Source organism: Kocuria rhizosphaericola (genome assembly GCF_044462205.1).
Taxonomy (GTDB): domain Bacteria; phylum Actinomycetota; class Actinomycetes; order Actinomycetales; family Micrococcaceae; genus Kocuria; species Kocuria rhizosphaericola.
Window position 1 is genome coordinate 1 of record NZ_JBISWK010000084.1, and the last position, 52722, is coordinate 52722.

The window sequence follows — 52722 nt, forward strand, 5'->3', positions numbered from 1 at the left end:
CGGATGTCCCGCTTCGCCTTTTCCGTGCCTCCGACCCGCCGGCCGGGAGGACGCCCGCGGCCGGGTTCAGCCGCCGGCCGGGAGGACGCCCGCCCAGTCGGTCAGGTAGCCGGTCACCGGCGCGTGCGGGATCTCCGACCAGCGCTCCGGGTCCTCCTGCTGGACCTCGCCGGTGGCCAGGCCCAGCAGCAGCTCCTTCATGGCGAGCACGTTCTGCTGCACGCTCCTGCCGCGGGCCTTCTGCCCGAGGCTGCCGTCCGAGGTGTTGCCCGAGGTCTCGAAGAACACGACCGGGTGGGAGTGGCCCTCGGGGTTGAGCCCGTCGTGGTCCAGGCCGAGCATCATCGCCGAGACGACGCCGCCCTTGATGTCGATCTCCTGGCTGCCGCCCACCTGGTAGCGGTCCATGTTGACGTAGCCGTACTTCGCGAGCTCGTCGTAGACGTGCACGTGCATCTGGCGGGTGAGCCTGTCGTAGGCGCCGCCCTCGAGCCCCGGCAGGGTCGGCCCGCCGGGAGCGAGCGAGATGCCGAGCGAGAGGGTGACGTCGTCGCCGGTCCCGTACTCCTTCTTCAGGCCCTGGTGGTGGATGTCCACGCCCCAGGCCGGGTCCACGGTCGTCCAGTACTCGTAGAACGCGCGGGACTCGTCGGCCGCGAAGCCCTCGGACGTCCAGTCGCGGTTGAGGTCGATGCGCTGGGGCGTGCCTCCCTCCGGCCCGCCGGAGACCTGGTCCCACAGGACGGTGTGCCGGATGTTGGCCTCGGCGCCGTCCGGGTTGTACATCGGGATGACGTGGAAGGTGAACTTCTCGCGCAGCAGCTCGTACTCGGCCGAGCCGTTGGTGCCGAGGTCCTTGAGCAGGGTCAGCAGGGCGTCGGTGCCGTAGGGCTCGTTGCCGTGGATGCGCCCCTGGAGCCACACGTGCTCCGGCCCGGAGCCGACGGTCGCGACCCACAGGTCCCGGCCCTGCTCGGAGGTGCTCACCTCCGTGCCGGCCTCCGCCAGGGTGAAGGCGTCCACACCGTGGCGGCTGGTCCGCTCGAGCTTCTGCAGCTCCTGCACCACGTCGTCGTAGGTCAGGATGCTCGAGATGTTCGTCCGCCCCTCGGTCGAGGGGAAGTTGGCGTCCGCGGCCGCGGGGGACGCGGCGCCGAGCGGGAGCACGACGGCGAGCGCGAGCGCCGCCGCGATCCGGCCGCGCGGGCGGTCCGAGGGGCGGGGGGTCGCGGGGCGGGGGGTCGCGGGGCGAGCGGTCGCGGGGTCGCGGTGCTGAGGGATCACGTGCTGGTCCTCCGGGGGGTGAGCGGAGCTGCCGGTGCGGCCCTGCGATGGACCGCGCCGGAGCGGGGGTGATGGTGATGCTAATCACGATCGCACACGTCCGTCACCGGCCAGTGGGCAACACTGGAAGTACTGCTCGGTAGCGGAGCGCGCGGGAGCGGATCGTCCACGGGCTCCGCGCGCCGCGAAGCGCACCGGTGCTCGCCGGGGCGCGGTGATCCGGGCCACATCCGCCGCGGGGTGACGTCCGGCGTCGTCGTCCCCCGCGCCGGAGCCATAGACTGGGCCACTGTGAAAGCACTGCTCCTGGAGAACGTCCACCCCGAGGCCGAACGCATCCTGACCGAGAGGGGCATCGAGGTCGAGACCCGCAAGGGCGCCCTCGACACCGGCGAGCTCGTCGAGGCCCTCGAGGGCGTCGAGCTGCTCGGGATCCGGTCGAAGACCCACGTGACCCGGGAGGTCTTCGAGGCCCACCCGCAGCTGCTGTCCGTGGGCGCCTTCTGCATCGGCACGAACCAGATCGACCTCGCGGCCGCCACCGAGCACGCGGTGACGTGCTTCAACGCCCCCTACTCCAACACCCGGTCCGTGGTGGAGCTCGCGATCGCCGAGATCATCTCGATGGCCCGGCACCTCACCGACAAGAACAAGGCCATGCACGAGGGCGTGTGGGACAAGTCCGCCAAGGGCGCCCACGAGGTCCGCGGCCGCACCCTCGGCATCGTGGGCTACGGCAACATCGGCTCCCAGCTGTCCGTGCTCGCCGAGACCCTCGGCATGCGGGTCTACTACTACGACATCGTGGACCGCCTGCCGCTGGGCAACGCCCAGCGCTGCGACACGCTGGAGGAGCTGCTGGAGCGGGTCGAGACCGTCTCGCTGCACGTGGACGGCCGCGTCGGCAACGACAGCCTGTTCGGGCGCGAGCAGTTCGAGCGGATGCGCCCCCGGTCCCTGTTCCTCAACCTGTGCCGGGGCATGGTGGTCGACTACAACGCGCTGCGGGACGCGCTGGTCAGCGGGCACATCGCCGGCGCCTCCGTGGACGTCTTCCCCAACGAGCCGAAGGTGGCCGGGGACCCGTTCACCTCGGTGCTCCAGGGCCTGCCCAACGTGATCCTCACCCCGCACATCGGCGGCTCCACGCAGGAGGCGCAGGTGGACATCGGACGTTTCGTGGCCGGGAAGCTCTCGGCCTTCGTGAGCTCGGGCTCCACCACGCTGTCGGTGAACATGCCGCAGGTCCAGCTGGACACCGCCGTCAACGGCACCCGCATCCTGCACCTGCACCGCAACGTCCCCGGCGTCCTCGCGACCGTCAACAGCGTCCTGGGCGACCACGGCATCAACATCGACCGCCAGCAGCTGTCCACCCGCGGGGACACCGGATACCTCGTCACGGACGCCGGCAACGGCGTGACCCGGGACGTCATCGAGCAGATCCTGGGACTGCCCGAGACCATCCGCCTCAGCACGATCAACTGAGTCCCGTCCCGTCCGCCTCCCGCGCCTGACGGAGGCAGGTGGCACAATGACCGCATGAGCGGCGTCCTGGAGCAGCCTGCCGTCCACGGCAGGAGCACCTACGGAGCGGTGGTGCTCGCCCTCGCACCGGCGGGGGCGGCACCCGGCCCCGACGACGCCGCCCGCGCGGGCGACGACGCCCCGGTCCCGATACCCCCGGGCGGCGCTCTGCACCCGCGCCACCAGGCGGAGGCCGCCGAGCTCTTCGCCCGTCTGCACGCCGAGGGCGTGCTCACCGCCCTGGTCACCACCCACCCGGAGCTGCCCGAGGGGCCACCGGCCGACATCGTGGTCGCGGCCGACCCGCCGCGGGGCGGGCCCGACCGGCACCCGCCGGCCGCCGCCCTGCTGCTGGCCTCCCGCCGTCTGGCGGTGGAGCCCGAGCACATCGTGGTGGTCAGCGACAGCGACCGCCTGGTCCGGACCGCCGTGGCCCACGGCTTCGGGCTCGTCGTGGGGCTCGACGGCGCGGGCCGGCGCGGCGCACTGTTCGCCGCCGGCGCCCACCTCGTCGTGGACAACCTCACGGACCTCGACATCCCGGTCGCCACGGCCCCCGCGGACTCCGGCTGGGGCGGCGGCTCCGGCGGGGGCAGCCCGTGGAACCTGACCTACACGTGCCTCGACCCGCCGCGCGAGGGGATGCGGGAGTCCCTGTGCACCCTCGGCAACGGGTACATGGCCGTGCGCGGGGCCGCGTGCGAGTCCCGGGCCGACGGCACCCACTACCCCGGCACCTACCTGGCAGGCGTCTACAACCGGCTGCGCTCCAAGGCCGACGGCCTCGCCCTGGAGCACGAGGACCGTGTCAACGCCCCCAACTGGCTGCTGGTGCAGTACCGCGTCCAGGACGGCTACTGGTTCGAGCCCACCCCGGAGAACGTGCTGGAGCACCACCAGGACCTCGACCTGCGCACCGGGGTGCTGACCCGCGCCCTGCGCTTCCGGGACGAGGCCGGGCGCACCACCCGGGTGACCACCCGCCGGTTCGTCTCCCAGGACGAGCGCCACCTGGCCGGCCAGGAGACGGTCTTCGAGGCCGAGGACTGGAGCGGGACCCTGACCGTGCGCAGCCTCGTGGACGCCGACGTCCGCAACCGCAACGTCGCGGACGACGCCGACCTGGCCGGCCGGCACCTCGACGACGCCCTCCTCGAGGACCTGGGCCACGGCACCGCACGGGTCGAGGCCACCACGTCCCAGTCCGGGGTCCGGATCGCCGTGGCCGCGCGCACCCGCGTGCTCCGCAGCGGCGCCGGGGACCGGCTGCTCTCCCGGGTCCCCACCCGGCCGGCCCCCGGCGTGGTGGGCCACGAGCTGCGGCTGCGGATGGACCCGGGCCGGGCCGTGCGGGTCGAGAAGGTCGTCGCCCTCGTGACCTCGCAGGACCGGGCGATCTGCACGCCCGCACTCGCCGCCACCACGCTGCTGGACCGGGCCGGCGGATTCGAGGAGCTGCTCTCCGCGCACGTGGTCGCGTGGCAGGCCCTGTGGTCCGCCTTCGCCGTGGCCACCGACGCCGGCGGCCAGCAGGGCCTGGCCGTGAACCTCAACACCTTCCACGTCCTGCAGTCGGTGGCCGCCGCGCACCCGGACCTGGACGCCGGCGTCCCGCCCCGCGGGCTGCACGGCGAGGGCTACCGCGGACACGTGTTCTGGGACGAGATGTTCGTCTACCCCATGCTCACCCTCCGCCGGCCCGAGTGGACCCGGGCGCTGCTGGCCTACCGGTACCGGCGCCTGCCCGAGGCGCGCGCCGCGGCCCGGGCGGCCGGTCACGAGGGCGCCATGTTCCCGTGGCAGAGCGGCAGCGACGGCCGGGAGGAGACCCCGCTCGCGCTGTTCAACCCCCGCACCGGCCGGTGGATCCCCGACCACTCGAGGCTGCAGCGCCACGTGGGGCTGGCGGTCGCGCACAGCGTGTGGCAGTACTACCAGGCCACGGGCGACACCCGCTTCCTGATCGAGCAGGGCGCCGAGCTCGTGGTGGAGGTCGCCCGATTCTTCTCGAGCCTGGCGGTGCACGACCCCGAGGACGACCGGTACGTGATCACCGGGGTGATGGGCCCGGACGAGTTCCACGACGGCGCCCCCGGCAGGCCGGGCTCGGGGCTGCGCAACAACGCCTACACCAACGTCATGACGGCCTGGCTGCTCGCCCGGGCGGTCGAGATGGTCGAGCGCCTCGGCCAGGACTACGGCGGGCCCCTGTGGCGGCGCCTGGACCTGCGGGAGGACGAGGTGGCCCGCTGGGAGCGGATCCGCACCCGCCTGCGCGTCCCGTTCCTGGCCGGCGGCGTCCTCGCCCAGTTCGAGGGCTACGAGGAGCTGCCGGAGTTCGCGTGGGAGGACTACCGGGCCCGCTACGGATACATCGGCCGCCTCGACCTCATCCTCGACGCGGAGGGGCTGTCCACGAACGACTACCGGCTGGCCAAGCAGGCGGACGTCCTGATGCTCCTGTACCTGTTCTCGGCGGAGGAGCTGCGGGAGCTGCTGGGACAGATGGGCTACGACTTCCCGGCGGAGTCGGTCCGGGCCACCGTGGCCTTCTACTGCGACCGCTCCTCGCACGGGTCCACTCTCTCCAACGTGGTGCACTCCTGGGTCGAGGCCCGCCGGGACCGCCGCAGCTCCTGGTCCTTCCTGACGCGGGCGCTCAACAGCGATCTCGTCGACGCCCAGGGGGACACGGTCCGTGAGGGCGTGCACCTGGGGGCCATGGCCGGCTCCGTGGACATCCTCACCCGCTGCTACACGGGCCTGGAGGTCCGGGACGACATGCTGTGGCTGCACCCGGCGATCCCTCCGGAGCTGCCCAGGGTGTCCTTCTCGATCAGCTACCGGGACCAGCCCATCCAGGTGGAGGTCACCCGCTCCGCGCTGCGGCTCTACCTCGGCCCCGGCCCCGCCGACCCCGTGCGCGTGTGCGTCGACGGCCGGGTCCACGAGCTCACCGCCGGACAGGTCCGGCAGTTCCCCGTGGAGGTGCCCGATGCCTGAGCCGTGCACCGGCGGCCTCGGGGCCGCGGTCCCCCTGGAGGACCCCGCGAATTCACCCGATGGCCACCGGGGGTTCCCCCTCGGTGGCACCGTGGTCGGACCGCCCGGTCCACCATGGGACGACGACGCCCCCGCACTCCCCCACCCTGGAGCAGTGATGTCACCAGACACCGTCCTTCTCGACCGTCGCACGACTCCCGGGGTCGCCGATCCCGCGGTGCCGCTCATCGGGCCCGCCACGGGCCGCGCCCTGCACGTGATGAGCTACAACGTCCGCTTCCACCACAGCGGCACGCACGCCGGGAACCCGGACCACTGGCCCGACCGTGCGCCCCGGCTGGGGCGGCTGCTGCAGCTCGAGCAGCCCACGCTCCTCGGGGTGCAGGAGGCCCTCCACCACCAGCTGCCGGCGGTGGAACAGGCGCTGCCCGCCGGCTACCGGATGGTCGGCTACGGCCGCGCCGGGGGCAGCAAGGGCGAGTACTCCGCGATCTTCTACGACGCCCGGCGCCTGGAGCTGCTGGAGTGGGACCAGTTCTGGCTCTCCGACACCCCGGAGCTCATCGGCTCCACCACGTGGGGCAACGACGTCCCCCGGATCGTCACCTGGGGCCGGTTCCTGGACCGCGGCACCGGCGGCGAGCTCGTGCTCGTCAACACCCACTTCGACCACGACTCCGAGGACGCCCGGGACCGCAGCGCGGAGGCCCTGGTCGAGCTCGTGCACAGTTTCCGCCCGGACACCCCCACCGTGGTCACCGGGGACTTCAACGCGGTGGCGGGCGACTCCGGGGCGTACGCGACGCTCGTGGACTCCGGGGTGCTCGGCGACACCTGGGCCACCGCCGAGGAGCGGCTCACCCCCGAGTGGGGCACGTTCCCGGACTACGGCGAGGCCGTCGAGGGCGAGGAGCGCATCGACTGGGTGCTGGCCAGCCCCGGTGTCCGGGTGAGCCGCAGCGCGATCAACCCGGCCCGCTTCGCCGGGGGCCACCCCAGCGACCACGCACCGGTGCAGGCGCTCGTCACCCTCGTCGAGGACTGAGCGCCGCGGTCCTGCGGGGCCCGGCGCTCCTGCTGCGCCCTACGGTCCTGCCGGGGGCTCCGGTTCCGCCGAGCGCTGCGGTCCTGCCGGGCCGAGGGTGAGCGGGCGCCACGGGCGGGCGCCGTCGGCCTCCGCGCCCATCGACCCCACGGTCCGCGCCGTGCGCGCCAGGGACGCCGCGTCCTCCTCCCGGGAGCGGCACACGTCCGCGGCCGGCAGCGCGCACCACCGGATCGGGTCGAGGGTGAGGATGTGCGGGACCCACACCGGGTCGCCCGCGACCCACTCCCCGTCCTCGCGGGTGAAGGACATGCTGACGGTCAGGCCCTCGTTGTTCACCGGCACCCGGGTGGCGTGCTCCGAGAGGCTGTTGCCCAGCCCGTGCACGATCCAGGTGTCCCCGTGCTTCTCGATCGGCAGCACCGAGTGCGTGTGGTGGCCGTAGACGAAGTCGAACTCCCCGCTGTCGGCGAGCGCGTGCGTGACCTCGAGCTGCTGCAGGTCCGGCGCGGAGGAGTACTCCTCCCCGGCGTGGACCGCGGCCAGCACGATCTCCGCACCCGCCTCGCGGGCCTGGCGCGCCTTGCGGACCATCTCGGGCACGTCCAGCAGGTCCACGCGCCACGCGGCGTCCGGGACGTTGCCGTTGAGCCCGTAGGTGCCGGTCACGAGCCCGACCCGCACGCCGCCCGCGTCCAGCACCAGCGGCTCCTGCGCTTCCTGCGCGGTGCGGTACGTGCCGGTGGTGGCGATCCCGGCGTCCTGCAGGACGTCGAGGGTCCGCTCGAGCCCTTCCGGGCCGGCGTCCACGGCGTGGTTCGTGGCCGTCGTGCACGCGTCGTAGCCGATGTCCGCCAGCGCCGGGACGATCTGCGGCGGCACCTCGAAGGAGGGATACCCGGAGAAGGGGCCCTCGGCCGCGGCGAGCGGGGTCTCCATGTCGCAGATCGCGAGGTCGGCGCTCTCCGTGAACGGGCGCAGCCCCTCCACGAGCGGTCCGAAGTCCAGCTCCCCGTCCCCGTCGGCCTCGGCCTGCGCCCACAGCCCGGGGTGGAGCAGGACGTCGCCGGTGACCACGACCTCCAGCCGGTCCGGAGCCGGGGCCGGCGTCGCGGACGGGGCCGGAGCCGACGACGGGGCCGACGACGACGTCCCGTCGCCGGCCGGGGAGGTCCCCGGCGGCTCCGGGGAGCAGCCGGCGAGGACCGTCGCCCCCGCCAGGAGGGCCGCGGCCAGGCCCGCGGCGGGGCCCCGGCGCGCCGGCGGGAGGGAAGGACGAATGGTCATGGACCGAGGGTAGGCCACCCGGCAGGGGCCGCCCACCCCCGAACCGGTCACGACAGGACCGTCGACCAGAGCCCCTCGTCCTCGGGCCGGTGCGGGACCCCGGTGCTGGGCACCACCTCGGCGGGCGCCGGATGGGCGCTGCCCTTCAGCGCGAGCATCTCCTCCAGGTCGTCCAGCGGGGCGGGCGAGTTGTCGGCGCGCAGGTCGACGTCGAGCAGCACGGGGTACTGGAAACCGGCGAGCGTGTCGGCCACGAGCACCGCGGCGCTCTGCTGCCCCCGGCTGTCCCCGCCCGCGTCCTGGCCCGCGCGCAGGCAGGCCAGCAGCGCACGCGCCATCTCGGTGCTGGTCGGCCCCGGCACCGCGAGCGCCTCGTCCATCGCGGCGCGCATCGCCTCGACGACCTCCGGGCCTGCCAGGTAGTTGCCGATCACCACGAAGTCGGCCCCGGCCACGCCCCCGGCCCAGGGCGTGCACAGGCTGCCGGTGAGGTGCGCGCCCGGCCCCGCCACGGGCAGGACCGCCACCTGGCGCAGCGCGAGGTCGGGGTCGGCGTCGGTGAGTCCTGCGATCGCCTCCTCCGCCGTGCCCCCGTGGTGCAGGGTGCGGAGCATCTCGAAGCGCAGCCGCCGGTTGGTCCACGCCTGGGAGGCCACCACCCCGGCGGTGGGCACGAGGGCCGGCACGGCGTTGCCGACGGCGAGCGAGCAGCTCGCCGTGGCGGCCCCGAGCAGACGGGAGTCCGCGCTCCGGGCGATCACGGTGTAGGTCACAATCACCTCCTGGCCGTCACTTCCGTGACGACCGGTTCGTCGTCGATGTCCGTCCCCGCGCCGACCGGGGAGGACGTCCCGCGTCCCGGCACGCCGGAGCCGTGGGTGTGGTGGTGCGCCGCCCCGGATGCATAGGGTGGGACGACACCCACGACCGGGTGCGCACCGGCAGGGCAGCCGAACGGAGCACCCGCAGGTCCTCCCGGGCGGACGGCTCATTCCTACCACCGGGAGGTGCCGGATGGCACGCGGAGCACGGATCGCCGCGCTCGGGAGCGCCGTGTGCCTCGCCCTGGGCGCCTGCTCGGCGGGCGAGGGCGTGGACCTGGCGGGGGCGGGAGAGGTCGACACCGACGACTACCTCAAGGTGGCCATCGCCGGGGAGCCCGACCAGCTCGATCCCCACAACACGAGCGCCTACTTCTCCTTCCAGATCCTCGAGAACGTCTACGACACCCTGGTGGAGCCCGACGAGAACCTCGAGATGCAGCCCGCCCTCGCCGAGTCCTGGGAGGTCAGCGAGGACGAGCTCTCCTGGACGTTCCGCCTGCGGGAGGGCGTCACGTTCCACGACGGCTCCGCGTTCACCGCCGAGGACGTCGTGTACTCCTACGACCGGATCATCGACGAACAGCTGGCCAACGCCTACCGCCTGTCCGCCGTGGAGGACGTCGTGGCGGTCGACGAGCACACCGTGCGCATCGACGTGTCCCAGCCGACGCCCGCCCTGCTCGCCGCGATCGGCGGGTACAAGGGCATGGCCATCGTCGAGCAGCAGAACGTGGAGAGCGGGGACGTCCAGCTCGACCCGGTGGGCACCGGCCCGTTCGAGGTGGTGGGCAACTCCGCGAGCACGGCCGTGACCCTCCGGGCCAACGAGGACTACTGGGGCGAGGGCCCCCACGTCCCAGGGGTCGTCTACCGGTTCATCTCGGAGGGCACCACGGCGCTCGCGGACCTCACCGCCGGCGAGGTGCACTGGACCGACTCCATCCCGCCGCAGCGGGTGAACTCGCTGCGGCAGAACCCCGACGTCGAGGTCGCCGGCGTCCCGTCCACCGACTACTGGTACGTGACCATGAACCAGGAGCGGCCGCCCTTCGACTCCCGCGACGCACGCCTCGCCGTGGCGCACGCCATCGACCGGGAGGCGATCGCCCAGGTCACGTGGTACGGCAACGCCACCGTGAACCAGACCGCCGTTCCCGAGACGTCCGTCTGGCACCACGAGTACGCGCCCTTCGAGCAGGACCTGGACCGGGCCCGCGAGCTCGCCGAGGACTCGGGACTGGCCGGACGGACCGTCGGGCTCATGGTCACCAACGAGTTCCCGGAGACGGTCACGGCGGCCCAGGTGATCGCCGCCAACCTCTCGGAGATCGGGGTCTCCACGGACATCCGCACCCTCGACTTCGCGACCTGGCTCGACGAGCAGGCCCGGGGGAACTTCGACATGCTGCTCCTGGGCTGGCTCGGCAACGTGGACGTCAACGACTACTACTACAACCAGCACCACTCCGAGGGCTCGAACAACGCCCAGGGCTACAGCAACCCCGAGGTCGACCGGCTCCTGGACGCGGGGCGCACCGAGACCGACCAGGACGCCCGCAAGGAGCTCTACGGCCGGGCGGCGGAGCAGATCGTGGACGACGCCAGCTACGTCTACCTGTACAACCCCGACGTGGTCCAGGCCTGGGTCCCCGAGCTGCAGGGCTACGAGCCCCGGCCGGACCGCGCCGTCCGGTTCAACGACGTCCGGCTCGAGGAGGACACCGAATGAGCAGCCCTCTCCTGAGGTTCCTCGTCAAGCGCCTGCTGCACACCGCGGTGGTGCTGTTCGGCGTGCTGGTGGTGGTCTTCGCCCTCCTCCAGCTCGTCCCCGGGGACCCCGTGCGGGTGGCTCTCGGCACCCGGTTCACCCAGGAGTCCTACGACGCCCTGCGGGAGGCCTCCGGGCTGGACCGGCCCCTGCTCGTGCAGTTCTTCGCCTACATCGGCAACGCCCTCACCGGGAACCTCGGGGTGAGCTTCCGCAGCGGCGAGCCGGTCACCCTCATCCTGCTGGACCGGCTGCCGGCCACGGTGTCCCTCGGCCTCGCCGGGATCACGATCGCGCTGCTCATCGCGTTCCCGCTCGGCACCTGGGCCGCCCTGCGCCGCGGCTCCGCGGCGGACGGCGGGATCCGGGCGGTGAGCCAGTTCGGCGTCTCGGTCCCCGACTTCTGGCTCGGCCTGCTCCTGATCATCGTCTTCTCCACGATGCTGGGGCTGCTGCCGCCGTCCGGGTACGTGCCCTTCACGGAGGACCCGTGGGGCTGGCTCCAGCGGGTGATCCTGCCGGGGCTCGCCGTGGGCGTGGTCTCCGGGTCCATCATGACCCGGTACGTGCGCTCCGCGGTGCTCGACGTCGTCGGTTCCAACTACGTGCGCACCGCCCGGTCCAAGGGCCTGCCCCGCCGCACGGTGGTCGGCCGGCACGTGATGCGCAACGCGCTCGTCCCGATCCTCACGGTGGCCGGGGTCCAGGCCGCCACGATGCTCGGCGGCCTCATCGTCATCGAGGTGGTCTTCGCGTGGCCGGGCCTGGGCCGGCTGGTCTTCGACGCCGTCGCGGCCCGCGACTACCCGGTGGTCCAGGGCACCGTGCTGCTGATCGCCCTCATCTTCCTGCTGATCAACCTGCTGGTGGACATCCTGTACGCCGTCGTCGACCCGAGGATCCGTGTGTCATGAGCAGCTCCGAGACGCCCTCGCCCGACCGCCGCGCCCCGGGCGCCGGGGACGGCCGCACCGGGCCCGCCCCGCGGCCCGCCGAGCCGGCGGAGACCCCGGAGGAGGTCAGCCGCACCGGCACCCTGCGGATGCTGGTCTCGAACAAGGTCACGGCCGCCGGCCTGGTCGTCCTCGTCGTCGTGGTCCTGCTCGCCGTGCTCGGACGCTGGATCGCCCCGTACGGGGCGAACGACATCGACGTGGTCAACGCACTGCAGCCGCCCTCGGGCGCGCACCTGTTCGGCACGGACGAGCTGGGCCGGGACGTGTTCTCCCGCGTGGTGCTCTCCGCCCGGATCTCCCTGACCGTGGGACTCGTGGCCGTGGGCATCGCCCTGGTGGTCGGCGTGGCCCTGGGCCTCGTGGCCGGCTTCTTCGGCGGCTGGCCGGACACGGTCATCATGCGCAGCGCGGACGTGCTCTTCGCGTTCCCCATCCTCCTGCTGGCCATGGCCATCGTGGCCGTCCTGGGCCCCGGTCTGACCACGGCGATGATCGCGATCGGGGTGGTCTACACGCCGATCTTCGCCCGCGTCACGAGGGCCTCCACGCTCGCCGTGCGCGAGGAGCTCTACGTCAAGGCCTCCCAGTCCGTCGGGGCGTCCGACGGGTTCATCCTGCGCCGCCACGTGCTGCCGAACATCATGGGACCCATCACCGTCCAGACCTCCCTCTCGCTGGCCTTCGCGATCCTCTCCGAGGCCGCGCTGTCCTTCCTGGGGCTGGGGGTCCAGCCACCCGAGCCCTCGTGGGGGCGGATGCTCTACGACGCCCAGGCCTTCATCTACGACGCCTGGTGGATGAGCGTGTTCCCGGGCCTGGCCATCTTCTTCACCGTGCTGGCGTTCAACCTGGTGGGCGACGGCATGCGCGACGTCCTCGACCCGCGCCAGCGGACCGCCGACGAGATCCGGAGGAGCGCCTGATGCCCACGACCGAGCGCCGCCGCACCGCCGCACCGGCGTCCCCCGAGCAGGACGTGCTGCTCGACGTGCGGGACCTCGCCGTCCGGATCGGCCCCGCGGAGATCGTCAACGGCGTGTCCTTCTCCGTCCCCCGGGGCGGGACCCTGGGCATCGTGGGCGAGTCCGGCTCCGGCAAGTCCATGACGGTGCTCGCGGCCACCGGCCTGATCGACTCCCCGCCCGCCCGGGTGAGCGGGCAGTCCCTGCTGGACGGACAGGACATCGTGCGGATGGATCCCCGGCAGCTGCGCGGCGTCCACGGCAAACGGGTGGGCTTCATCTTCCAGGACCCCTCCACGTCCCTGAACCCGGTGCTGACCGTCGAGCAGCAGCTCACGGAGGCACCCCGCTTCCACCTCGGCCTCACCCGCCGCGACGCCCGGCGCCGGGCGCTCGAGCTGCTCGAGGCGGTCGGCATCCCCGACCCGCCGTCCCGCCTCTCCTCCTACCCCCACCAGCTCTCGGGCGGGATGAAGCAGCGGGTCATGATCGCCGTGGCCCTGGCCTGCGACCCGGAGCTGCTCGTGGCGGACGAGCCCACCACCGCGCTCGACGTCACGACGCAGGCCCAGATCCTCGAGCGGGTCAAGGAGCTGCAGGAGTCCCGCGGCATGAGCGTGATCTGGATCAGCCACGACCTCGGTGTGGTCTCGGGCATCGCGGACCAGGTGGCCGTGCTCTACGGCGGACAGATCGTGGAGTCCGCGCCCCTCGAGGATCTCTTCACCGACCCCCGGCACCCCTACACCCGGGGCCTCATGGACTCCCGGCCGCAGACGGCCCACGGCAAGGGGGAGCTCGCCGTGATCCCCGGCAGCCCGCCGGACCCGAAGCACCTGCCCCAGGGCTGCCTGTTCTGGGACCGCTGCCCCGTCCGCGGGGACCCCCGCTGCGAGACCGAGCGCCCGCCGGAGACCCCGGTGGGACCGGACCACGTGGTCCGCACCTTCTACGGCGGGAGCGCGGACGGCACCGACCGGCGAGGAGGCCCCCGATGACCGACGACGACCGGCCGCTGCTCAGCGTGCGGGACCTGCAGGTCCGGTTCCCCGTCACCACCGACCGGGGCAAGGGCGTGGTGCAGGCGGTGGCCGGGATCGACTTCGACATCCACCGGGGACAGACGGTGTCCCTGGTCGGCGAGTCCGGCTCCGGCAAGTCCACGGTGGCCAACGCCCTGATGCACCTGGTGGAGCCCAGCGCGGGGACCGTCCTGCTCGACGGCAAGGACATCACCTCGGTGCGGGGCCGGGAGCTCAAGGCCCTGCGCCGGCGGATCGCCATGGTGTTCCAGGACCCGTTCGCGTCCCTGGACCCCCGCCAGCACGTCTCCCGCGCCGTGGCGGAGCCGCTCGAGGTGCACGGCCTCGGCGGGGACAGGGACGGGCGCCGCCGCCGGGTGGCGGAGCTGTTCGAGCTCGTGGGTCTCTCCCGGCGCTTCCTGGACCGGTACCCGCACGAGCTCTCGGGCGGGCAGCGCCAGCGCGTGTCCATCGCCCGGGCGCTCGCGGGCGAACCGGACCTCATCATCCTCGACGAGGCGACCGCCTCCCTGGACGTCTCCGTCCAGGCGCAGATCATGAACCTGCTCAACCGGCTGCAGGGCGAGCTGGGGCTCACGTACCTGTTCATCGCCCACGACCTCGCCGTCGTGGAGCACATGAGCGACCACGTCCTCGTGATGTACCTCGGCCGGCTCATGGAGGACGGGGACGTCCGGGACCTCTTCGACGACCCCGCCCACCCGTACACCAAGGCGCTGATGGCCTCCGCCCCGTCCGCCGACCCCGTGGCGGAGCGCCGCCGCCGGACCGCACCGCTCGAGGGCGAGGTGCCCTCCCCCCTCGACCCGCCGTCCGGGTGCGTCTTCCGCACGAGGTGCCCGTGGGCGGCCGACGAGTGCGCGGAGACCGTCCCGCCGCCCGTACCGCCACCGGGGACCGGCAGCACCTCCCTGGGACGCCGCCGGCCCTCCCGGGAGCACCTCGCCGCCTGCATCCGGCTGCCGGTGGTGCAGGCCTCCACCCGCGGGACCTCTCCCGGGGCCGAGATCCGCACGGGTCCGGCGCGCACCGCGCCGTGGGCCGGCGGCTCGTCCGAAACGTGAGTCACAGCGCATCCACCACGAGCACACCAGGAGCAGACATGGGCAGCACGCAATCGGTCCCCGGATCCCGCCTGGAGGGCGACGACCCGGGACCCGGCCACGCGCAGGAGATCGACCACCTGTCCCCGGGCGAGCAGGCCCCGGCGGAGCACGCCAAGACGCACCGGATCAAGTGGACCGGGCTCGTCCTGGGCCTGGTCCTGGCCCTGCTCATCTACTTCCTCATGCCCCCCGACCTGGCCCAGCACGCCAGGCTCACGGCCGCCACCGCCGGGCTCATGGGCGTGTGGTGGATGACGGAGGCCATCCCGATCCCGGCCACCGCCCTGCTGCCGCTGATCATCTTCCCGGTGCTCGTGCCGGACGTGGCGGTGGACGACGTCGGCGCCTCCTACGGGAGCAACATCATCTTCCTCTTCATGGGCGGGTTCCTCCTGGCCCTGGCCATGCAGCGCTGGAACCTGCACCGCCGGATCGCCCTGCGCACGGTGCGGGTCATGGGCACCAAGCCGGCCCAGATGGTGGCCGGCTTCATGGTCGCGACCGGCTTCCTCAGCATGTGGGTCTCCAACACCGCCACGGCCGTCATGATGATCCCCATCGGCGTGTCCGTCCTGCTGCTGCTGCCCAACCTGATGAACGACGCCGCCGCCGAGGCCGGCGTCGCCGACACCGACCTGGAGGGCGCCGACCCCCAGAGCGCGAAGGTGAAGGAAGCGATCATCGCCTCGAACTTCGGCACCGCTCTGATGCTCGGCATCGCCTACGCCGCGTCGATCGGGTCCCTCGGCACGATCATCGGCACGCCGCCGAACACCCTGATGGTGGGCTACCTCCAGGAGTCGCACGACATCACCGTGGGCTTCGGCCAGTGGATGCTCGTGGGGGTGCCGCTGTCCGTGGTCATGCTCGCGATCGCCTGGTTCCTGCTCACCAAGGTGCTGTTCAAGCCGGAGATCGACGAGATCCCCGGCGGCCGGAAGCTCATCAGCAACGAGCTGCACAAGCTCGGGCCCATGTCGACCGGCGAGAAGCTCGTGCTGGCCATCTTCGCGCTGGCGGCGTTCAGCTGGGTGTTCGTGCCCGTGATCTTCGACTCGCCGCCGATCAGCGACGCCGGCATCGCCATGGTCGTGGGGCTGCTGCTGTTCCTGCTGCCCGCCGGCGCCAAGCGCGGGGTCCGGCTGCTGGACTGGGAGTCCGCGGTCAAGCTGCCCTGGGGCGTGCTGCTCCTGTTCGGCGGCGGCCTGGCCCTGTCCTCCCAGTTCTCGGCCTCCGGGCTCACCGACTGGATCGGCACCCAGGTCGAGGCGCTGGGCACCGTGCCCGTCGTCATCCTGGTCCTCGTCGTGGCCGCCGGAGTCATCTTCCTGACGGAGCTCACCAGCAACACCGCCACGGCGGCCACGTTCCTGCCGGTCGCCGGGGGCGTGGCCCTCGGCCTGGACATGGACCCGATGATGCTGGCCATCCCCGTGGCGCTGGCGGCGACGTGCGCGTTCATGCTGCCGGTCGCGACCCCGCCCAACGCCATCGCGTTCGGCTCCGGCTACGTGACGATCGGCCAGATGATCAAGGGCGGGCTGTGGCTGAACGTCATCGGCGTCGGCCTGATCACCCTGGTGACGATGACCCTCGGGGTGTGGGTGTTCAGCATCGTGTACTGACCGGTCCCACCCCGCCGGCAGCGCCCGGCGGCCCCGTCCTCAGCCGGCGGGGCCGCCGTCGTGCTCGAGCTCGGCCAGCACCGGGAAGTGGTCCGAGGCCCAGATCCCGCGCGGGCGCTCGGCCAGGACGCGGGAGTCGAGGACGCGGACCCGGCCGCCGTACAGGATCCAGTCCAGGCGGGGTGTCCTGGCACGGGGCTCCCGGTAGTTGTGGAAGGTCCCCGCGGCGTCCACGGGCAGGGTGTCGCGCAGACCACCGGCGAGCGCGGCGTCCCAGGTGCGGGACCGGCCGGCGGCCGCGTTCATGTCCCCGAGGAGCAGCTGGGGCCCGTCCCACCCGAGGAGCACACGCTGGAGGGCGGCGAGCTGGCGCAGCCGGCCGTGCTCCGGCCACGGGTCGAGATGGGTGGCGACCGCCTGCCAGGCCACGCCCGTGCGCCGGTCCGTGAGCTCGGCCCGCACCAGGGTGCGGGGGAAGAGGTCCCCCGGCCACTTCGACCCCGGGACCTCCGGCTGCGGGGACAGCCACCGCTGCTGCCACCGCTCGATCCCGAAGCGGGCGGTGTCCACGGCCAGGAGGCACCGCTCACCGCGGCCGTCGGCGTGCCGTCCCCCGCCCAGCAGGACGTGGTCCGGCCCCAGGGCTTCCTGCAGGTGGTGCAGCTGCTCCGGGTGGACCTCCTGGAGGGCGGCGAGCTCCGGCCGGTGGGCCCGGAGCACCGCCTGCACCGCGGGGGCCCGGGTGAACCACGCGTCCGCGGCCCTCCGGCGGTACTTCGCCATGGGACGCCGGATGTTGAAGGTCATGGCCGTGAACGCGCCCCGGCCCCGCGGACCACGGGGGTCGGCGGGGCCGGGGCGGACGTGGTCTGCCACGAGCGCGGGACGGGCTACTGGGCCGCGGACTCCGCCGCGCCCTGCTCCGTGCGGGCGCCGCCGTGCTGGAGGTCGCCGCCGCTGTTCTCCAGGTGGGCGCGCATGAACCACTGGAAGAGCTCGAGCTCCTTGACCTGGCCGATGAGCATGTCCTCGGTGATGGGGTCGAGCTCGCCGACCTTCTGGATCGCGTCGCGGTGGTCCTCGATCACACCGTTGTAGACGAGGTCGAGAGCGGCGAGGTGCTCCACACCGGTGGCGCGGTGGACCGAGTAGTCGTCCCAGGTGCGGGCCTGGACGAGGTCTCCGGGCAGGCCGCTGGGGCCCACGCCCATGGTCGCCATGCGCTCGGCGAGCTCGTCGACGAAGCCGCGCACGAGCTCGATCTGCGGGTCCAGCATCTCGTGGACGGAGATGAAGTTGGGGCCCACCACGTTCCAGTGGGCGTGCTTGAGCGTGAGCTGCACGTCGTTGAGGGCGTGCAGGCGCTGCTGCAGCGTCTGGGCGACCTCGTGGCCGTTCTCGGTTGACAGACCGGGCACGGTGTAGGGGGCGGTGCGCTGGTTCGGCGTGGCCATGGGTTTCGTCTCCCTGTTTCCGGCCGCCGTCGGGCGGCGACCTGGCTCGACAACTGTGGACGGCCCGCGGGAACGGGCCTCTTCCACCCACTATGGCACGACCCCCACCCACTGTCAGCACCCTGTTCATTCGCTGTGCGCGATATCCGCGCCCCGGCCCGGCGCCGTCGGCACCGGGCGCCGCGCCGCTGCCGGCCCAGCCGTGCCGGGCCTTGCCAGAGCCGGGAGCCGCTGGTTGGCTGGGCCCATGGACACGACTCCCGGATCCGGCAACCAGCTTCCCGACGACCCGCACCTGGCCGACGACATCGGCGTGCCGGACACCCCGGCCCGCGACCTCGAGACGGCGCAGGACCCCCTGGGCCAGACCAACGCCGGCCAGCGCGTTCCGAGTGCGGGCGACGCCGACGACCCCGCCGACCCGGACTTCGGGGCCGGGACGGGCGGTCCCGGCCCCACGGCCGGGGACTGATCCGGAACAACTGACCCGGAACAGCGGCGCCCGGCGGGACGCCCCCGCTACCCTGGGTCCCATGAGCACCCGCGGCACCAGCACGGCCGGGATCGCCCGGGCCACCGGCATCCCCTGGGAGACCTGGACGGCACGGCTCGACGAGCTCGGCGCCCGGGCGATGAGCCATGCCGAGGTCGCCCGCCGTGTGGCGGAGCAGCTCGAGGGCGTCGTCGAGAACCACGAGTGGTGGGCGCAGTCCGTCACGGTGGCCTGGGAGCAGCACACGGGAGCCCGCCGGCCTGGGCAGGCCGGGGACGGCAGCTTCGGGGCGAGCGCGAGCCGCACGGTGGCCGGCACCCCGGACGAGGCGCTCACCCGGTGGACCGCGCTCGTGGCGGGGCGCACGGAGGTCGGCGGCGTCCCGTTCGAGCAGCCGCCCACCACCGCCGCCACCGAGAAGTGGCGCTACTGGCGCGTGCGGCTCGCCGACGGGACCCGGGCGTCCGCGACCATCGGCGACAAGGGGAGCGGCCGCGCCACGGTTGCCCTCGCGCACACGGGCCTGGCCTCCGCCGACGACGTCGTGCGGTGGCGCACGACCTGGAAGGAGCTGCTGGCCGCGCTCTGAGCCCGCGCCACGCTTGTGAGACGGCTCACTCCTCGCCTACGGTGACCCAAGTACCTGAGACGAGGAGTATCACATGACCGTGCCCTATCCGCGCCTGCTCGCGCCCCTGGACCTGGGCTTCACCACCCTGCCCAACCGGGTGCTCATGGGGTCGATGCACACCGGTCTCGAGGAGCTGCCCGGGGGGTTCGAGCGCCTCGCGGAGTTCTACGCGGAGCGGGTGCGCGGCGGCGTGGGGCTCATCGTCACGGGCGGCATCGGCCCGAACCCCGAGGGCGCCACGCACGCCGGTGGCGCCGTGCTCAGCACCCCGGAGGAGGTGGCCCGGCACCGCACGGTCACGGACGCCGTGCACGCCGAGGGCGGGAGGATCGCCCTGCAGATCCTGCACGCCGGCCGCTACGCCAGGACGCCCGACGCCGTGGCCCCGAGCCCGCTGCGCGCTCCCATCAGCCCGGTGGTCCCGCACGAGCTCACCGCGGAGGAGGTCGAGCGGACCGTCGAGGACTTCGCCCGCACCGCCGCGCTCGCCCGGGAGGCCGGCTACGACGGCGTGGAGGTGATGGGCTCCGAGGGCTACCTCATCAACGAGTTCGTCGCCGCCGAGACCAACCACCGCACCGACCGGTGGGGCGGGTCCTTCGAGAACCGGATGCGCCTGCCCGTGGAGATCGTCCGCCGCGTCCGCGAGCGCGCCGGCCCGGAGTTCATCCTCGTCTACCGGCTCTCCATGCTGGACCTCGTCCCGGGCGGCTCCACGCTCGAGGAGGTCGTGGCGCTGGCCCGGGCGGTCGAGGCGGCCGGCGCCACCCTGCTCAACACCGGCATCGGCTGGCACGAGGCGCGCATCCCCACGATCGCCACGGTCGTCCCCCGCGGCGGCTTCTCGTGGGTGACGCGCCGGCTCAAGGGCGAGGTCGGGATCCCCCTGATCGCCGTCAACCGCATCAGCACCCCGGAGACGGCGGAGCGGATCCTGGCGGACGGGGACGCCGACATGGTGTCCCTGGCCCGGCCCCTGCTCGCGGACCCGGACTTCGTGGCCAAGGCCGCGTGCGACCGGGCGGACACGATCAACACGTGCATCGCGTGCAACCAGGCGTGCCTGGACCACACCTTCGCGGGCCGGACCGCGTCCTGCCTGGTCAATCCGCGGGCCGGGCACGAGACCCTGCTGCGCCTCGGCCCCACCCGCCGGGCTGAGCGGATCGGCGTGGTCGGCGCGGGCCCCGCCGGGCTGGCCTTCGCCGTCAACGCGGCGGAGGCCGGGCACGCCGTCACCCTCTTCGAGGCCGAGGACCGGATCGGCGGGCAGTTCCTGATGGCCCTGCGCATCCCCGGCAAGGAGGAGTACGCGGAGACACTGCGCTACTACGGCGTGCGGCTCGCCGAGCTGGGCGTGGACGTGCGGCTGGGGACGCCGGCCGGGCCCGAGCACCTGCGTGGCTTCGACCGGCTCGTGCTCGCCACGGGCGTGGCACCGCGCGTGCCCGAGATCGAGGGCGTGGAGCACCCGTCGGTCGTGGGCTACCGGGACGTCCTGCACCACGGGGCGCCCGTGGGCCGCCGGGTCGCGGTCCTCGGCGCCGGGGGCATCGGCTTCGACGTCGCCGAGTTCCTCCTGCACTCCCCGGGCGCGGACTTCTACCGTGCGTGGGGCGTCGACACCACGCTGTCCGCCCGGGGCGGCCTGGCCGCGCCCTGCCCCGAGCGCCCCGCGCGAGAGGTGACGCTGCTGCAGCGCTCCCCCGGCAAGCCCGGGGCCGGGCTGGGCCGCACGACCGGCTGGATCCACCGGGCCTCGCTCCGGGCCGGGGGCGTCCGCGCCCTGAGCGGGGTGACGTACCGGCGGATCGACGACGACGGGTTGCACCTCACCGTGCCGGGTCCCGACGGCGCGGACCCGGTCGAGCAGGTGCTGCCGGTCGAGACCGTGGTGCTGTGCACGGGCCAGGAGCCGCTGCGGGAGCTGCACGACGCGCTGCTCGAGGCCGGGCACGACACCGGTGCCGTCCCGGTGCACCTCGTCGGCGGGGCCGACGTCGCGGCCGAGCTGGACGCCAAGCGGGCGATCCGGCAGGCCACGGAGCTCGTCGCCGTCCTGGGCTGACCCCCGTCCAGGACCGCTCACCGCCGAACTCACCGCTCCTGCCCGAAACGGGAGCACATCTCGCGGCGGCTCGGGCAGAACCGGTGAGTTCGGCGGTGAGCGGGGCGGAGGCGGGGCGGGGCGGGCCACCGTGCGGCGATCGGCGCACGGTGCCACGATGGGGGCAGTCCCCCAGGAAAGGAACTCCATGCAGCTCGACCTCAAGCTCGTCAACGCCACGGTCCTGACCATGGAGCCGGGCCGCCCGACGGCCTCGAGCCTCGGCGTGCACGGCGGGCGGATCGTGGTCCTCGACGACCCGGACGTGCCGGCCGCGAAGACCGTGGACCTCGGCGGGGCCACCGTGCTGCCCGGGTTCGTGGACGCCCACTGCCACACCGCGTGGTTCGGACTCGGCCTGGCGGAGGTGGACCTCGCCGGCTGCACGTCCCTGGACGGGCTCTACGCGGCCCTGGAGCGCGGCATGGCCGCGAAGCCCCGGGACGAGGAGTGGCTCATGGCCACCGGTTTCTACCCGGCCACCGTGGGCGGGTCGCTGCCCGACATCGACGTCCTCGACCGCATCACCGGCGGCACACCGCTGTTCGTCCGGCTCGCGTCCGGCCACGCGGCGGTGGTGAACTCCGAGGCGCTGCGCCGGGCGGAGATCCTCACCCCGGGCACCCCGGACCCGGTGGGCGGGCGGGTGGTGCGGAACGACACCGGACGCGCCACGGGCCTGATCGAGGAGACCGCCCAGGCGGTGGTGCAGGAGCTGTTCCGCCCCTATCCGGTGACCAAGCTCGTGGCGGCGCTGGACCGCGCCACCGCCCGCTACGCAGCCGAGGGGATCACCACGTTCGCGGAGGCCGGGGTCGGCGCCGGGTGGATCGGGCACAACCCCTCCGAGCTGCAGGCCTATCAGCAGGCCAGGGACGCCGGCGCCCTGCACGCCCGGGCCCAGGTGATGCCCGTGCTGGACGTCCTGCACGGGATCGGCGGGCTCGCGGACGGCTCCGAGCGCGGGCTCGACCTCGGGCTGCGCACCGGTTTCGGCGACGACGAGCTGCGGCTCGGACCGGTCAAGGTGTTCGTGGACGGCTCCCTGCTCGGGGAGACCGCCGCGGTGACCGAGGCCTTCTGCGGCGGCCACTCCACCGGCTACTTCCAGGAGAACCCCGAGCAGATGGCCGAGGCGATCCACGCCGCGTACCGTGCGGGCTGGTCGGTGGCCGCCCACGCGATCGGCGACCGCGCCATCGACTTCGCGATCGACGTGATCACCCGGTGCCAGGACGAGCACGGGCGTCACCGGGTGCCCAACCGGATCGAGCACGCGAGCATCACCCGCCCCGACCAGCTGCCCCGGCTCGCGGCCGCGGGGATCGTCGTGACCCCGCAGATCGGCTTCCTGCGCCCCATGGCCGCCCAGTTCCGCCGGCTCCTGGGGCCCGAGCGCACGGACTGGACCTACCGGGGCCGCAGCTTCCTGGAGGCCGGCGTGCGGATCGCGGGCAGCTCCGACCGCCCCGTGGCGGACGGCGCCGTGCTGCGCTCGGTCCAGGCCTGGACCGACCGCCTCGACGGCGAGGGGCGGCGGTTCGGCCCCGCGGACGAGCAGCTCGACGTGCTGGAGGCCCTCGCCGCCTACACGTCCGAGGCCGCGAAGGCCCTGGGGATGTTCGACCGGATCGGCTCGCTCGCCCCCGGCAAGCTCGCGGACCTGGTGGTGCTGGCGGAGAACCCCCTCGAGGTGCACCGGCGGGGCGGGTCGGTGGAGCACATCGGCGTGCTCGCGACCTACCGGGGCGGCCGGCTCACGCACGCCGCCGGCTGAGCGGGCCCGGCCGCGCGGTGCCGGCGGGGTGGACGGCCCTCAGCCCTCGACGAGGATCCCGTCCTCGTCGGCCCACACCGTCCGGCCCGGGCGGAAGGTGACGCCCTCGATGACGACCGGCACGTCCTGCTCCCCGACGCCGTCCTTGGCGGACTTGCGCGGGTTGGAGCCCAGGGCCTTGACCCCGAGGGGCAGCCCGGCCAGGGCGACCCGGTCCCGCACGGGACCGTTGATGACGACCCCGGCCCACCCGTTGCGCACCGCGGACTCCGCGATCATGTCCCCCATGAGCGCGGTGCCCATGGAGCCGTGGCCGTCCACGACGAGGACCGCCCCCTCTCCCGGGGAGTTGAGCACGGCCTTCACGAGGCCGTTGTCCTGGAAGCAGCGGACCGTGCGCACCGGCCCGGTGAAAGCGGTCACCCCGCCCAGGTCGAGGAACTGGCGCGGGCAGGACATCAGCTGCTCCCCGCGCTCGTCGTAGAGGTCGGCGGTGGTGAACGGGCGCGGATCGGTCATGAGCTGCTCCTGAAGCATCCGGTGGTGGTTCCGGGACCAGCCTAGCGACCGGCGCCGCCGCGATCGGCCCCGGCGCGCTCCGTGGACGGCCCCGGCGTCCCTTCCCGCGCGGCGCCGACGGTGGTCCCCAGCGGGATCTCGTCGATGAGCAGGGACAGCACGAGGCACCCCGCCGCGACGGGCACGCCCCACAGGAAGATCGGGGGCAGCGACTGGGCGAAGGCCTGCGCGACGGCCTCCTGCACCGGGGCGGGCAGGCCCGCGAGCACCTGGGGGCTCAGGGTGTTGACGTCGAGGGAGGGCAGGCTGCGGCCCGCGAGCGCGTCGTCGAGCCGGGCGACGAAGACCGAGCCGAACACGGCGATCCCGAAGGACGCGCCGATCTGGCGGAAGAAGTTCGACGACGACGTCGCGGCCCCCACCTCCCCGGGCGGCACCGCGTTCTGCACGATGAGGACGAGGTTCTGCATGAGGCAGCCGATGCCGAAGCCGGTGACGGCCATCCCCGCTGCGGTCAGCGCGTACGGGGTGGTCTCGTCGATCAGGGAGAGCAGGACGAGCCCGGCGGCCATCACCGCGGAGCCCAGCACCGGCCAGTGCTTGTAGCGCCCCGTCCGCGCGATGCGGCGGCCGGTGCCGATCGTGCCGGCGAGCATCCCGACCGTCACGGGGATCATCATCAGGCCGGCCCCGGTGGCCGACGCGCCGTCGACCATCTGCAGATAGGTGGGCAGATAGGTGATCGTCGCGAACATGATCACGCCCATGCCCGCGGCCGCCGCGGTGGGCACCACGAAGTTGCGCACGCGGAACAGGTGCAGGGGGATGATCGGCTCCGGGGCGCGGCGCTCGACCAGCACGAACAGCACGCCGAGCACCAGGGCCACCCCGGCGAGGCCGAGGATCCGCGGGCTCGACCACGCGTACGCCGTGCCGGCCCACGTGGTGAGGAGCACGAAGGCCACGCTGCCCAGCGCCAGCAGGGCCGTGCCGAGCACGTCGAGCCGCACCCGTCCCCGGGGGACGTGCGGCAGGTGCAGGAAACGGGGGATGAACAGCAGCGTCAACAGCCCCAGGGGCAGGTTGATGTAGAACACCCACCGCCAGCTCACGAGGTCCGTGAGGAACCCGCCGATCAGCGGCCCGCTCACCGAGGCGAGACCGAAGGCCGCCCCGATCACGCCCATGTACTTGCCGCGCTCGCGGGGGGAGACCAGGTCCGCGATGATCGCCTGCGCCCCGATCAGCAGGCCTCCGCCGCCCAGGCCCTGGAGGGCGCGGAAGACGATGAGCTGGGTCATGTCCTGGGCGGCGCCCGAGAGCACGGAGCCGAGCAGGAAGACGACGACGGCCACCAGGAAGATCCGCTTGCGCCCGTAGAGGTCGCCCAGCTTCCCGTAGACCGGCAGGCCCACCGTGGCGGCGAGCACGTACGCCGTGACCACCCAGGAGATCCGGTCGAGCCCGTCGAGGTCCCCGACGATCGAGGGCAGGGCGGTGGCCACGATCGTCTGGTCGAGCGCGGCCAGCAGCACCGCCATGAGCAGGCCCAGGAAGGTCAGCAGCAGCTGGCGGTGCTCCGTGCGGCCGGGGTCAGCGGCCACCGGCTCAGCGGTCGATCTTCAGCACGGAGCCGTTCTCGACGTCGACGAACACGTCCACCGAGTTGCCGTCGGGCTCGTCGATCTCGACCTCCCACACGGTCGTGCCGTCCTCCGTCTCGAGCTGCGCCTCGTCGAGCGCGCCGTTGACCGTCTCCAGCGCCGTGCTCAGCCCGTCCTCGAGGGGCACCCGGACCCGGGCGAGCTTCTCCCGGTCGTCGCTGTCGAGGCCGCCCTCCTCCTCCTGGCTGATCACGTCCTCGCCGTCCTCGGAGACGTACAGCTCGTGCTCGCGGTCGCCGGAGGCGACCGCGACCTGCCAGCTGGCCGGACTGTCCTCCCGTGCGATCTCGAACGCCTGGGCGTCGCCGCCCACCGCGTCCTCCGCCGCGGCGACGGCGGAGGACACCACGGCCGCCTCGCCGCCGGCCCCGGCGGTGGAGTCCGCACCGGGGCTGCCCGAGGGCGAGGCGGTGCCGGACGGCGAGGCGGTGCCGTCGCCGGTGGCGTCCTCCCCCGGACTCGCGCTGTCGTCGGGGCTGGCGGTGTCCTGCGCCGGGGTGCCGGTGGTCGCCGGGGCGGTGGTGCCGTCCTCCCCTGCGCCACCGTCACCCCCCTCGCCGCCGCAGCCGGCGAGGAGCAGGGCGGAGAGGGCGAGCGCGGCCAGGGACAGGGGCCTTCTGTCAGTGTGCAACATGTTCTGGATTGTTCTCCCCCGCGAGCCCCCTGGCAAGGACGTGACCGGGGCGCGGACCCGCCGGGCGCGCACCCCCCACCGGGCTCACAGGCGTCGCGTCTACTATCCTGGAGAACGCCTGACCCGAGACCGGGGGCATGCGCACCGCGATCGACGCCAGGAAGGAGGCGGCATGGGATTCCTCGAGAGCCTCGAGCACAACATCGAGAAGGCCGTCCGCGCCGCCTTCGCCACCGGCTCCCGGAAGCGGGTGGAGGCGGTCGAGATCGCCAGCGCCCTGCGGCGGGAGCTCGACCACGAGGCGTTCACGATCTCCGCCGGCCGCACCATGGCCCCCAACGTCTTCGTCGTGGAGTTCTCCGACGAGGACTTCCCGCGCGCCCAGGACTGGGGCACCCCGCTCGCGGAGGAGCTGTGCGACGTCGTCATCAAGCACGCCCGCAGCCAGGCCTACACCCTGCAGGGGGCGGTGAAGGTGTCCTTCACCCGCAACCCGGAGGTGGAGGCCGGCGAGTTCCGCATCCACTCCTCGGCGCAGCGCACCGCGGAGTCCCCCAACACCCCCTCCACGCCGAGCGGGCAGCGGATCGCCCGCGGCCACCGCCGGGAGGAGGACGAGCCGACCCGCTCCGTGCCGGCACAGCACTGGATCCCGGTGCTCGACGTCGAGGGCGCGCGGTTCTCCATCAACGCGGACTCGATCGTGCTGGGCCGCTCCGCCGAGGCGGACATCACCGTGGAGGACACCGGTGTGTCCCGCAAGCACCTCGAGATCCGGCGGCAGGGCGAGCACTTCGTGGCCGTGGACCTCGGCTCGACCAACGGTTCCTACGTGGACGGGGAGCGGGTGATCGGCCGCACCGAGCTGGTCAACGGTTCCGTGATCACCATGGGTCGGACCAGGATCACGTTCCGCCTCCTGACCCCGAAGGGGAACCGCTGAATGTCCGAACTCACCGTCACCCTCCTGCGCTTCGGGTTCCTGGCCCTCCTCTGGATCTTCATCTTCAGCATCGTCGCCAGCCAGGGGCGTGACCTGGCGGTCGGCGGGAAGCTCCCGGCGGTGCTCACGCGCTCCCGCGGCGACCGCCGCGGCGCCACGCAGGAACAGGTGCCGCCCGCCGCGGGCTCCACCACCGGTCAGCGCTCCCGTCCCCAGACCCTGGTGGTCATCGACGGCCCCCTCCGCGGCCGCAGCTATCCCCTGGGCAACGCCCCCGTGATGCTGGGCCGGTCTCCCGAGGCCACCGTGCCGCTCGGCGACGACTACGCCTCGGGGCGCCACGCCCGGCTGTTCCCGCAGGGCTCCCGCTGGTTCCTCGAGGACCTCGGCTCCACCAACGGGACCTTCGTCGGCCAGCAGCGCCTGTCCCGGGCCGTGCCGCTCGATCCAGGGACCCCGTTCCGGGTGGGCAAGACCGTCCTGGAACTGAGGTCCTGACGCATGGCGATCGCCTTCCGCTACGCCGCGCGCTCCGACGTGGGCCGGGTCCGCTCGAAGAACGACGACTCCGCCTACGCGGGCCGCCACCTCGCCGTGGTCGCCGACGGCATGGGCGGGCACGTGGGCGGGGACGTCGCGTCGGCCTCCGCGGTCATGGACCTCACGAGCCTCGACCGGCCCGACCACCACGGCGACGGCGCCACCGTGCTCACGGACGAGATCCAGAACGCCAACCAGAACCTCGCCAAGCTGGTCCTGGGCAACGCCCGCCTCGGCGGCATGGGCACCACCGTCACGGCCCTGCTGGCCGACCGGGACGAGCTCGTCGTGGCCCACATCGGCGACTCCCGCGCCTACCGGCTCCGGGGGGACGAGTTCCGCCAGGTCACCAAGGACCACACCTTCGTCCAGCGGCTCATCGACGAGGGCCGGCTGCGCCCGGACGAGGCGGAGTCCCACCCGCACAAGAACGTCCTGATGCGCGTGCTCGGCGACGTGGACGCCTCCCCCGAGATCGACGTGGAGACCCTCCGTCCCGAGAGCGGCGAGCGCTGGCTGCTGTGCTCGGACGGGCTCAACGCCGTGGTCCGCCCGGAGACCATCCAGTCCGTGCTGGGCTCCACCGACGACCTCAACCAGATCGTGGACACGCTCGTGGAGCTGACCCTGGACCGCGGGGCCCCCGACAACGTGACCGTGGTGGTCGTCCAGGTCTTCGAGACCGACGACACCGCCCCCGTGCCGCAGGCCGGCGAGGCGCGCGGCGCGGTCCCCGACCCGGAGTTCGCCCGCACCTCGGACGAGATCACCGCGGACGCCGGGACGCAGCTCGCCGCCACGAGCCCGTCCGAGTCCTCGGCCGCGGCGCTGCGCCGCGACCTCGCCGCGCGCCCCCACCTGCTGGTGGGCGCCGCCGCCAACGCCACCCAGACCGGGCGCATCCCCACCGTGAGCGACAGCGTCCTCGAGCGCCGCGCGACCCTCCTCCAGACCTCCACCCCCGACACGCTGGCCGATCCGCAGGAGGTCGAGTCGGCGCTGCACCGGGCGGACGCGACCGTCCCGTCCCCGCGCCGGCGCCGGCACCGGCGTGCCATCGCCGTGCTCGCGCTGGCGACGGCCGGGCTGATGCTCGTGGCCGGAGGGTGGCTCACCAGCGGCTGGATCAGCTCCCAGTACTACGTCGGCGAGCAGCAGGGCAACGTGGCGATCTACAACGGCGTCTCCCAGTCGCTCGGGCCCGTGAGCCTCAGCGACCTCGAGCGCGCCACGGACCTGCGGGTCGACGACCTCCCCGGCTTCGCCCAGGCGCGGGTGCGCAACGCCATCCCCGCGGGCAGCCTCGAGGAGGCGGAGCGGATCGTGCGCGAGCTGCGCGAGTCCGTGCCCGAGGAGACCGCCGGCCCCGAGCCTCGCCCGACCGGAACCGTCCAGCGGGCCACCGCCTCCCCCACCGCTTCCCCCGGTGGTGACGGATGAGCGCCCCCGCCGGGACCCTTCCCCGGGAGGAGCAGGTGGAGCCCCGCCAGAAGCCGCGGCGGCTCACCGAGCTGCTCCTGCTCGTCCTCGCCGTGGGCATCGGCGTGGGCGCGAACGTCCTCGTGGACCCCGATCAGCTCGGCTCGGGAGACCCCCACATCCTCGTCTCCGGGTTGGTGCTGGGCATCGGCGCCCTGGTCCTGCACGTGGTGCTGCGGCTGCGGGCCAAGTACGCGGACCCCTACGTCCTGCCGATCGTGGTGGCCCTCAACGGCCTGGGCATCGCCATGATCCACCGGATCGACCTCACCACCGACCAGACGGCGGCGAGCTCGCAGGTGGTGTGGACGGCCTTCGCCATGACGGCCGCCGGCCTGGTGCTCTGGTTCCTCAAGGACCACCGGGTGCTGCGGCGCATCACCTACATCTGCCTGCTGCTCAGCGGGCTGCTGCTGCTCCTGCCCCTCCTGCCCGGTCTCGGCCTGGAGCTCAACGGCGCCCGGATCTGGATCTCGGTGGGCGGGCGCACCTTCCAGCCCGGCGAGGTCGCCAAGATCACCCTGGCGGTCTTCTTCGCGGGCTACCTCTCGACGAACCGGGACCTCATCCTCCTGGCCGGCAAGAAGGTCGGCCCGGTGCGGCTGCCGCGGTTCCGGGACATGGCGCCGATGTTCGCGGCCTGGATCATCGCGATCGGCGTGCTCGTGTTCCAGCGGGACCTCGGCTCCGCGATCCTGTTCTTCGGCCTGTTCGTGGCCATGATCTACCTCGCCACGACCCGGCTGAGCTGGATCGTGATCGGGCTGCTGCTCGTGGCCGTCGGAGGGTTCTTCGCGAGCCAGGCCTTCGGCCACGTCGCGGCGCGCCTGGACTCCTGGCTCAACGCCTTCGACCCCGAGGTGTACAACCGGGCTCCGGGCGGCTCCGGGCAGATCGTCCAGGGCCTGTTCGGGCTCTCCTCGGGCGGGCTCTTCGGCCAGGGGCTGGGCCAGGGCCGGCCGGACCTCGTCTCCTACGCCAACTCGGACATGATCGTGACCGCGTTCGGCGAGGAGCTGGGGCTGATCGGTCTGAGCGCCGTGCTCGTGCTGTTCTTCCTGTTCGTCACCCGGGGCTTCCGGGCCGCCCTGGGCACCCGTGACGCGTTCGGCAAGCTGCTGGCGGCGGGGCTGTCCGCGGTCATCGTGCTGCAGCTGTTCGTGGTGGTGGGCGGGGTCACCCGCCTCATCCCCCTGACCGGGCTCACCACGCCGTTCATGTCCGCCGGGGGCTCCTCGCTGCTGTCCAACTGGATCATCGCGGCGATCATCCTGGCGATCTCCCACACGGCCCGCCGGCCCGTGGTCACCGGCCCGGCCACCGAGGCCGACCTCGCCGAGGTCGCCGCCTACGAGGCCGCGCTGCGGGAGGCGGCCCGGCGGGACGACCAGGAGCGCGCCGAGCGCCTCGAGCGCCGGCGCGACCGCCGTCCCCAGAAGGAGACGGACGGGGCCGAGGCGGACGGGGCGCACGACGACGGGGAGGACCGCGCCACGGAACGGCGGAGCGCCCGGTCCGACACCGTCCGCGGTCCGGCCGTGTCCGCCGACACCGCCGCCACCGAGCCGATCGCCGCCGCGGGCCCGGGCGGGCGCCGCGACGCCGAGGACGAGGACCACCACGGCGGCACCCCCACGGAGGCGATGTCCCGCCTCACCGACCAGGACCGCAGGGACTCCGGAGGGTCCCGGAGCACCGAGAACGGAGGAGCATCGTGAACCGGGCGATCCGACACACCTGGGTGGCCGGCGTGGCGATCTTCACCGTGCTGCTCCTCGCGCTGACCTACGTGCAGTTCTTCGCGGCCGGCACCCTCGAGGCGCACCCGTGGAACAACCGCAGCCTCTACGACCAGTTCGGCGCGGACCGCGGCGCGATCCTCGTGGACGGTGACCCGAAGGCGTCCTCCGTGCCCTCGGAGGACGACTTCGAGTACCAGCGCGTCTACGCGGACCCGCTGACGTACGGGCACCTGACCGGCTACTTCTCCCTGGTCTACGGCGCCACGGGGCTCGAGGCGGCCCTCGGCGAGGAGCTCTCCGGCGCCTCCGACGAGCAGTTCTACGACCGTGTGGTCTCGATGTTCTCCGGGAACCAGCCCACGGGTGCGTCGGTCGAGCTCACCATCGACCCGGAGCTGCAGCAGACCGCCGCCCAGGTGCTGCAGGGCCGGAAGGGCTCGGTCGTGGCGCTCGACCCGGAGACGGGCGCGGTCCTCGCCATGGTCTCGAGCCCCGGCTACGACCCCAACGAGCTGGCCTCGCACGACTCGGGCTCCGTGATCGCCGCCGCGGAACGGCTCAACGCGGACCCCGAGGAGCCCCTCGTCAACCGGGCCGTCGCCGGGGACCTCTACGCCCCGGCCTCGACGTTCAAGATCATCGACACCGTGGCCGCCCTCGAGTCCGGGGACTACACCACGGAGACCCTGATCCCGAACCCCCAGGAGCTGCCCTTGCCCGGCACCGACGTGACCCTGCCCAACTTCGTGGGCGGCGGTTGCACGGCGCGGGCCCAGGCGGACCTCGAGTTCGCGCTGGAGCAGTCCTGCAACACGCCGTTCGCCCAGATCGCCCTCGATCTCGGGGAGGACAGGATCCGGCGGACCGCCCAGGCCTTCGGCTACGGGGAGCCCCTCTCGGTCCCGCTCAGGGTGACCCCGTCGGTCTTCCCCGAGGAGCTCAACGACGCCCAGCTCGCGCTGTCCTCGATCGGCCAGTACGACGTGCGCACCACGCCCCTGCAGGTGGCCATGATGAGCGCCGCCATCGCCAACGACGGCGTGATGATGAAGCCCCAGCTCGTGGAGAGCGTGCGCTCCGCCGACCTGTCCGTGATCGACGAGTTCACCCCGGAGCAGCTGCGCCGCTCCACGAGCGCGGACGTCGCCGAAACCGTCACGGAGCTCATGGTCGAGGTCGTCGACGACGGGATCGCCCGGGGCGCGGCCGTGCCCGGGGTGGAAGTGGCCGGCAAGACGGGCACCGCCGAGATCGGCTCGGAGGAGGGCCTCAACGACTCCTGGTTCACCGGTTTCGCCCCGGCCGACGACCCGCGGATCGCCGTCGCGGTCGTCTTCGAGGACGTGGACGTGGCGACCGGCTCCACCCTGACCACCACGAGCGCCAAGCAACTCTTCGAGGCGGTGTTGAACAAGTGAGACCATCGTCGAGCACCGTCCTGGGCGGGCGCTACGAACTGACCGACCGGATCGCGATCGGCGGCATGGGAGAGGTGTGGAAGGCCAGGGACCGGGTCCTGGGCCGGATCGTGGCCGTGAAGATCCTCAAGGAGGAGTACAACGGGGACCCGAACTTCCTGCAGCGCTTCCGTGCGGAGGCCCGGCACACCGCGCTCCTGAACCACCCCGGCGTCGCCAACGTCTTCGACTACGGCGAGGAGGAGGGCTCCGCCTTCCTCGTGATGGAGCTGGTCCCCGGCGAGCCGCTGTCCAACATCATCGAGCGGCAGAAGACGCTCGAGCCGGACAAGGTGCTCAACTACATCGGGCAGACGGCCCGGGCGCTGGCGGCCGCGCACGCCCAGGGGCTGGTGCACCGCGACGTGAAGCCCGGCAACCTCATCATCACCCCGGACAACCGGGTGAAGGTCACGGACTTCGGGATCGCCCGCCTGGCGGACCAGGTGCCGCTCACGGCCACCGGACAGGTCATGGGCACCGCCCAGTACCTCGCGCCGGAGCAGGCCACGGGGCAGACCGCCACGGGCTCCTCGGACATCTACTCGCTGGGCATCATCGGCTACGAGTGCCTGGCCGGGCGGCGCCCGTTCACCGGGGAGTCGCAGATCGCGATCGCGCTCGCCCAGGTCAACGACCCGCCGCCGCCCCTTTCCGAGAGCGTGCCCGAGACCGTGCGGGCGCTCCTGATGTCGATGCTGGCGAAGGATCCCAAGGACCGCCCGGCCACCGCCGGCGCGCTGGGCACGGCCGTGGACGCGATCCGCCGCGGGGACGAGGACGCGGCGGTCGCGGCCGTCCCCGGGATGCGCCCCTTCCTCGACCTGCCCGACGACGACGCCACCCAGGCGTTCGAGCCGGTGCAGGACGAGCCGACCCGGCTGCTGGACCGCGAGCGCACGGCGGCCGCCGCGGCGGCGGGAGCCGCTGCGGCCGGCGCGTCGCGCCCCATCACCGCGGAGATGGACGTCGTCGAGGACCCCCGGGGGGCCGAGGACGACGCAGAAGGCCACGGCGCCGGCCCGGCCCGGCCCGAGGAGCGCCCGGAGCACCGCTCGGTGTGGGCCTGGCTGCTGCCGCTGCTCCTGGTGCTGCTCGTCGTGGCGGGGCTGCTGTGGTTCTTCTTCCTCCGCGATCCGGTGCCCGTGAGCCGGGAGCCGTCCCCCACGGGCACCGTCTCCACCTCGCCGGTGCCCGGCGACCCGCCCTCCCCCGCGGTGGAGACGCCCGGCGCGGCGGACACGGTGGAGGTCCTCGCCGCCCGGTACGAGGGCCGTCCCGTGGACGAGGTCGTGCAGGAGCTCTCGGACCTGGGCTTCCCCGTGGAGAGGTCGGGCCGGACCTCGGACGAGGAGGAGAACACCGTCCTGTCCCTGAACCCCGTGGGGCAGGTGGCGCGGAGCACCACCATCACGGTGGTCTACTCGACGGGCCCGGACACCGTGGAGCTCCCTTCGGGGATGGTCGGCCGGCCCGCCGATCCGCTGATCGACGAGATCCGGCTCCTGGGCGTGAACATCATCCGCTACGACGAGACCACCGAGGACGCGGAGCCCGGCACCGTGCTGCGGACCCAGCCTCTGGGCGGGTCCACCGTCCGCCCCGGCGACACCATCGAGATGTGGGTCGCCGCGGCCCCGGAGACCGCTCCCGCCCCCACCACCGGATCGCCCGCGTCCCCCGCGACACCGACCGGACCCGGCCAGGAGGACTGAGCCGTGCCGGGCCGGAACCCCGTCCCATCCCTGATCAACGACCGCTACGAGGTGGGTGAGACCATCGGCCGCGGCGGGATGGCGACCGTCCATCTCGGGCGGGATCGGCGGCTGGGCCGGCGGGTGGCCATCAAGGTGCTGCGCCCGGAGCTGGCCCGGGACGACACCTTCCACGAGCGGTTCAAGCGCGAGGCGCAGTCCGTGGCGGCTCTGAACCACCACTCGATCGTCTCGGTCTACGACACGGGCGAGATCCTCGCGGGGACCGACGAGGGCGTGGACCGGCCGTTCATCGTGATGGAGTACGTGCCGGGCCGGACCCTGCGTGAGCTGATCCACGAGAACACCGTCACGCCCCGGGAGGCCGTGGACATCACGCTGGGCATCCTCGACGCCCTGGAGTACAGCCACCGGGCGGGCATCGTCCACCGCGACATCAAGCCCGCCAACGTGATCGTGACCCCGGAGCGGCAGATCAAGGTCATGGACTTCGGCATCGCCCGGGCCGTGGAGGACACCTCGCCGGCGCTGACGCAGGCGCAGGCCGTCCTCGGCACCGCGCAGTACCTGTCCCCGGAGCAGGCCCGGGGCGAGTCCGTGGACGCCCGCTCCGACCTCTACTCCGCCGCGTGCGTGCTCTTCGAGCTGCTCACGGGGCGGGCGCCGTTCGTGGGCGGGTCCTCGGTGGACATCGCCGCCCAGCACGTCCGGGACCGTCCTCCCGCACCCTCCGAACTGGATCCCCGGCTCGGCGGGCGTGTCGACGACTTCCTGGCCAAGGCCCTCGCCAAGGACCGCTCCGCCCGCTTCCAGGACGCCGGGCAGATGCGCCGGGCGCTGCGCGAGCTGCGCCCGGCGGTGCCGGGGGACCTGGATGCCACCCAGCCGCTGGACGCGGTGCGGGCGCGGGACGAGGACACGAAGACCCTCCCGCCCGTCCCGGTGCCTGCCGCGGCGGTGTCGGGCCCGCCCACGGCCGAGGGAACGGCCGTGGCCGCGGCGCCGGTGGCCGTGGACGCCCGGGACAGCGGGTCGGCCCCCGCCCGGCGCCGCCGGCGGAGTCCTCTGCGCTCGGCGCTGCTCGGCCTGCTCGTCCTCGCGGTCCTCGCCGTCCTCGGGGTCGTGGCCCTCCAGTGGTTCCAGGACCAGCGCAGCGGACCGGCGCTCGTCGCCGTTCCCTACGTCGCGGGGATGGACGCATCGGTGGCCGAGACGGTGCTGCGCAACGCGGAGCTCGTGCCGCAGCGTGAGGAGGTCTTCGACGACGAGGTGCCCGAGGGCGACGTCGTCGGCACCGACCCGGCGGCCGACACGCAGCTCGAGGAGGGATCCACCGTGGTCCTCGGCGTCTCGAGGGGGCCCTCCGAGGTGGAGGTCCCCGACGACCTCGTCGGCCGGTCCGAGGAGGACGTCCGGGAGGCGTTGGAGTCCGCCGGACTCGCGCCCGCCGAGGCCACCCGATCGGTGAACAGCTCGTGGGTGCCCCAGGGGATGCTGGTCGCCACCGACCCGGCCGGTGGGACCACTGTCCGGAGCGGCTCGGAGGTGCAGCTCGTGCTGTCCTCGGGACAGGTGACCGTGCCGCAGGTCGTGGGGCTGAGCCGGCAGGAGGCCGTCGCGGTCCTCGGCGCCGACGCGGCCCGCCTGTCGGCCGAGGTCGTCACCACCCCCCGGGCGGGGGTGCGGGCCGGGCAGGTCCTGGGCCAGAGCGTCGACGCCGGCCAGTCCGTGCCGCAGGGCTCGACGATCACGCTCACCGTGGCGGTCGCCCCGGAGCCCCAGCCGGTCCCGGTACCGACCTCCTCGCCCGCCCCGTCGCCCTCCCCCGAGGAGACGGCGGAACCGGAGGAGGACGACGTGGAAACGGAGGAGCCCTCGGAGGAGCCGGCCGAGGACGCACAGGCGGGCGACGACGAGGAGGACCGGCCCGAGGCGGCGGAGCAGGCGGACGAGCGCGACCGCGAGGCCGCGGAGCAGGCGGACGAGCGCGACCGCGAGGCCGCGGAGCGGGCCCGCGACGACGAATGACGCGGGGCCCGCTCCGCGGTCAGACCGTGATCAGCGGGGACAGCGACGCGGCGGCCCGCGCCGCGCCCTTGAGCCCCACGAGCTCGAGCCAGTTGCCGAGCATGAGGTAGCCGCCCTCGGTGAGGACGGACTCGGGGTGGAACTGCAGTCCGTGCAGCGGGGCGCTCTTGTGCCGCAGCCCCATGATCACCCCGTTGGGGGTGCGCGCGGTGACCTCGAGGACGTCGGGCACGGACTGGTCCACCACGGCGAGCGAGTGGTAGCGGGTGGCCGTGAACGGGCTGGGCACCGCGCCGAAGACGCTCGTGCCGTTGTGCTCCACCTGGGAGGTCTTCCCGTGCATGAGCTCCTCGGCGTGGGTGACGGTGCCCCCGTACGCCTCCGCGAGGGCCTGGTGGCCGAGGCAGACGCCGAGCAGCGGCTGCTGCGTCTGCTCGGCGTGGCGGATCAGGGCGGTGCACACCCCGGCGTCGGCGGGAGCGCCCGGCCCGGGCGAGAGGAGGACGCCCTGGTGCTCGTCGGCGAGCGCGCACGCGGCGGCCTCGTCGAGGTCGTCGTTGCGGATGACCGTGGTCTCGGCGCCGAGCTGCTCGAGGTAGCCGACGAGGGTGTAGACGAAGCTGTCGTAGTTGTCCACGACGAGGATCTTGACGGTCACAGGTTCTCCTGGGAGTGGGGTGCCTCTCGGCGCGTGCGCCCGCCCAGCTTACGCGTCCGCGGGAAGGCTCGCACCGGGCGGCTAGACTGGTGCACCGGACCCCCCGCCGTGCAGACGGCCCGCTTGGTGACCAGGAGGATCAGTGCCCGAGTCCAAGAACCGCCGCAAGAAGCCCGCCCGCCGCTCGAACGGCTCCGGACGGACGGCACCGCCCGCCCCGACCGTCGACGCGGAGCTGGCGCGGCTGGCCGCGGAGGGTCTGCCCGGCGGCTCCACCGCCTTCGACCCGGAGGCTGCGGCCAACGCGGTGGCGCAGGAGCTCACCGAGCGCTCCCGGCACGGCTCCCCTGCGGCCCACGCACCCACACCCACCTGGTACAAGGCCATCATGCTGGGCCTGCTCGTGGTCGGGCTGCTGTGGCTCATCCTCTACTACCTCTTCCAGGGCGCCTATCCCGTGCCCGGGATCGGCATGTGGAACATCGGGGTCGGTCTGGCCCTCATGATGGCGGGCCTGATCATGACCACCAGGTGGAGGTGACCTCGGTGTCCCACGCCGGCACCGGTCCCGAGGACTCGCACGAGCCCTCCCCCAAACCCCTCAAGGACGAGATCGCCGAGTCCCGGCCGAAGGACGGACGGCGGCTCAACGCCGCGACGTTCGAGGTGCGGCTGCGCCGATGGGCGCTGCTGCTGCTGATCGCGGGGCCCGCGATCTGGTTCCTCGTGCAACAGCTCCGCTAGCACCGGTCACGACGCTCACGCCTGTGGCCCGCACCCCTTCCGGGGTGCGGGCCACAGGCGTGAGCGCGCGGGGCGGTCGCGCGGGATCAGGCCTCGGCCGAGACGGCCTCCTGGCCCTCGACGGTCTCCTCGGGGTCGTTCTGCGGTGCGGTGAACGCGACGTCGAGGCTGATGACGACCTTGTCGGAGACCAGGACCCCGCCGGCCTCCATCGCGGCGTTCCAGGTGATGCCGAAGTCCTTGCGGGAGATGGTGGTCTCGGCGGAGAAACCGGCACGCGTCACGCCGAAGGCGTCGACGACCACGCCGCTGAACTCGGTGGCGAGCTCGACGGTGCGGGTCACGCCCTTGATGGTCAGCTCACCGGTGATCGTGCCCTCCTCGCCCTCGAACGCCACGGCGGTCGAGGTGAAGGTCATCGTGGGGTGCTCGTCGACGGCGAAGAAGTCGGCGCTGCGCACGTGGGCGTCGCGGTCCGAGTTCTTGGTGTCGATGGACGCCATCTGGACCGTAGCGCTCAGGGTCGAGTTCTCGACCGGGTCGGTGACCTCGAGCTGCGCGTCGAGCTCGCCGAAGGTGCCGCGCACCTTGGAGATGCCGGCGTGGCGGACGGCGAAGCCGACCTCGGAGTGGGCGGGGTCGAAGGTCCAGGAACCGGGGACGAGACCGTTGAGCTGGGACATGGTGTTCTCCTTGTGAGCGACGAGCAATTGGTTGCTTCGTCAACTACTCTACGAGCACCTTAGTGATGTGTCAACAACAATCTCGGGGGTGTTCCCGGCGGAGCGCACGGGCCCTTCCGCCGGACGCTCAGGCCTCGGGGTCCAGGGCGGAGCGGTCGTTGAGCTCGTGGAACCGGCGGCGGTGGTAGACGAGCGGGACGCCCGTGCCCTCGTCGCCGAGGACGTCGACCACGGCGGCGTTGAACACGAGCGCGGGTCCGGCCTTGATCCGGGCCAGCGGGACCGCGCGCAGGACCCGGGCGACGCTCAGCAGCCGAGGCTCCCCGGTCTCCAGGTACTCCCACGGCATGTCCGCCCCGAAGCGCGGGGCCCCGGAGACGGCGAAGGACCGGGCGAGGTCCAGGTTCTCGGCGTCGAGCAGGTGCACCAGGAAGGAGTCGGCCTCGGCCAGCAGCGCGGCCGAGCCCTGTCGGGCCTGCAACGAGAAGCCGAGGATCGGCGGGACGACCGACACGGAGGACACGGAGGACGCCGTCAGGCCCACCGGCCCCTCCGGGCCGCGTGCGGTGATGATCGCGACCCCCGCCGGGTGGTGGGCGAAGGCCGCCTTGAACGCCTCGCCCACGTGCTGGAGGTCCTCGAGGTGGTCGGCCGGGATCTCGAGGTCGGCGACCTCCGCGGCCGCGCGCTCGGCCGGCGCGCCCGGCCGCGGGACCGCGCTCAGCCGGGGCTCCTCCACGGTCTGCTCCGGCGTCCTCTCCGGCGGGCCCCCGGCGGGCGCACTGTCGTCGTGCCCTCGGCGAGGTCGGCGTTCGTGGTGCTGGGCCGCCATGAGAGTCCTTCCGTGGAGAGCCGTAGGTGGATGCCGCCGGGCGGCCCCACCCGCCCACGCTAAGGCCAGAACCGGCGCGGGAGACAATCGATTCCATCGCTGACGGGGCAGGGGACACCCGACGTCACAGTCTTGCACGGGCACCGTGGCCGTGTCCGGTGCCCCGGGGTCACCGCGTCAGGCCCCGGTAGCCGCGCGCGTAGTGCACCAGCGGGTCGTCCGCCTGCGCCTCGGTGACCCCGCGGCCCATCGCGGTCACCTCGCCCACGACGATCCGGTGCGTCGCGGCGGTGTGCACGGCCACGGTGGAGAGCTCGAACCACGCGAGCGCCCCGTCCAGCACCGGGGCCCCCGAGCGCGGCGCGCGCCGGAAGGCCACGCTGTCCAGCAGGCCCTCGACCGGATTGCCCGGGCTCGCCAGCCAGTTGGCGGTCCTCTCCTGGTCACGGCGCAGCACGGAGAGCGTCCAGGCGCCGGAGGCCTCCACGGCGTCGCAGATCCGCCCCTCCTCGAAGAGGCTCACGAGCATGGTGGGCGGGTCGTAGGAGACGTCGAGGAATCCCGTCACGGTCGCGGCGAGGTCACGCCGCCGGTGCCGGGCGGCCACGACCGCGACGCCGGAGGCGATGTCGGCGGCGAGCAGACGGTAGGCGCCGACGTCCTCGGCATCGGGCGCCGCCGGGTCGACGAGGTGGGCCGGTGCGGGGTCGGGGAGCTCCATGCCGCCAGTCTGGCACGGGTGCTCAGCGGACCGCCCCGGACCGCCCCGTCATCCGGAGGGTGATGTTCAGCCGCCCGCCCTTCATGCCCAGCTCGGCCGCCCCGGTGCCGGGGCGGACGCGCGGCACCCCGTGGAACGCATAGCGGGAGGGACCGCCGAAGACGAAGAGGTCGCCGCTGCGCAGCTCGACGTCCCGGTACGGCGCCGAGCGGGTCTGCGTGTTCCCGAAGCGGAAGACGCAGGCGTCCCCGAGAGAGAGGGAGACGATCGGCGCGGCGGAGGCCTCGTCCTTGTCCTGGTGCATGCCCATCCGGGCGGCGGCGTCGTAGAAGTTCACCAGGGCGGTGTCCGGCCGGTAGTCCTGCACGTCCGGGCCGCCGGGCCCGTAGGCCTCCAGCACGGCCCGGCGGCCCAGCTCGGTCAGCCACGGGGGCATGTCCGGGGCGCGCTTGTGCTCCCCCGTGCGCAGGTAGCGGTAGGGTGCCCAGTCCCAGCCCAGCGTCGTGGAGCGCACGGACATCCGGCCGCCTCCCGGGAGCACCACGTGACGCATGGGCGCCGGGCCCACGGCCCACTCCCGGCAGCGGAGCACGAGCTCGCGCTGCTCCTGGGGCCCGAGCCACCCCGGCACGTGGACGGCGCCGGGGGCGATCTCGGCGCGCTCCCGCGGCAGCTCGAACAGTTCGGGCCCCGGAGAAGGGGTCGAGGGGTCGATCATGCTGCCGAGCGTAGCCGTGACCGCCGACACCGTGCGCCCGGCGCCCCGTGCCGTGCGCGACCGCGGTGTGGGGACCACCACGGCGCTCCCCGGGCGGAAGGAGTAGCGTGGAGGGTCCCCCGAACCCCAGGAAAGGCCCGCCGTGCCGCTGCCCCTGTCCGTCATCGACTTCGCCACCGTCCGCAAGGGCGCCTCTGTGGGCGCGAGCTTCGCCGACTCCGTGCGGCTCGCCCAGCACGCCGAGCGGCTGGGCTACCTGCGGGTCTGGTACTCGGAGCACCACAACATGCCCACGATCGCCTCCTCGGCCCCGGCCGTGCTGATCGCCCACGTCGCGGCGCACACCGCCACCATCCGGCTGGGCGCGGGCGGGGTCATGCTGCCCAACCACTCCCCCCTCGTGATCGCGGAGCAGTTCGGCACGCTGGCCGAGCTGCACCCCGGGCGCATCGACCTGGGCCTGGGCCGCGCTCCCGGCACGGACCTGCGGACGGTGCGGGCCATGCGCCGCGACCCCTCCGCCGCCGAGCAGTTCCCGCAGGACGTCCGCGAGCTGCAGGGGTATCTCAGCGGCCGCTCGATCGTCCCGGGGGTCAGCGCCGTGCCGGGCGCCGGAACGGACGTGCCCCTCACCGTCCTGGGCTCCTCGCTGTTCGGCGCCCAGCTCGCCGCGGCCTACGGGCTGCCCTACGCGTTCGCGTCCCACTTCGCCCCCGACGCCCTGGTGGAGGCCGTGGCCGCCTACCGCACCGGCTTCCGGCCCTCCGAGCAGCTCGCGGAGCCGTACGTCATCGCGGCCGTCAACGTGATCGCCGCGGACACCACCGAGGACGCCGCGGAGCAGCTCGGGACGGCCCGGCGCGAACGGGTGCGCGCCATGGTGGGCCGCGGCCGCGATCTGAGCGAGGCCGAACTGGACATGGTGATGGACAGCCCCGCTGGGCAGCAGATCCTGCACATGCTGCACTGGTCGACGGCGGGCACGGGCCCTGAGGTCCGGTCCTACCTGGAGGACTTCGCGGCCACGGCGGACGCCGACGAGCTCATGGTCGCCCCCGCCTCCCCCACCCAGGAGCAGGTGCTGCACTCCCTCGACGTCCTGGCCGGGGCCTGGGCAGCCGGCACCACGGCGGATCTTCCGTCCGGGGCGTCCCGACTGTAAATTCAGGGAGTCGCCGGCGTCCGCCGCCACGGCGCCGCCCCCGGGAGGCGCCACCCCTCCCGAAAGGTTCCCGCCATGCGCTCCGTCTCCGTCCGACGCACCGCCACCGCTCTGGCCTCGGCGCTCGCCCTCGCGGGCGCGGCCGCCTCCCCGGCCGCCGCGGCACCGCGCACCATCGAGCTCGTCAACCTCGGCGACTCCTACTCCGCAGCCTTCGGCACGGGCGGTCTCCAGCAGGTCGAGGACCTGCCCGGATGCTTCCAGGGGACGGGACGGGACCACGTCGACAAGCTGGCGTCGCACCCGCGCGTCGAGGTGACGCTGGACGCGGCCTGCGCCGGCTACGAGACGCACGAGGTGCGGGGGCTCCTGGGGGAGCAGCTCGTGGCCGACGCCCTCGCGGAGGCCGAGGTGGTGACGCTGACCATGGGGGGCAACGACATCGGGTGGGGCAGGTTCATCGAGGCCTGCAGCGCGCCCGCCGAGGCCGCCCTCGGACCGGAGCCGTGCGACGCCATGCTCGCGCAGGCGCCCGCGCTCATCGACGTCGCCGCCGCCTCCGCGGCCGAGACCGTCGCCGCCATCGACGCGGTGTCGGACGCGCGCATCGTGGTGCTGGGGTATCCGCGCCTCTTCGACGACCGGCAGGACTCCCCGCTGCTCTCCGCCGAGCGGGCCGCCCAGCTCAACTACTGGACGGACGAGCTCAATGCCGCCCTCGCGGCGGCCGTGGAGGACGAGGACGCCGTCTTCGTGGACGTCACCGACCGGTTCCGGGGCCACGGCGTCGGCTCGGCGGAGCCGTGGATCCTCTTCGACGCCGAGAGCGAGCACAACCTGCACCCGACCGAGCGCGGTTACCTCTCCGGCTACTTCCCGGGGCTCCTGGGGCAGGTCGCCCGGGCCCGCTGACCGGTTCCCGGCCACGACGAAGGCCCCGGATCGTCGATCCGGGGCCTTCGTCGTGCCGGTGCGACACCGGGTCCCGGCCGGGGTGCGGCCGGGTGGGCGTCAGGAGTTCTTCGTCTCGTCCTTGACGGACTGCGCCGAATCCTGGGCGGAGGACTTCAGCTGCTGGGCCTCGCCCTGGCCCTGCGACTTGACCTCCTGGGCGCCGGACTGCGCGGTCTCCTTGACGGACTGCGCGGCCTCCTGGGCCGGCTCCTTCATGTCCTGGGCGACCTCCTGGGCCATGCCCTTCGCGGACTCGACCGCGTGCTGGGCGTGGGGCTGGACCCGGTCCGCCGCGTCGGAGACGAGCTCCTGCTCCTTCTGCGTGGAGGGCAGCAGCGAGCCGACGAGCCATCCGGCGCCGAGGGCGATCAGACCGGCGGCGAGGGGGTTGCCGCGGGTCTTCGCCTTGGCCGTGGCCGGAGCGTTCTGCACGGCGTCGCGAGCCTGGTCGGCACGGTGTGCCGCCTCGTTCTTGACGTCACCGGCGGAGTAGCCACCCACCGTGGTCTCGTCGTCAGAAGAACCCATGACGCGCTCCCTCACTCCTTGCACCTTGTCCTGGACCTTGTTCTTCTGCCGCTCGACGACGCGCTCGGGCGTCACCTTCTCGGCGACGGCGTCGACGTCGGAACCGAGTCGAGCACGGGTGGCCTCGATGTCGGCCCGGATCTGTTCGGGGTTCTGCTGACTCATCGGTTCTCCTTCTTGGAGGGCTTCACGGTGTCCGGGATCTCGGTGACGGTCTCGCGGGTCAGGGGCAGCGGATCCTGGGTCGCGTCCGTCATCTCCCGCTTGCCCTTGTTGAGGTTCTTCTTGCCGAGGGCGGCCAGGATGCCGGCGATGACGGCCCAGATGACCGCCACGATCACCGAGGACCAGACCAGCCCCACGAGACTGCTCAGTCCCCACATGAGGGCGATGGACAGGAAGAGCAGGACGAAGTGGCCGGCCACTCCGGCCCCGGCGAGCATGCCGGCGCCCTTGCCCGCGTCCGTGGCGGACTGCTTGGCCTCCTGCACCGTCTGCGTCGCCTCGGCCTTGGCCAGTGCGATCTCCTGCTGGATGAGGGTGGAGAGGTTGGTGCTCAGCGACTTGAACATCTCACCGAGCGACTCGTGCTCCGCCCTGTCCTCGGCGTCCGAGGGAGGAATGGGATGGCTCATCGACGGTCGCCCTCCTGATCCGGGTAGACGGTGCCGGGCACGCGGTCGGTGTAGGTGCGGGCCGCCTCGCCCTGCTCGTCGGAGCGGTAGGCGTAGGGGTCGGCCGGGGTGTAGCCCGAGGTCTCGGTCGCCGTGAGGTTGCGGTCGTAGCCCTGGTCGTAGACCGAGCCGGTGGCGACTCCCGCCCCGGCCGGCGTGCCCTGGCCCTGCTGGCCCTCCTGGCCCTGCTGGCCCTGCTGGCCGGAGACGCCGAAGTACTCCTTGGCGCCCTGGCGGTCGGTCGCGATCTCGTCGCTGTCCTTGACACCGCGGGTGGCGCGACCGGCGAGCAGACCGATGCCGGCGGCCACGGCCAGGAAGGTGCCCGGGCGGCGGGCCGCGAAGCGGCGGACGTCCTCCAGCAGGTCCTTGGCGTCCTTGTTCTCCAGGGACGAGGCCACGGACTCGACGCGGCCGGAGACGCTGCCCAGCAGACCGGTCACGTAGTCGGACTCGGGCTGCTCGCCGCGGGACAGGGCGTTGATCTCGTCGCTGACGGAGCGCACGGTCGAGGCGATGCGGTCCTGCTGCGGGCCGACCTGCTCCTTGAGGTCGCTCCGGAGCTGGTCGAGGAGGTTCTGCGCCTGGGCGCCGACCTCCTGCTTGACGGCCCCGGCCTCCTCCTTGGCGGTCTCCTTGACGCGCTGGCCGGAGCCCGCGGCCTCGTGCTTCAGCTGGTTCGCCTCGGCCTTGCCCTTCTCCGCGGCGGCGTCCTTCTTGGAAGAGGTGCCGGTCTCGGCCGGACGGCTCGAGCCTGCCTGGTTGGGGGTCGGGTCATAGGGGTTGGTGGTCATGATTCCGCCTTTCTGGAACACTTGATAAGTCCACTGATGGTGCGGGCTGGTCCTAGCCTATGGCGAAGGCCGCACGGGGCCAAGCCCCTTCGCCGGATCGGCACGCCGTCCGCGCGGCGATCCCGCGTCGGCAGGCACTCACGGTGAGGGGCTGCCGCCGTTGACATTGAGGGTCTCGCCGATGACGTAGCTGGACTCGGACGAGGCCAGGAACACGTAGGCCGGGGCCAGCTCGGTGGGCTGGCCGGCCCTCCCGAGGGGCGTCGACTGCCCGAACTCGGGCAGCGCCTCCTTCGGCTGCCCGTCCGAGACCTGGAGGGGGGTCCAGAACGGACCGGGTGCCACGGCGTTGACGCGGATGCCCTTGGGCGCCAGCTGCTGGCCGAGTCCCTTGGTGAAATTGTTGATCGCGGCCTTGGTGGACGCGTAGTCGAGGAGGTCCGGGGACGGCTCGTAGGCCTGGATGGACGTCGTGTTGATGATGGATGAGCCCTCCGGCAGGTGCCGCAGCGCCGCCTTGGTGATCCGGAACATCGCCACGATGTTGACCGTGAAGGTGTCGGTCAGCTGCTCGTCGCTCAGGTCCTCGAGGCGCTCGACCGCCACCTGCTTGCCGGCGTTGTTGACGAGGATGTCGAGCCCGCCCAGTCCGTCCACGGCGTTCTCCACGAGTGCCTCGCAGAAGTCCTTGTCGCTCAGGTCCCCGGGAAGGAGGACCGCCGTGCGACCGGCCTTCTCGATGATCGCCTTGACCACCTGCGCGTCGGGCTCCTCGTCCGGGAGGTAGTTCAGGGCGACGTCGGCGCCCTCCTTGGCGAACGCGATGGCGACGGCCGCACCGATGCCCGAGTCCGCCCCGGTGATCAGGGCCTTGCGCCCCTCCAGGCGGCCGGTGCCACGGTAGGAGAACTCCCCGCGGTCGGTCTTCGGCTCGAGCTGGACGTCCAGGCCCGGCTCCGGCTGGTCCTGCTTCGGGGGCGACAGGACGGGGTAGCGCGTCACTGGGTTCTGGAACGCGAGCTGGTCCACCGTCTCCCGGTCGGCGTCCTCGGGGTTCCCGTTGCTCGTGTCGGTCATGTCCACTCCTTTCGTCGTGCGGTGATGTGAACAGCATACTGATCAATCGGCCGCGACGACAGCGGTTCTCTCTGGGAGAACAGAGCACCCCGTCCCCCCGGGGCGGGTGACCTGCCCAGGGCGCACGGGGTGCGGGGACGTGACGCCGCGGCGCAGCGGCCGTCAGGCCCCGAGCCGCCGCAGGAAGGCGTCCAGGGCGTCGTCGAAGGCGGCGGGCTGCTCGATGTTCGGGGTGTGGCCGGCCCCGTCGACGACGACGAGCTCCGCCCCGGGCGCGAGGTCGGCCATCCGCCGGCCGGCGCCGCCGTCGAAGGCGTCGTCCGAACCGACCACGACCAGCACGGGGATCCGGGCGCCGCGGAGCAGCTCGGTGAAGTCCCTGCGCTCGGCGCGCCCGCGCATCGCCGCGGCGGCCCCCTTGGCCGGGGCGCCCTGCAGCATGGACAGCACCTCGGCCGCGATCTCGGGACGGGACTCCGCCGTGTACTCGGCGACCATCTTGGCCAGGACGCTGCGCCCGTAGGCCTCCATGCCGCCGGTCAGGATGGCGTCCGCCGTGACGTGGCGGCGCCGCCTCCCGGCAATGTCCTCCGCCTCGGGGACGGTGTCGTTGACGACCAGCGCCCGGACCCGGTCCGGGTGCCGCTGGAGGAGCTCCATGGCGATCTGTCCGGACATCGAGAAGCCGAGCACGACCGCCCGGTCGATCCCCAGGTGCTCGAGCAGGCCGGCGACGTCGTCGGCGAACTCCTCGGTGTAGACGATCCCCTCGGTGACCTCCGAGTCGCCGAAGCCGCGCAGGTCGGGGGCGACCACACGCCATCCCCGGCCGGCGAACACCTCGATCTGGCGGGCCCACATGCTCCGGTCGTAGGCGTGACCGTGCAGCAGGATCAGCACGGGCCCCTCCCCCCGGTCCGTGTAGGTCATGGTGACCCCGTTGATCCGGGCGGTGGCGGGACTGACGTCGGGCATGGTGGGAGACCCCTCTCTCGGACGTTCGGCAGGAACGCTCCCAGGGTAGCGAACGGCGCCGCCGCGGGAGCGGGCCCCCACCCGCCGCCGGAACGGGCCGAGGTCATTCGACGACGCCGCAGGCCAGCCTTGACCCGGCGTCGCCGGTGCCGAGGGTGTCCTCGTCGGGGCCGCCCGGGGCGTAGCGCTCCGGGATGTTGGCGTAGTTGTCGGGGCCGGAGTGGATCATCACGGCGCTGCCGTCATCGTCGGAGACGAGGTCCTGGACGCCGAAGCGGTCGGTGACGGTCGTGAGGAAGCCCAGACCGTCCTCGGTCACGTACAGAGCGGGCAGGTCACCGGCGTGGCCGGGGTGCTCGGCGTCGTCGCCCCCGAGATGACCACCGGCAAAGAGGAATGCTCCAGTGCGGCCGGGGTCCCCCGGTGCGCTGCTGTCCGGCTCGCAGAGGGCGGTCCCGTGCACGTGCAGTCCGTAGAATCCCGGTTCGAGCCCCTGGATCTCGGCCACGACCTCGGTGCCGGTGGAGATCTCCGAGAACGCGACCGTGCCGACCTCGGCCCCCTCCGCGTCCTGGAGGACGGCGCGGGAGCCCGCCACGGCGGGGGCGGACACCGCATCGACGCCGGCATCCTCGTTCCCGTCCTCGCCGCAGCCGGCGAGCACCAGGGCGGTCGTTCCGATCGCCGCCGCCATCAGCCTGGTCCGTCGCACGGCTCCTCCTCCACGTCGCTGCCGGTCGCTGTTCCTCGACCATAGGCCCAGGTGGAAGAGCCTTCAACGGCTGGGTGGGGGGTTAAATGCGGGGAGCCCCCGACACGGTGTGTCGGGGGCTCGACCCTTGGGTGTGGTCCGGCGGTGTCCTACTCTCCCACACCCTTCCGGGTGCAGTACCATCGGCGCTGTGGGTCTTAGCTTCCGGGTTCGGGATGGGACCGGGCGTTTCCCCCACGCTATGACCGCCGTAACTCTGTCTCCCCCCGGGTGCCGCCCACCGCCGGAGCGGTGGTGGTGGGGGGGAAATCTGGTCACAGTCATCTGTTGTGGATGCTGCTGGGTGGTTCCTGGCCAACGGGTTGTTGGTTGGGAGCCGTATAGTGGACGCGGTGTTCTGTGGTGTCCCCACCGGTGGTCCCAACAGTGTTGGGGGGTGGGGGTGTGGTGTAAGTTGTCGGCGTATTAGTACCGGTCGGCTGCACACGTCGTTGGTTCGTGCTTCCACCTCCGGCCTATCAACCCAGTGGTCTAGCTGGGGGCCTCTCGCACCGATCGGTGCCTGGAAATCTCATCTCGAAGCGAGCTTCCCGCTTAGATGCTTTCAGCGGTTATCTCTTCCGAACGTAGCGAAGCAGCGGTGCACCTGGCGGTACAACTGCCATACCAGAGGTTCGTCCGTCCCGGTCCTCTCGTACTAAGGACAGGTCTTCTCAAATTTCCTGCGCGCGCAGCGGATAGGGACCGAACTGTCTCACGACGTTCTGAACCCAGCTCGCGTACCGCTTTAATGGGCGAACAGCCCAACCCTTGGGACCAACTCCAGCCCCAGGATGCGACGAGCCGACATCGAGGTGCCAAACCATGCCGTCGATATGGACTCTTGGGCAAGATCAGCCTGTTATCCCCGAGGTACCTTTTATCCGTTGAGCGACGGCCATTCCACAATGTACCGCCGGATCACTAGTCCCGACTTTCGTCCCTGCTCGAGCTGTCGCTCTCACAGTCAAGCTCCCTTGTGCACTTACACTCGACACCTGATTGCCAACCAGGCTGAGGGAACCTTTGGGCGCCTCCGTTACTCTTTAGGAGGCAACCGCCCCAGTTAAACTACCCATCAGGCACTGTCCCTGACCCGGATCACGGGCCGAAGTTAGATGTCCAGAGTGACCAGAGTGGTATTTCAACGTTGACTCCACGTGCACTGGCGTGCCCGCTTCACCGTCTCCCACCTATCCTACACAAGCCACACCGAACACCAATACCAAACTATAGTAAAGGTCTCGGGGTCTTTCCGTCCTGCTGCGCGTAACGAGCATCTTTACTCGTACTGCAATTTCGCCGAGTTCATGGTTGAGACAGCGGGGAAGTCGTTACTCCATTCGTGCAGGTCGGAACTTACCCGACAAGGAATTTCGCTACCTTAGGATGGTTATAGTTACCACCGCCGTTTACTGGGGCTTAAATTCTCCGCTTCGCCGTGAGGCTAACAGGTCCTCTTAACCTTCCAGCACCGGGCAGGAGTCAGTCCGTATACATCGTCTTGCGACTTCGCACGGACCTGTGTTTTTGATAAACAGTCGCTTCCCCCTGGTCTCTGCGGCCCTTACCCGCTCGCACCAGCAAGTGGTGTCCACGGTCGGGGCCCCCCTTCTCCCGAAGTTACGGGGGCATTTTGCCGAGTTCCTTAACCATGATTCTCTCGATCGCCTTAGTATTCTCTACCTGATCACCTGTGTCGGTTTGGGGTACGGGCGGCTGGAACCTCGCGTCGATGCTTTTCTCGGCAGCATAGGATCACCGAATCCCCCCACGAATGGGGGTCCCGTCACGTCTCAGGCTCATGTGACCCGCGGATTTGCCAACGGGTCGCCCTACACGCTTAGACCGGGTCTACCATCGCCCGGCTCGGCTACCTTCCTGCGTCACACCTGTTAATACGCTTACCTCCCCGGTTCAGGTCCCACGCTCCCCGGAGCCGGCGATGACCAATGGTCACCGCATGGCCCGGTTCGGGTGGTTAGTGTCCCCGGTTCGGTATGGGCGGTTCTTCGCCGGTACGGGAATATCAACCCGTTGTCCATCGACTACGCCTGTCGGCCTCGCCTTAGGTCCCGACTGACCCAGGGCAGATTAGCTTGACCCTGGAACCCTTGATCATCCGGCGGACGGGTTTCTCACCCGTCATTCGCTACTCATGCCTGCATTCTCACTCGTGTGGGCTCCACCACTGGGTCACCCCGCAGCTTCACTGCCCACACGACGCTCCCCTACCCATCGCACCACCTGAACCAGGATCATGTGCCCTGGTTGGGTATCATTGGTGCAATGCCACAACTTCGGCGGTGTACTTGAGCCCCGCTACATTGTCGGCGCGGAATCACTTGACCAGTGAGCTATTACGCACTCTTTCAAGGATGGCTGCTTCTAAGCCAACCTCCTGGTTGTCTAAGCAACTCCACATCCTTTCCCACTTAGCACACGCTTAGGGGCCTTAGTTGGTGGTCTGGGCTGTTTCCCTCTCGACTATGAAGCTTATCCCCCACAGTCTCACTGCTACGCTCTCACTTACCGGCATTCGGAGTTTGGCTGACGTCAGTAACCTTGTAGGGCCCATCGGCCATCCAGTAGCTCTACCTCCGGCAAGAAACACGTAACGCTGCACCTAAATGCATTTCGGGGAGAACCAGCTATCACGAAGTTTGATTGGCCTTTCACCCCTACCCACAGCTCATCCCCTCCATTTTCAACTGAAGTGGGTTCGGTCCTCCACGCGCTCTTACACGCGCTTCAACCTGGCCATGGGTAGATCACTTCGCTTCGGGTCTAGATCACGCCACTCACTCGCCCTATTCAGACTCGCTTTCGCTACGGATACCCCTCACGGGTTAACCTCGCGACGTAACACTAACTCGCAGGCTCATTCTTCAAAAGGCACGCCGTCACCTTGTAGGGCTCCGACGGTTTGTAGGCACACGGTTTCAGGTACTATTTCACTCCCCTCCCGGGGTACTTTTCACCTTTCCCTCACGGTACTGGTCCGCTATCGGTCATCAGGTAGTATTTAGGCTTACCAGGTGGTCCTGGCAGATTCACACGGGATTTCTCGGGCCCCGTGCTACTTGGGTACACGCTCCGTGCGGCAGCAACGATTTCGTCTACGGGACTCCCACCCTCTCCGGTCCGGCACTCACACCGGTTCGACTATCGTCCTGCACTCACACGCCCGGGCCGGCAGACCCGGGACGACGTGCCCCACGACCCCGATGATGCAACCCCTGCCGGGTATCACACACCATCGGTTTGGCCTCTTCCGCGTTCGCTCGCCACTACTGACGGAATCACTGTTGTTTTCTCTTCCTGTGGGTACTGAGATGTTTCACTTCCCCACGTTCCCTCCACACACCCTATGAATTCAGGTGCGGGTCACCACGCATAACACGCGGCGGGGTTTCCCCATTCGGAGACCCTCGGATCACAGCTCGTTTATCAGCTCCCCGAGGCTTATCGCAGATTACCGCGTCCTTCATCGGCTCCTGATGCCAAGGCATCCACCGTGCGCCCTTAAAAACTTGCCACATGATCACAGAACACACCGAATACCACCACCACCACACCCCCTCGAAAAGGAGCACGGCAGCGGCGTTTCCGGCGATCAATCACGAACACGGCACCACAACCGCACGAGAGCCCCGACCCCCCGAAGGAGGACGAGAACGCCCGCGCACCTGCGGCACCCGTTCTTAAGATGCTCGCGTCCACTATACAGTTCTCAAACAACAACCCGCACATCCCACACCCTGGCGGCCGGTCCCCCAAAGGAGAACCACCCACCGGCAGGACACCGGGAACCCGACACCACACCCCACCACACCGGACCCACCACCACCCCCCGAACAGGAGGACAGCAGCAGAACCCACCGCGACGGGGCCTGTTGTCTCAGGACCCAATAGTGCACCACGGACCACCCCGACCACCCCGGCAGCCACCCCTTCCACCACCACCAGCACGCGAGAACGAAGCTCACGACCAGCAGCAGGTACTAGGACGACACCGGGCCGGCACCCCCTCCACACCCCGGCGAACCAGGACACGAAAAGGCGAAGCGGCCACTTGCTCGTTGATATTCCACCCATGAGCTCACCCCACCAGCACCACGAACGGGCACTGAGGCGGGGGCGACCACCACACGGCGGTCAACGGCTCCTTAGAAAGGAGGTGATCCAGCCGCACCTTCCGGTACGGCTACCTTGTTACGACTTAGTCCCAATCGCCAGTCCCACCTTCGACGGCTCCCTCCCACAAGGGGTTAGGCCACCGGCTTCGGGTGTTACCAACTTTCGTGACTTGACGGGCGGTGTGTACAAGGCCCGGGAACGTATTCACCGCAGCGTTGCTGATCTGCGATTACTAGCGACTCCGACTTCATGAGGTCGAGTTGCAGACCTCAATCCGAACTGAGACCGGCTTTTTGGGATTAGCTCCACCTCACAGTATCGCAACCCTTTGTACCGGCCATTGTAGCATGCGTGAAGCCCAAGACATAAGGGGCATGATGATTTGACGTCATCCCCACCTTCCTCCGAGTTGACCCCGGCAGTCTCCTATGAGTCCCCACCATCACGTGCTGGCAACATAGAACGAGGGTTGCGCTCGTTGCGGGACTTAACCCAACATCTCACGACACGAGCTGACGACAACCATGCACCACCTGTCCACCGACCCCGAAGGGAAACCCCATCTCTGAGGCGGTCCGGTGAATGTCAAGCCTTGGTAAGGTTCTTCGCGTTGCATCGAATTAATCCGCATGCTCCGCCGCTTGTGCGGGCCCCCGTCAATTCCTTTGAGTTTTAGCCTTGCGGCCGTACTCCCCAGGCGGGGCACTTAATGCGTTAGCTACGGCGCGGAAAACGTGGAATGTCCCCCACACCTAGTGCCCAACGTTTACGGCATGGACTACCAGGGTATCTAATCCTGTTCGCTCCCCATGCTTTCGCTCCTCAGCGTCAGTAACAGCCCAGAGACCTGCCTTCGCCATCGGTGTTCCTCCTGATATCTGCGCATTTCACCGCTACACCAGGAATTCCAGTCTCCCCTACTGCACTCTAGTCTGCCCGTACCCACTGCAGACCCGGGGTTGAGCCCCGGGCTTTCACAGCAGACGCGACAAACCGCCTACGAGCTCTTTACGCCCAATAATTCCGGACAACGCTTGCGCCCTACGTATTACCGCGGCTGCTGGCACGTAGTTAGCCGGCGCTTCTTCTGCAGGTACCGTCACTCTCGCTTCTTCCCTACTGAAAGAGGTTTACAACCCGAAGGCCGTCATCCCTCACGCGGCGTCGCTGCATCAGGCTTCCGCCCATTGTGCAATATTCCCCACTGCTGCCTCCCGTAGGAGTCTGGGCCGTGTCTCAGTCCCAGTGTGGCCGGTCACCCTCTCAGGCCGGCTACCCGTCGTCGCCTTGGTGAGCCATTACCCCACCAACAAGCTGATAGGCCGTGAGCCCATCCAAAACCAGTAAAACCCTTTCCACCACCCACCATGCGATGGACGGTAGTATCCAGTATTAGACCCAGTTTCCCAGGCTTATCCCAGAGTCAAGGGCAGGTTACTCACGTATTACTCACCCGTTCGCCACTAATCCACCCAGCAAGCTGGGCATCATCGTTCGACTTGCATGTGTTAAGCACGCCGCCAGCGTTCGTCCTGAGCCAGGATCAAACTCTCCGTCAAAAAAACAACGAAAACATCAAACCCCGGCTGAAAATGCTGCCACCACCCCACGGAGGCGGAACGGCGACAACCAATCAACCGAATAAAACATCCGGTATCAACAAACATGGCACACTATTGAGTTCTCAAACAACAGACC

At 71.5% G+C, this 52722-nt stretch carries 42 protein-coding genes, 3 rRNA genes and 1 pseudogene; 24 read left to right on the forward strand and 22 right to left on the reverse strand.

Annotation, left to right across the window (positions count from 1 at the left end; all coding sequences use genetic code 11):
* Positions 1-66: 66 nt before the first annotated feature.
* Positions 67-1284 (reverse strand): M14 family zinc carboxypeptidase, encoded by a 1218-nt coding sequence (locus ACH9D2_RS08740; RefSeq protein ID WP_396362454.1) that lies wholly within the window; start codon positions 1282-1284, stop codon positions 67-69.
* A 291-nt stretch (positions 1285-1575) separates the two neighbouring features.
* Here ACH9D2_RS08740 and serA point away from each other — a divergent pair, with 291 nt between their 5' ends.
* The 3 genes from serA (at position 1576) to ACH9D2_RS08755 (ending at position 6859) form a co-directional block, all read left to right on the forward strand.
* Positions 1576-2772: a phosphoglycerate dehydrogenase gene (gene serA / locus ACH9D2_RS08745; protein WP_396362455.1), complete on the forward strand. Its 1197-nt coding sequence runs from the start codon at positions 1576-1578 to the stop codon at positions 2770-2772.
* A gap of 54 nt (positions 2773-2826) precedes the next feature.
* A complete protein-coding gene (locus tag ACH9D2_RS08750; RefSeq protein WP_396362456.1) occupies positions 2827-5814 on the forward strand; it encodes a glycosyl hydrolase family 65 protein in 2988 nt (995 codons plus the stop codon).
* Between the two features lie 157 nt (positions 5815-5971).
* Positions 5972-6859 (forward strand): endonuclease/exonuclease/phosphatase family protein, encoded by an 888-nt coding sequence (locus ACH9D2_RS08755; RefSeq protein WP_396362457.1) that lies wholly within the window; start codon positions 5972-5974, stop codon positions 6857-6859.
* Positions 6860-6898: 39 nt separating this feature from the next.
* Here ACH9D2_RS08755 and ACH9D2_RS08760 read toward each other — a convergent pair whose 3' ends face one another.
* Positions 6899-8146, reverse strand: coding sequence for a CapA family protein (locus ACH9D2_RS08760; protein WP_396362458.1), 1248 nt, complete (start codon positions 8144-8146; stop codon positions 6899-6901).
* A 47-nt stretch (positions 8147-8193) separates the two neighbouring features.
* Positions 8194-8919 carry a DUF1028 domain-containing protein gene (locus tag ACH9D2_RS08765; RefSeq protein WP_396362459.1) on the reverse strand — a complete coding sequence of 242 codons (726 nt, stop codon included), beginning with the start codon at positions 8917-8919 and terminating at the stop codon, positions 8194-8196.
* A 241-nt stretch (positions 8920-9160) separates the two neighbouring features.
* Here ACH9D2_RS08765 and ACH9D2_RS08770 point away from each other — a divergent pair, with 241 nt between their 5' ends.
* The 6 genes from ACH9D2_RS08770 to ACH9D2_RS08795 are packed head-to-tail and all read left to right on the forward strand — an operon-like array spanning position 9161 to position 16430.
* The gene (locus ACH9D2_RS08770) at positions 9161-10699 is read left to right on the forward strand and encodes an ABC transporter substrate-binding protein (protein ID WP_396362460.1); all 1539 of its coding nucleotides are present in this window, start codon (positions 9161-9163) and stop codon (positions 10697-10699) included.
* Positions 10696-11652: an ABC transporter permease gene (locus ACH9D2_RS08775; protein ID WP_396362461.1), complete on the forward strand. Its 957-nt coding sequence runs from the start codon at positions 10696-10698 to the stop codon at positions 11650-11652. The genes ACH9D2_RS08770 and ACH9D2_RS08775 overlap by 4 nt, the downstream gene beginning before the upstream one ends.
* Entirely contained in the window at positions 11649-12617 is a 969-nt protein-coding gene (locus tag ACH9D2_RS08780) for an ABC transporter permease subunit (protein ID WP_396362462.1), read from the forward strand. Before ACH9D2_RS08775 ends, ACH9D2_RS08780 begins: the two co-directional genes overlap by 4 nt.
* On the forward strand, positions 12617-13654 hold the full coding sequence (locus ACH9D2_RS08785; protein WP_396362463.1) for an ABC transporter ATP-binding protein: 1038 nt from the start codon (positions 12617-12619) through the stop codon (positions 13652-13654). The genes ACH9D2_RS08780 and ACH9D2_RS08785 overlap by 1 nt, the downstream gene beginning before the upstream one ends.
* Complete coding sequence (locus ACH9D2_RS08790) at positions 13651-14763, forward strand: oligopeptide/dipeptide ABC transporter ATP-binding protein (protein ID WP_396362464.1); 1113 nt, start codon at positions 13651-13653, stop codon at positions 14761-14763. Before ACH9D2_RS08785 ends, ACH9D2_RS08790 begins: the two co-directional genes overlap by 4 nt.
* A gap of 38 nt (positions 14764-14801) precedes the next feature.
* Entirely contained in the window at positions 14802-16430 is a 1629-nt protein-coding gene (locus ACH9D2_RS08795; RefSeq protein ID WP_396362465.1) for an SLC13 family permease, read from the forward strand.
* 39 nt (positions 16431-16469) lie between these two features.
* Here the strand turns inward: ACH9D2_RS08795 and ACH9D2_RS08800 are convergent, their stop codons facing one another.
* A complete protein-coding gene (locus tag ACH9D2_RS08800) occupies positions 16470-17306 on the reverse strand; it encodes an endonuclease/exonuclease/phosphatase family protein (RefSeq protein WP_396362466.1) in 837 nt (278 codons plus the stop codon).
* Positions 17307-17320: 14 nt separating this feature from the next.
* Positions 17321-17884 carry a Dps family protein gene (locus tag ACH9D2_RS08805; protein WP_396362467.1) on the reverse strand — a complete coding sequence of 188 codons (564 nt, stop codon included), beginning with the start codon at positions 17882-17884 and terminating at the stop codon, positions 17321-17323.
* Between the two features lie 247 nt (positions 17885-18131).
* On the opposite strand from ACH9D2_RS08805, the gene ACH9D2_RS08810 reads away from it, so the two are divergent.
* The 4 genes from ACH9D2_RS08810 to ACH9D2_RS08825 all read left to right on the forward strand — a co-directional run bounded on the left by ACH9D2_RS08810 (position 18132) and on the right by ACH9D2_RS08825 (position 22892).
* A complete protein-coding gene (locus ACH9D2_RS08810) occupies positions 18132-18356 on the forward strand; it encodes a hypothetical protein (protein ID WP_396362468.1) in 225 nt (74 codons plus the stop codon).
* A gap of 61 nt (positions 18357-18417) precedes the next feature.
* Positions 18418-18966, forward strand: coding sequence for a hypothetical protein (locus tag ACH9D2_RS08815; protein WP_396362469.1), 549 nt, complete (start codon positions 18418-18420; stop codon positions 18964-18966).
* A gap of 73 nt (positions 18967-19039) precedes the next feature.
* Complete coding sequence (locus ACH9D2_RS08820) at positions 19040-21076, forward strand: oxidoreductase (RefSeq protein WP_396362470.1); 2037 nt, start codon at positions 19040-19042, stop codon at positions 21074-21076.
* A gap of 187 nt (positions 21077-21263) precedes the next feature.
* A complete protein-coding gene (locus ACH9D2_RS08825) occupies positions 21264-22892 on the forward strand; it encodes an amidohydrolase family protein (RefSeq protein WP_396362471.1) in 1629 nt (542 codons plus the stop codon).
* A 39-nt stretch (positions 22893-22931) separates the two neighbouring features.
* On the opposite strand, the gene rraA is transcribed toward ACH9D2_RS08825, so the two are convergent.
* From rraA to ACH9D2_RS08840, 3 genes are read right to left on the reverse strand one after another with little or no spacing between them, the layout of a single operon-like run.
* Positions 22932-23411, reverse strand: a complete 480-nt coding sequence (rraA, locus tag ACH9D2_RS08830) for a ribonuclease E activity regulator RraA (RefSeq protein ID WP_396362472.1) — start codon at positions 23409-23411, stop codon at positions 22932-22934.
* Between the two features lie 41 nt (positions 23412-23452).
* Positions 23453-25015, reverse strand: a complete 1563-nt coding sequence (locus ACH9D2_RS08835; RefSeq protein ID WP_396362473.1) for a DHA2 family efflux MFS transporter permease subunit — start codon at positions 25013-25015, stop codon at positions 23453-23455.
* A gap of 4 nt (positions 25016-25019) precedes the next feature.
* Positions 25020-25709 (reverse strand): PepSY domain-containing protein, encoded by a 690-nt coding sequence (locus ACH9D2_RS08840; RefSeq protein ID WP_396362474.1) that lies wholly within the window; start codon positions 25707-25709, stop codon positions 25020-25022.
* Between the two features lie 172 nt (positions 25710-25881).
* Between ACH9D2_RS08840 and ACH9D2_RS08845 the strand changes: the two genes are divergently transcribed.
* From ACH9D2_RS08845 to pknB, 7 genes and pseudogenes are all read left to right on the forward strand, one after another.
* On the forward strand, positions 25882-26652 hold the full coding sequence (locus ACH9D2_RS08845; RefSeq protein ID WP_396362475.1) for an FhaA domain-containing protein: 771 nt from the start codon (positions 25882-25884) through the stop codon (positions 26650-26652).
* Complete coding sequence (locus ACH9D2_RS08850) at positions 26653-27150, forward strand: FHA domain-containing protein FhaB/FipA (protein ID WP_396362476.1); 498 nt, start codon at positions 26653-26655, stop codon at positions 27148-27150.
* Between the two features lie 3 nt (positions 27151-27153).
* Positions 27154-28632: a PP2C family protein-serine/threonine phosphatase gene (locus tag ACH9D2_RS08855; protein WP_396362477.1), complete on the forward strand. Its 1479-nt coding sequence runs from the start codon at positions 27154-27156 to the stop codon at positions 28630-28632.
* Positions 28629-29987 (forward strand): annotated as a pseudogene (locus ACH9D2_RS08860) (FtsW/RodA/SpoVE family cell cycle protein); the annotation flags it as partial. The gene ACH9D2_RS08855 and the pseudogene ACH9D2_RS08860, both read left to right, overlap by 4 nt.
* A gap of 398 nt (positions 29988-30385) precedes the next feature.
* On the forward strand, positions 30386-31831 hold the full coding sequence (locus ACH9D2_RS08865; RefSeq protein WP_396362478.1) for a peptidoglycan D,D-transpeptidase FtsI family protein: 1446 nt from the start codon (positions 30386-30388) through the stop codon (positions 31829-31831).
* A complete protein-coding gene (locus ACH9D2_RS08870; RefSeq protein WP_396362479.1) occupies positions 31828-33585 on the forward strand; it encodes a protein kinase domain-containing protein in 1758 nt (585 codons plus the stop codon). Before ACH9D2_RS08865 ends, ACH9D2_RS08870 begins: the two co-directional genes overlap by 4 nt.
* A 3-nt stretch (positions 33586-33588) precedes the next feature.
* Positions 33589-35613, forward strand: a complete 2025-nt coding sequence (gene pknB / locus ACH9D2_RS08875; RefSeq protein ID WP_396362480.1) for a Stk1 family PASTA domain-containing Ser/Thr kinase — start codon at positions 33589-33591, stop codon at positions 35611-35613.
* A gap of 19 nt (positions 35614-35632) precedes the next feature.
* Here pknB and ACH9D2_RS08880 read toward each other — a convergent pair whose 3' ends face one another.
* Complete coding sequence (locus ACH9D2_RS08880) at positions 35633-36271, reverse strand: anthranilate synthase component II (RefSeq protein WP_396362481.1); 639 nt, start codon at positions 36269-36271, stop codon at positions 35633-35635.
* 142 nt (positions 36272-36413) lie between these two features.
* Between ACH9D2_RS08880 and ACH9D2_RS08885 the strand changes: the two genes are divergently transcribed.
* Both ACH9D2_RS08885 and ACH9D2_RS08890 read left to right on the forward strand, forming a co-directional pair.
* Positions 36414-36812 carry a cell division protein CrgA gene (locus tag ACH9D2_RS08885; RefSeq protein ID WP_396362482.1) on the forward strand — a complete coding sequence of 133 codons (399 nt, stop codon included), beginning with the start codon at positions 36414-36416 and terminating at the stop codon, positions 36810-36812.
* Entirely contained in the window at positions 36809-37015 is a 207-nt protein-coding gene (locus ACH9D2_RS08890; protein WP_396362483.1) for a hypothetical protein, read from the forward strand. Before ACH9D2_RS08885 ends, ACH9D2_RS08890 begins: the two co-directional genes overlap by 4 nt.
* A gap of 86 nt (positions 37016-37101) precedes the next feature.
* Here ACH9D2_RS08890 and ACH9D2_RS08895 read toward each other — a convergent pair whose 3' ends face one another.
* The 4 genes from ACH9D2_RS08895 to ACH9D2_RS08910 all read right to left on the reverse strand — a co-directional run bounded on the left by ACH9D2_RS08895 (position 37102) and on the right by ACH9D2_RS08910 (position 39969).
* Entirely contained in the window at positions 37102-37698 is a 597-nt protein-coding gene (locus ACH9D2_RS08895; protein ID WP_396362484.1) for a YceI family protein, read from the reverse strand.
* Between the two features lie 127 nt (positions 37699-37825).
* A complete protein-coding gene (locus ACH9D2_RS08900) occupies positions 37826-38530 on the reverse strand; it encodes a flavin reductase family protein (RefSeq protein ID WP_396362485.1) in 705 nt (234 codons plus the stop codon).
* A 169-nt stretch (positions 38531-38699) separates the two neighbouring features.
* Complete coding sequence (locus ACH9D2_RS08905) at positions 38700-39251, reverse strand: flavin reductase family protein (protein WP_396362486.1); 552 nt, start codon at positions 39249-39251, stop codon at positions 38700-38702.
* Positions 39252-39273: 22 nt separating this feature from the next.
* Positions 39274-39969 carry an alpha-ketoglutarate-dependent dioxygenase AlkB family protein gene (locus ACH9D2_RS08910; protein ID WP_396362487.1) on the reverse strand — a complete coding sequence of 232 codons (696 nt, stop codon included), beginning with the start codon at positions 39967-39969 and terminating at the stop codon, positions 39274-39276.
* A gap of 142 nt (positions 39970-40111) precedes the next feature.
* Between ACH9D2_RS08910 and ACH9D2_RS08915 the strand changes: the two genes are divergently transcribed.
* Both ACH9D2_RS08915 and ACH9D2_RS08920 read left to right on the forward strand, forming a co-directional pair.
* The gene (locus tag ACH9D2_RS08915) at positions 40112-41131 is read left to right on the forward strand and encodes an LLM class flavin-dependent oxidoreductase (RefSeq protein ID WP_396362488.1); all 1020 of its coding nucleotides are present in this window, start codon (positions 40112-40114) and stop codon (positions 41129-41131) included.
* Between the two features lie 75 nt (positions 41132-41206).
* Positions 41207-42043 (forward strand): GDSL-type esterase/lipase family protein, encoded by an 837-nt coding sequence (locus tag ACH9D2_RS08920; RefSeq protein WP_396362489.1) that lies wholly within the window; start codon positions 41207-41209, stop codon positions 42041-42043.
* Between the two features lie 99 nt (positions 42044-42142).
* Here ACH9D2_RS08920 and ACH9D2_RS08925 read toward each other — a convergent pair whose 3' ends face one another.
* The 9 genes from ACH9D2_RS08925 to ACH9D2_RS08965 form a co-directional block, all read right to left on the reverse strand.
* Positions 42143-42778 (reverse strand): DUF3618 domain-containing protein, encoded by a 636-nt coding sequence (locus tag ACH9D2_RS08925; protein WP_396362490.1) that lies wholly within the window; start codon positions 42776-42778, stop codon positions 42143-42145.
* Complete coding sequence (locus ACH9D2_RS08930; protein ID WP_396362491.1) at positions 42775-43248, reverse strand: phage holin family protein; 474 nt, start codon at positions 43246-43248, stop codon at positions 42775-42777. Before ACH9D2_RS08930 ends, ACH9D2_RS08925 begins: the two co-directional genes overlap by 4 nt.
* Positions 43245-44081, reverse strand: a complete 837-nt coding sequence (locus ACH9D2_RS08935) for a hypothetical protein (protein ID WP_396362492.1) — start codon at positions 44079-44081, stop codon at positions 43245-43247. Before ACH9D2_RS08935 ends, ACH9D2_RS08930 begins: the two co-directional genes overlap by 4 nt.
* 138 nt (positions 44082-44219) lie before the next feature.
* The gene (locus ACH9D2_RS08940) at positions 44220-45158 is read right to left on the reverse strand and encodes an SDR family oxidoreductase (protein ID WP_396362493.1); all 939 of its coding nucleotides are present in this window, start codon (positions 45156-45158) and stop codon (positions 44220-44222) included.
* 162 nt (positions 45159-45320) lie between these two features.
* Positions 45321-46133, reverse strand: a complete 813-nt coding sequence (locus ACH9D2_RS08945) for an alpha/beta fold hydrolase (protein WP_396362494.1) — start codon at positions 46131-46133, stop codon at positions 45321-45323.
* A gap of 103 nt (positions 46134-46236) precedes the next feature.
* Positions 46237-46845, reverse strand: a complete 609-nt coding sequence (locus ACH9D2_RS08950; protein ID WP_396362495.1) for a superoxide dismutase family protein — start codon at positions 46843-46845, stop codon at positions 46237-46239.
* A 136-nt stretch (positions 46846-46981) separates the two neighbouring features.
* A 5S ribosomal RNA gene (gene rrf, locus ACH9D2_RS08955) occupies positions 46982-47098 on the reverse strand.
* A gap of 192 nt (positions 47099-47290) precedes the next feature.
* Positions 47291-50423 (reverse strand): 23S ribosomal RNA (locus ACH9D2_RS08960).
* A 634-nt stretch (positions 50424-51057) separates the two neighbouring features.
* Positions 51058-52583, reverse strand: a 16S ribosomal RNA gene (locus tag ACH9D2_RS08965).
* The 16S, 23S and 5S rRNA genes sit together here, the layout of an rRNA operon.
* Between the last annotated feature and the right edge of the window lie 139 nt (positions 52584-52722).

Coding starts and splice junctions, on each gene's coding strand:
- ACH9D2_RS08750 (WP_396362456.1), top strand. CDS start 2,827: ATGAGCGGCGTCCTGGAGCAGCCTGCCGTCCACGGCAGGAGCACCTAC.
- ACH9D2_RS08755 (WP_396362457.1), top strand. CDS start 5,972: ATGTCACCAGACACCGTCCTTCTCGACCGTCGCACGACTCCCGGGGTC.
- ACH9D2_RS08760 (WP_396362458.1), bottom strand. CDS start 8,146: ATGACCATTCGTCCTTCCCTCCCGCCGGCGCGCCGGGGCCCCGCCGCG.
- ACH9D2_RS08770 (WP_396362460.1), top strand. CDS start 9,161: ATGGCACGCGGAGCACGGATCGCCGCGCTCGGGAGCGCCGTGTGCCTC.
- ACH9D2_RS08775 (WP_396362461.1), top strand. CDS start 10,696: ATGAGCAGCCCTCTCCTGAGGTTCCTCGTCAAGCGCCTGCTGCACACC.
- ACH9D2_RS08780 (WP_396362462.1), top strand. CDS start 11,649: ATGAGCAGCTCCGAGACGCCCTCGCCCGACCGCCGCGCCCCGGGCGCC.
- ACH9D2_RS08785 (WP_396362463.1), top strand. CDS start 12,617: ATGCCCACGACCGAGCGCCGCCGCACCGCCGCACCGGCGTCCCCCGAG.
- ACH9D2_RS08790 (WP_396362464.1), top strand. CDS start 13,651: ATGACCGACGACGACCGGCCGCTGCTCAGCGTGCGGGACCTGCAGGTC.
- ACH9D2_RS08795 (WP_396362465.1), top strand. CDS start 14,802: ATGGGCAGCACGCAATCGGTCCCCGGATCCCGCCTGGAGGGCGACGAC.
- ACH9D2_RS08805 (WP_396362467.1), bottom strand. CDS start 17,884: ATGGCCACGCCGAACCAGCGCACCGCCCCCTACACCGTGCCCGGTCTG.
- ACH9D2_RS08810 (WP_396362468.1), top strand. CDS start 18,132: ATGGACACGACTCCCGGATCCGGCAACCAGCTTCCCGACGACCCGCAC.
- ACH9D2_RS08815 (WP_396362469.1), top strand. CDS start 18,418: ATGAGCACCCGCGGCACCAGCACGGCCGGGATCGCCCGGGCCACCGGC.
- ACH9D2_RS08820 (WP_396362470.1), top strand. CDS start 19,040: ATGACCGTGCCCTATCCGCGCCTGCTCGCGCCCCTGGACCTGGGCTTC.
- ACH9D2_RS08825 (WP_396362471.1), top strand. CDS start 21,264: ATGCAGCTCGACCTCAAGCTCGTCAACGCCACGGTCCTGACCATGGAG.
- rraA (WP_396362472.1), bottom strand. CDS start 23,411: ATGACCGATCCGCGCCCGTTCACCACCGCCGACCTCTACGACGAGCGC.
- ACH9D2_RS08840 (WP_396362474.1), bottom strand. CDS start 25,709: ATGTTGCACACTGACAGAAGGCCCCTGTCCCTGGCCGCGCTCGCCCTC.
- ACH9D2_RS08845 (WP_396362475.1), top strand. CDS start 25,882: ATGGGATTCCTCGAGAGCCTCGAGCACAACATCGAGAAGGCCGTCCGC.
- ACH9D2_RS08850 (WP_396362476.1), top strand. CDS start 26,653: ATGTCCGAACTCACCGTCACCCTCCTGCGCTTCGGGTTCCTGGCCCTC.
- ACH9D2_RS08855 (WP_396362477.1), top strand. CDS start 27,154: ATGGCGATCGCCTTCCGCTACGCCGCGCGCTCCGACGTGGGCCGGGTC.
- ACH9D2_RS08895 (WP_396362484.1), bottom strand. CDS start 37,698: ATGTCCCAGCTCAACGGTCTCGTCCCCGGTTCCTGGACCTTCGACCCC.
- ACH9D2_RS08900 (WP_396362485.1), bottom strand. CDS start 38,530: ATGGCGGCCCAGCACCACGAACGCCGACCTCGCCGAGGGCACGACGAC.
- ACH9D2_RS08905 (WP_396362486.1), bottom strand. CDS start 39,251: ATGGAGCTCCCCGACCCCGCACCGGCCCACCTCGTCGACCCGGCGGCG.
- ACH9D2_RS08910 (WP_396362487.1), bottom strand. CDS start 39,969: ATGATCGACCCCTCGACCCCTTCTCCGGGGCCCGAACTGTTCGAGCTG.
- ACH9D2_RS08920 (WP_396362489.1), top strand. CDS start 41,207: ATGCGCTCCGTCTCCGTCCGACGCACCGCCACCGCTCTGGCCTCGGCG.
- ACH9D2_RS08925 (WP_396362490.1), bottom strand. CDS start 42,778: ATGAGTCAGCAGAACCCCGAACAGATCCGGGCCGACATCGAGGCCACC.
- ACH9D2_RS08930 (WP_396362491.1), bottom strand. CDS start 43,248: ATGAGCCATCCCATTCCTCCCTCGGACGCCGAGGACAGGGCGGAGCAC.
- ACH9D2_RS08935 (WP_396362492.1), bottom strand. CDS start 44,081: ATGACCACCAACCCCTATGACCCGACCCCCAACCAGGCAGGCTCGAGC.
- ACH9D2_RS08940 (WP_396362493.1), bottom strand. CDS start 45,158: ATGACCGACACGAGCAACGGGAACCCCGAGGACGCCGACCGGGAGACG.
- ACH9D2_RS08945 (WP_396362494.1), bottom strand. CDS start 46,133: ATGCCCGACGTCAGTCCCGCCACCGCCCGGATCAACGGGGTCACCATG.